General features: G+C 58.6%; 38 protein-coding genes (2 of these 38 only partly in view). 18 read left to right on the forward strand and 20 right to left on the reverse strand.

Translation table 11 applies throughout. The features are described from left to right. Positions 1 to 644, forward strand: the 3' end of a protein-coding gene (locus ACEN9A_RS20385) for a hypothetical protein (RefSeq protein WP_413386091.1). The gene continues 673 nt to the left of window position 1, outside the view; the window shows 644 of its 1,317 coding nt (coding positions 674-1,317); the start codon falls outside the window, past its left edge; it ends in the stop codon at positions 642 to 644. A 469-nt stretch (positions 645 to 1,113) separates the two neighbouring features. Here ACEN9A_RS20385 and ACEN9A_RS20390 read toward each other — a convergent pair whose 3' ends face one another. Both ACEN9A_RS20390 and ACEN9A_RS20395 read right to left on the reverse strand, forming a co-directional pair. Beyond that, the gene (locus ACEN9A_RS20390) at positions 1,114 to 3,192 is read right to left on the reverse strand and encodes a hypothetical protein (protein WP_413386089.1); all 2,079 of its coding nucleotides are present in this window, start codon (positions 3,190 to 3,192) and stop codon (positions 1,114 to 1,116) included. Then, positions 3,189 to 7,097, reverse strand: coding sequence for a hypothetical protein (locus tag ACEN9A_RS20395; protein WP_028941092.1), 3,909 nt, complete (start codon positions 7,095 to 7,097; stop codon positions 3,189 to 3,191). The genes ACEN9A_RS20390 and ACEN9A_RS20395 overlap by 4 nt, the downstream gene beginning before the upstream one ends. A gap of 475 nt (positions 7,098 to 7,572) precedes the next feature. Here ACEN9A_RS20395 and ACEN9A_RS20400 point away from each other — a divergent pair, with 475 nt between their 5' ends. Continuing rightward, a complete protein-coding gene (locus ACEN9A_RS20400; protein ID WP_028941091.1) occupies positions 7,573 to 9,873 on the forward strand; it encodes an AAA family ATPase in 2,301 nt (766 codons plus the stop codon). Beyond that, the gene (locus ACEN9A_RS20405) at positions 9,870 to 11,744 is read left to right on the forward strand and encodes a UvrD-helicase domain-containing protein (RefSeq protein ID WP_413386087.1); all 1,875 of its coding nucleotides are present in this window, start codon (positions 9,870 to 9,872) and stop codon (positions 11,742 to 11,744) included. Before ACEN9A_RS20400 ends, ACEN9A_RS20405 begins: the two co-directional genes overlap by 4 nt. A gap of 171 nt (positions 11,745 to 11,915) precedes the next feature. Here the strand turns inward: ACEN9A_RS20405 and ACEN9A_RS20410 are convergent, their stop codons facing one another. After that, the gene (locus ACEN9A_RS20410) at positions 11,916 to 14,477 is read right to left on the reverse strand and encodes a UvrD-helicase domain-containing protein (RefSeq protein ID WP_413386085.1); all 2,562 of its coding nucleotides are present in this window, start codon (positions 14,475 to 14,477) and stop codon (positions 11,916 to 11,918) included. 755 nt (positions 14,478 to 15,232) lie between these two features. Here ACEN9A_RS20410 and dacB point away from each other — a divergent pair. After that, positions 15,233 to 16,693 carry a D-alanyl-D-alanine carboxypeptidase/D-alanyl-D-alanine endopeptidase gene (gene dacB, locus ACEN9A_RS20415; RefSeq protein ID WP_019579764.1) on the forward strand — a complete coding sequence of 487 codons (1,461 nt, stop codon included), beginning with the start codon at positions 15,233 to 15,235 and terminating at the stop codon, positions 16,691 to 16,693. 116 nt (positions 16,694 to 16,809) lie between these two features. Here dacB and ACEN9A_RS20420 read toward each other — a convergent pair whose 3' ends face one another. Together ACEN9A_RS20420 and rlmKL are read right to left on the reverse strand one after the other, a co-directional pair. Next, positions 16,810 to 19,200 (reverse strand): sensor domain-containing diguanylate cyclase, encoded by a 2,391-nt coding sequence (locus tag ACEN9A_RS20420; protein ID WP_258670195.1) that lies wholly within the window; start codon positions 19,198 to 19,200, stop codon positions 16,810 to 16,812. A gap of 142 nt (positions 19,201 to 19,342) precedes the next feature. Continuing rightward, on the reverse strand, positions 19,343 to 21,613 hold the full coding sequence (rlmKL, locus tag ACEN9A_RS20425) for a bifunctional 23S rRNA (guanine(2069)-N(7))-methyltransferase RlmK/23S rRNA (guanine(2445)-N(2))-methyltransferase RlmL (protein WP_258670197.1): 2,271 nt from the start codon (positions 21,611 to 21,613) through the stop codon (positions 19,343 to 19,345). Between the two features lie 531 nt (positions 21,614 to 22,144). On the opposite strand from rlmKL, the gene rmf reads away from it, so the two are divergent. Next, entirely contained in the window at positions 22,145 to 22,360 is a 216-nt protein-coding gene (rmf, locus tag ACEN9A_RS20430) for a ribosome modulation factor (protein WP_003223300.1), read from the forward strand. Positions 22,361 to 22,671: 311 nt separating this feature from the next. Here the strand turns inward: rmf and ACEN9A_RS20435 are convergent, their stop codons facing one another. Next, positions 22,672 to 23,691, reverse strand: a complete 1,020-nt coding sequence (locus ACEN9A_RS20435; RefSeq protein WP_258670199.1) for a quinone-dependent dihydroorotate dehydrogenase — start codon at positions 23,689 to 23,691, stop codon at positions 22,672 to 22,674. 226 nt (positions 23,692 to 23,917) lie between these two features. On the opposite strand from ACEN9A_RS20435, the gene ACEN9A_RS20440 reads away from it, so the two are divergent. The 8 genes from ACEN9A_RS20440 to cobA all read left to right on the forward strand — a co-directional run bounded on the left by ACEN9A_RS20440 (position 23,918) and on the right by cobA (position 35,512). Beyond that, entirely contained in the window at positions 23,918 to 25,129 is a 1,212-nt protein-coding gene (locus tag ACEN9A_RS20440) for a CmpA/NrtA family ABC transporter substrate-binding protein (protein ID WP_258670202.1), read from the forward strand. Between the two features lie 15 nt (positions 25,130 to 25,144). Then, positions 25,145 to 25,720 carry an ANTAR domain-containing response regulator gene (locus ACEN9A_RS20445; protein ID WP_018925269.1) on the forward strand — a complete coding sequence of 192 codons (576 nt, stop codon included), beginning with the start codon at positions 25,145 to 25,147 and terminating at the stop codon, positions 25,718 to 25,720. Between the two features lie 243 nt (positions 25,721 to 25,963). Next, positions 25,964 to 27,175: a nitrate/nitrite transporter gene (locus ACEN9A_RS20450; RefSeq protein ID WP_018925267.1), complete on the forward strand. Its 1,212-nt coding sequence runs from the start codon at positions 25,964 to 25,966 to the stop codon at positions 27,173 to 27,175. A 7-nt stretch (positions 27,176 to 27,182) separates the two neighbouring features. Further along, positions 27,183 to 28,853 (forward strand): bifunctional protein-serine/threonine kinase/phosphatase, encoded by a 1,671-nt coding sequence (locus ACEN9A_RS20455; protein WP_258670205.1) that lies wholly within the window; start codon positions 27,183 to 27,185, stop codon positions 28,851 to 28,853. A gap of 399 nt (positions 28,854 to 29,252) precedes the next feature. Next, a complete protein-coding gene (gene nirB, locus ACEN9A_RS20460) occupies positions 29,253 to 31,706 on the forward strand; it encodes a nitrite reductase large subunit NirB (protein WP_007940642.1) in 2,454 nt (817 codons plus the stop codon). Then, positions 31,703 to 32,020 carry a nitrite reductase small subunit NirD gene (nirD, locus tag ACEN9A_RS20465; protein WP_018925265.1) on the forward strand — a complete coding sequence of 106 codons (318 nt, stop codon included), beginning with the start codon at positions 31,703 to 31,705 and terminating at the stop codon, positions 32,018 to 32,020. Before nirB ends, nirD begins: the two co-directional genes overlap by 4 nt. Then, positions 32,020 to 34,737 carry a nitrate reductase gene (locus tag ACEN9A_RS20470; RefSeq protein WP_258670208.1) on the forward strand — a complete coding sequence of 906 codons (2,718 nt, stop codon included), beginning with the start codon at positions 32,020 to 32,022 and terminating at the stop codon, positions 34,735 to 34,737. Before nirD ends, ACEN9A_RS20470 begins: the two co-directional genes overlap by 1 nt. A gap of 10 nt (positions 34,738 to 34,747) precedes the next feature. Further along, complete coding sequence (gene cobA / locus ACEN9A_RS20475) at positions 34,748 to 35,512, forward strand: uroporphyrinogen-III C-methyltransferase (RefSeq protein ID WP_258670211.1); 765 nt, start codon at positions 34,748 to 34,750, stop codon at positions 35,510 to 35,512. Between the two features lie 84 nt (positions 35,513 to 35,596). Here the strand turns inward: cobA and ACEN9A_RS20480 are convergent, their stop codons facing one another. The 8 genes from ACEN9A_RS20480 to ppsA all read right to left on the reverse strand — a co-directional run bounded on the left by ACEN9A_RS20480 (position 35,597) and on the right by ppsA (position 43,727). Beyond that, positions 35,597 to 36,628: an OmpA family protein gene (locus ACEN9A_RS20480; RefSeq protein ID WP_258670214.1), complete on the reverse strand. Its 1,032-nt coding sequence runs from the start codon at positions 36,626 to 36,628 to the stop codon at positions 35,597 to 35,599. A gap of 107 nt (positions 36,629 to 36,735) precedes the next feature. Then, on the reverse strand, positions 36,736 to 37,326 hold the full coding sequence (sigX, locus tag ACEN9A_RS20485) for an RNA polymerase sigma factor SigX (RefSeq protein WP_026331741.1): 591 nt from the start codon (positions 37,324 to 37,326) through the stop codon (positions 36,736 to 36,738). Between the two features lie 86 nt (positions 37,327 to 37,412). Further along, positions 37,413 to 38,237, reverse strand: a complete 825-nt coding sequence (locus ACEN9A_RS20490; RefSeq protein WP_007940637.1) for a mechanosensitive ion channel family protein — start codon at positions 38,235 to 38,237, stop codon at positions 37,413 to 37,415. Positions 38,238 to 38,239: 2 nt separating this feature from the next. Next, on the reverse strand, positions 38,240 to 38,488 hold the full coding sequence (locus ACEN9A_RS20495) for a hypothetical protein (RefSeq protein WP_007940635.1): 249 nt from the start codon (positions 38,486 to 38,488) through the stop codon (positions 38,240 to 38,242). Between the two features lie 63 nt (positions 38,489 to 38,551). Continuing rightward, entirely contained in the window at positions 38,552 to 39,547 is a 996-nt protein-coding gene (locus ACEN9A_RS20500; protein ID WP_258670219.1) for a zinc transporter ZntB, read from the reverse strand. 37 nt (positions 39,548 to 39,584) lie between these two features. Then, on the reverse strand, positions 39,585 to 40,076 hold the full coding sequence (gene rraA, locus ACEN9A_RS20505) for a ribonuclease E activity regulator RraA (protein WP_018925259.1): 492 nt from the start codon (positions 40,074 to 40,076) through the stop codon (positions 39,585 to 39,587). 192 nt (positions 40,077 to 40,268) lie between these two features. After that, on the reverse strand, positions 40,269 to 41,258 hold the full coding sequence (locus tag ACEN9A_RS20510; protein ID WP_019648262.1) for an alpha/beta fold hydrolase: 990 nt from the start codon (positions 41,256 to 41,258) through the stop codon (positions 40,269 to 40,271). 93 nt (positions 41,259 to 41,351) lie between these two features. Then, positions 41,352 to 43,727: a phosphoenolpyruvate synthase gene (ppsA, locus tag ACEN9A_RS20515; RefSeq protein ID WP_258670222.1), complete on the reverse strand. Its 2,376-nt coding sequence runs from the start codon at positions 43,725 to 43,727 to the stop codon at positions 41,352 to 41,354. A gap of 174 nt (positions 43,728 to 43,901) precedes the next feature. Between ppsA and ppsR the strand changes: the two genes are divergently transcribed. Next, complete coding sequence (ppsR, locus tag ACEN9A_RS20520; RefSeq protein ID WP_019648260.1) at positions 43,902 to 44,720, forward strand: posphoenolpyruvate synthetase regulatory kinase/phosphorylase PpsR; 819 nt, start codon at positions 43,902 to 43,904, stop codon at positions 44,718 to 44,720. Positions 44,721 to 44,761: 41 nt separating this feature from the next. Here ppsR and prpD read toward each other — a convergent pair whose 3' ends face one another. The 6 genes from prpD to ACEN9A_RS20550 form a co-directional block, all read right to left on the reverse strand. Next, positions 44,762 to 46,246, reverse strand: coding sequence for a 2-methylcitrate dehydratase (gene prpD, locus ACEN9A_RS20525; protein ID WP_258670227.1), 1,485 nt, complete (start codon positions 46,244 to 46,246; stop codon positions 44,762 to 44,764). A 153-nt stretch (positions 46,247 to 46,399) separates the two neighbouring features. Next, the gene (gene prpF, locus ACEN9A_RS20530) at positions 46,400 to 47,590 is read right to left on the reverse strand and encodes a 2-methylaconitate cis-trans isomerase PrpF (protein ID WP_258670229.1); all 1,191 of its coding nucleotides are present in this window, start codon (positions 47,588 to 47,590) and stop codon (positions 46,400 to 46,402) included. Between the two features lie 52 nt (positions 47,591 to 47,642). Then, complete coding sequence (gene acnD, locus ACEN9A_RS20535; protein WP_258670232.1) at positions 47,643 to 50,237, reverse strand: Fe/S-dependent 2-methylisocitrate dehydratase AcnD; 2,595 nt, start codon at positions 50,235 to 50,237, stop codon at positions 47,643 to 47,645. A 108-nt stretch (positions 50,238 to 50,345) separates the two neighbouring features. Then, positions 50,346 to 51,473 carry a bifunctional 2-methylcitrate synthase/citrate synthase gene (gene prpC, locus ACEN9A_RS20540; protein ID WP_018925251.1) on the reverse strand — a complete coding sequence of 376 codons (1,128 nt, stop codon included), beginning with the start codon at positions 51,471 to 51,473 and terminating at the stop codon, positions 50,346 to 50,348. Positions 51,474 to 51,611: 138 nt separating this feature from the next. Then, complete coding sequence (gene prpB / locus ACEN9A_RS20545) at positions 51,612 to 52,502, reverse strand: methylisocitrate lyase (protein WP_018925250.1); 891 nt, start codon at positions 52,500 to 52,502, stop codon at positions 51,612 to 51,614. Further along, positions 52,499 to 53,221, reverse strand: coding sequence for a GntR family transcriptional regulator (locus tag ACEN9A_RS20550; protein WP_019648256.1), 723 nt, complete (start codon positions 53,219 to 53,221; stop codon positions 52,499 to 52,501). The genes prpB and ACEN9A_RS20550 overlap by 4 nt, the downstream gene beginning before the upstream one ends. 297 nt (positions 53,222 to 53,518) lie before the next feature. Between ACEN9A_RS20550 and rloA the strand changes: the two genes are divergently transcribed. The 4 genes from rloA to pabB all read left to right on the forward strand — a co-directional run. Then, entirely contained in the window at positions 53,519 to 54,055 is a 537-nt protein-coding gene (gene rloA / locus ACEN9A_RS20555; RefSeq protein ID WP_258670236.1) for a retropepsin-like aspartic peptidase RloA, read from the forward strand. 5 nt (positions 54,056 to 54,060) lie between these two features. Beyond that, positions 54,061 to 55,596 (forward strand): osmotic stress tolerance membrane protein RloB, encoded by a 1,536-nt coding sequence (gene rloB / locus ACEN9A_RS20560; protein WP_019648255.1) that lies wholly within the window; start codon positions 54,061 to 54,063, stop codon positions 55,594 to 55,596. Then, positions 55,596 to 56,582, forward strand: coding sequence for an alpha-L-glutamate ligase-like protein (locus tag ACEN9A_RS20565; RefSeq protein WP_258670239.1), 987 nt, complete (start codon positions 55,596 to 55,598; stop codon positions 56,580 to 56,582). Before rloB ends, ACEN9A_RS20565 begins: the two co-directional genes overlap by 1 nt. Before the next feature lie 245 nt (positions 56,583 to 56,827). Next, on the forward strand, positions 56,828 to 57,671 hold the 5' portion of the coding sequence (gene pabB / locus ACEN9A_RS20570) for an aminodeoxychorismate synthase component I (protein ID WP_258670242.1). Its footprint extends 494 nt past the window's final position; the window shows 844 of its 1,338 coding nt (coding positions 1-844); its start codon is at positions 56,828 to 56,830; its stop codon lies off the right edge, out of view.

A 57,671-nucleotide genomic window follows, 5' to 3' on the forward strand; every position in this document is an offset into this window, starting at 1 on the left:
ACAAAAATGCAGCCCTCGATGCTGCCGAAGATGATCGCAGTTTGGAAAACTGGATACTCCAATATGAGTTTTTCCTCCACAACCAGTCCTATAACGTGGCCATAGAGAGATGCTCTGGCATCCTGTTCATCCAGGACGTCGAGTTATCTGTCGAATCCTTGCACCCCGACAAAGCGGATGAAAATGTCGAGCAGATTTGTCTGCCCTTCACTTACAAGCAGGATTACAAGTGCGCCTACCACCATCCCAACCTGCCAGGTGCTCCGCAATCCGCCGCTTCAGGTCAACCGATCTACATTTCCGACGTGCAAGCTACCATCGCCAAATGGTTCACGATTGAAAAACGCAGAGACAAGGAAATCAGCCCGCGCTACGAAGAAGAGATTACCCAGTACTTTCAGAACCTGGAGCATGCCAAGTCGCTGATCAGCTTGCCCATCTACCACAATGAAAAGCTGATGGGCGTGCTGAACGTCAGCAGAAACGTTGAAGACATGCTGATGAATTCGGATCGCGCCGAGCTGTTCGTGCAGCTCATGAACCCTGTTTGCTACCATTTGGGTAAGATGCTAGCATCATTAGAAGACCGCTATTCCAGTCAGGATGGCGTCATTGAAGCATCGGAGGTTGATGATGAGAACTGAGCTACGAGCGAAACTGGTTCGAAAGCCGACCCGCGCCAACTCCACCGAACGCCGGGAACCTACAGGCGAAGAAGTTCGCGTTATTTTGGCCCGTCGTGCTCGTAAAATACTCAATGGTGAAATCGTAGAGTCTAGCGGGTGGAGCTTGCAAAGTTACTAACCCGACATCTACAGCAATCACATACAAAGCCGCCCCTAGGGCGGCTTTGTCGCATCTGAAGCGTACCAAATCGAAAGATCGAGAGACGACGAAAATTCGTTTTAGCGCCGCCCCCTTGCCAATCGCCCTGCTGAACCTGACTTTTCTCGAAAAAATGCCGTGATACCAAACGTTGCGCAGAGCTCATGGGGGCGCTGCTTGTTCGAGCTGAACCGCTGATCACTATTCGACTCAAGTCAGTAGCCATTGTGCCTGTCGCAAAAAGCCGCCAGCTCGCGCGCCCCTCGCCCAACTTTGCTGCTCCCCGAGCTAGTTGTGTAGGCAGACCTCGACAATCTTCTGGAAGATTGAGCTTTTGGCCGCCTCCCGTAGCCTCACGATGTCGTAGGTGAAGCTTGAAAAGAACAACTCGCCCAATGGGTTGTTCAGGACAGGAATGCGGGTACCGACCTCGTCGGTGATCACAACGTTGTACAGCAAGCTTTGCTTTGCAATGGTTCCGTTTGTGGCTTTATTTGACGCCACGAAGTACAAAGCCCCTTCCAAGCCGTTGTCCTGGATGAACACGCTGTGACGCTGGTTCTGCTTGGTGGGTGTGATGTAGTACGGCAGTGAAGCCACCTCGGCGCGAACCTGACGGGACGGTGACGTACCATCATCTTGGCGCTCCTGATTGTCGAATAGCGTGTTACCGATAATCGAGGGTACGCGAATGGTGTTGTACGCATTCAGCCATGTATTCGAGCGCATGTCTCGAATCAAAAACGCTTTGTTCCAAAGGACGTCAAAAGCCTTGGCATCTTCCTTACCGAAAACGGCGCCCAACTGCTTGTACTCATAATTGAACTCACCTTTGCATGTATCATCAAACCGGCGCGAGCGCTCGATCTTGATGGTCTCGCCGCTTACGGTCACATCGAGCACCTGGATGTAGACGTTCTCGTTCCAGTCCCTTCGGCAGCTCACCAACTGCAGCGCATGATCAGGCAATGTTGCGCCGCTGATGGTCACGGACTTGTCTCGGAAAATTGACTCTTTGAGTGCCAATTCCTGCAAGCATTTCTCGATAGCCGATGCGGAAGGCTTCTTTTTGAGGTCGACGTCGATGCCTTGGCAGATGGTATCGACGGATGTTTTGAAGCGATGCAGCTTCACCGACGTGTAGTAATCGAACTGCGCACCAGGAGTACGCTGGCTGTCGCGAAGCGCTTGCCAGAAGCTATTGTAGGCCTCCGTCTCCTCCCCCTTGGGCTGGAAAATGCTGGAGCCGTTCTTGCTCTTACCGGCTGTCTTAACCTTTGCGCTAACGACCAGGTAGTTGGTATTGCCGACCGCCAGCTCAGTGGGTAGAGGCAGGCCTTCACCACTTAGCACCTTACACGCACCGAACTGATCGGCCAGGGTGGCAATGGTGCTTTCCCAAGCTTCATTGCCCGCCTGAGCTGTATCGAGCAGCCAGAGCGGATTTGACATGCTCGTCAGTCCTTCCAGGAACGCCCTGACCTGATGGGTGGCTTCATACACGAGCGGACTGAACTCAATACCGGCGCGGATCAGAAGGCGCTCTATGCGATTCAGGCAGTCAGTTTGGTGGTAATTGATGCTGTTGTGATACAGGTCGAGTGCCTTCGCCTCGGGATTGCTAGTGGCGAACGCCATGTAGTTGCGATCTGTATTCGTGGTCGCGTTGAGGGAACGTACACGCTGGTAACGTTTCCCACTCCAATCGAACATCAACATACCGGAGTCAGTGACTGGTCTGCTCACAGAGTCTGCAGACGCGGCGCACTCCATGACTGCCCGTCTGAGGTTGACTACGAGCTCCTGCTCCTTCGAGAAAAACAGATCGTATTCCAAAGCCTCGAAGACGTCGTTACCGTTTTTGGCAGTACGACTGAACACCAAGCCAAGGTACAGATTCGCGTTGTATTCGACCGGGGCGATTTCGTAATGCTTGTGCACATCCGATAGGTACGAGAGCTTCAGCTTTAGATCCAGCAATGCCTGGATTGCATAACTGGGGTTGAGTGAGTGCTCGGTTATCACTTGGCGCACGTGGCCAGGTGCCGGCGCATGGATGCTCAGGTAAAGAAAGCCAAAGATCCCCTTCTTGCCGCTGAACTTGCTGTAATGCACCTGGGTCGACGCAGGCACACCCAGTATTTTGCGGATGAAGTCCTTGATGGTGGCATCGACCCGTGGGTAATACACCTCAGGCTCCTCACCAAACTGTCTGGTCACCTCAACCACCGCTGCCTGGATGTGCCCGTGTCCCTCTTCAAGGACTGACAAACGGTCAATGATGCCGCTAAGGTCGCCAGGCAGCTTCAGCATGTTGGTGCGTGCCTTTCCGGCAGAGCCAGTTTCCAGACGGTTTATTGGAGTCATCGCGCGTTCCTTAGCAGCTGTACCAATGTGGGATTAATCATCAGACGGTCATCCACCCTGTGGGTGCTTCCCACTTCGCTCTGCGGCACGTACCGGGTGATGACCTTGAAGGCGTTGAGGAAATGGATCGACTCGCCGCGAGTAGCCTCTCGCTCGGCGTTAAGAGCATTGTCATCCGGTTGTGTGTTGACATAAAGAAAGCGAGGAGTGAGCTTCAGGCGATCGCACAGTACCTGCATGTTCAAGCGCTTGGTTTCTGCCCTGTGAAGCGTTTTCAGAGAAAGCTCCTCGCTATCCAGACTGGCCGACCATCGCTTCACATCGATGCAGATGACCATATCTTGGGCCCTTACAAAAATGTCGTAGCTTTCGTAAACCGCCGGGCCCAATAGCTCGATGAGTTCATCGAGACTGAGAGGTGTAATCCCGAGCGCAGAAAGCACTTTGGAGAAGATGAACTCCCCTACGTTACCCTTGAGCAGTGGGATGAGCGCGGGATTAGGGAGATGAACATCAATTCCCTCAGTAGCCATGTTGCAGGCGAGGTTGATGATGCCTGTTCCCGGATCTCGGTCGTCGCCATCGTTGCGAACATAATCTGGGACAAGCCATTTCCCAGGCTGGTAGACGGTGTGACCATGCAGCAGGTCGCTCAAGTGATTGAAGCTCTCGGAGGTCGTGCAGACGGTGACGCGCTCCGTGACCGCCTTTGGCAAGTAGAAAGCCTTGATGACGTCTTGGTAGTAACTGGAGGCTTTCACCAGTGGCGACGACTGCAGCTTACGTAAGTATTTCTCAGGTGCCGTGATGCTCTCGGGAGATCTGAGCATCTCGTTAAACATCATCGCGTCGCGATCACCTTCCCGGGCGCTTTTGAGGATCTTGTTCCGGAAGGCACCGGTGAAGAAATTATCGATGTCCGCAGCGTCAGCGGCAACCTTGGCGGTGAACAGCTCACGCTCCTCCTGATTGGCGAAGCAGCGCCCCTCCGCTTGCTGTAGGCAAAACTGCATGAGCCTATGATTGAGCAGCGACAGACTGTTAATAAGCAGGTCATTGCCCTCCCGCCGAAGTCTGCTGTACCTCACCACCAGGTCGTCAATGACATCACTTGGTAGAAATATCTCGGTATGAAGATGGGTATCACGCCGCTCAACACGCCCGACAGCCTGGATAATGGCTTTGAGCACTGCAAGGTCGTGCTCCTGATTCAAGATACGTCGGTTCTTGGGCTGCATCAGGTTCGAATCGAACTGAGACAATCGAACGGCCTCGTTCTGCCCCGAAGCAATGTGCTTGAGCAGCAGAATGTGGTTCTTGACGGTATTGAGCCCGGTGTCCTTCTCACGGATGGCGCTGTAGAAAGGCGTGTTTACCAAGATGAGTCGATCAAAATCGTGGTGGAAGCCATCCTCGGCACGCTCAACGAAAAGGTTGAGACCAGTACCAGCGCTGCCGTATGAGGAAATCAGGCAAATACGGGTATCGGCATCCACCTTGAGATACTCATCAATATTGACCTCTTTGGCCAGCTGAGCGCTGAACAAGATGACCCGTATCTTGGCTCTGCCATCGAATGGCCTTAGCTCGAAAATTTTGTCCTGATACTGACGGGACAGCCCTTTGATGCGGCTTTCGATCCCCTGTGCAAACAGCCTTTTGAAAAGTTCGGCAAAGCGATTGTTGAGTGAGAGAACAAAGGTATTTTTGCCGTCCCACGCTGCCATAAGCATGGCCTCGATCTGCCGGCGGTAGGCGGACATCCGATACTTGTTATCGCGAAAGCCTGGCGGCAACAGGTTGGTTGACCAGAAGCTGAAAACGCTCTTGAAGGTTGGTTCACTACGCAACCCACTGATGTCATCAGCCGATGTCTTGTGGAACGGCCTCACCTCCATCGTCCTGGCTTTGGCACGGGCAGCCCGAAGATCTGACATCGCGCCTACATCAGCTTCGGAGCGTTGAACGACGCGAACATCCAAGTTGTCAGGTTGAGCCTCACCGTATCGGAACAGCATCCTTCTTGAGAAATTGCCGGAATAGGAATTCCTGAAACCCGTAGTCGCGCTCAAGCACATCGCACTGTTCTGAGTGGCGTGCAGAATACGCAGCAGCTTGACCTCGGGGAGCTCAAGGATCAGGTCAAGATGGAAATCAACAAAGACCCGGTTCTTCACCGCCTCACCACCGAAAGGGATTTCCTCGACCTTGATGAGCGAGAAGACAATCTTCGGTGCGAAAAAGGTGAAGAACGCATCGACGAATATTTCTGCGTCCTTAGCACGATCGAAAACCGAGGCTACGTAAGAACGATGCTGCCTGGAGGTTTTGATGAACTCCAGTAACGGCGCGTTCTGACTGGCCTCGTGGCCAAGCTCCAAGAGTTGCCTCAGCTGACTCTTCTGAGGGACTTTGGAGCAGGCATACAGGGCGCAGAGCATGACCTGCAGGAAGTCGTGCAAGGTGGGGTCTTCAGAGGGGCTCCCATCATCGAAATACAGACGGATCTCACTGTTACCACACACCGACCGCATCCTGATTCGCTTGAGCGCATCCTCGTTGTAGAAACGCCTTGGAGTGAGGCTGAAAATATTCCGAGACAGCGAAAGGATCTGTTCGACATCGCGATTGTCGATAGTGATATGGCCGACGTTGCCAGAGCACATCTTCAGGATGGTATTGAGAGGGACACTAGCTTGGCAGTCCTCCTCATAGTGCTGACGCAGATCCTGCATTAACTCAGCCGTTTCGTCGAACGCGATGGGTTCGTCATCGTCGGGGCCATATTCTTCTGAAATCACTTCCATGAGGCGATGCAGGCCAGCAATCACATGAGGTGGCTTCACCCTCTCGTTGACCAGCTTTATCTTGCTCTCCTCGAAAATCCTGTCGTAGCTATCGTGTTCTTCATCCACGACGAGGTTGAACGTGATGCCGTGAATCTTGAAAAAATTTGCCTCGTCCGAGATGAAAAAATCGTTCTTGAGGTATCCGATTTGCTCATTGTGCGACAAGCTGCAGGCCGCACCAATGGGCGCGATAGCCTCTTCCTCGGCATTCGTGGGTGAACGCTTAGCTCCCAGAATCGCATCGAAGCTCAGCTTCTTGATGTTCGGCTCTCGCCTTTTGTCGGTGTAGGCGATGAACGCGCGCTTCAAAAATCGGGCCGTGGTAGCGATGAAGATGGTTGGCCCTACCTTGGCCCGCTCGAACGGCAGCACATGGTCGATCACCTCAATCTTCGCACGCTCCCGATGATTCTGAGGCCCCTTAAAGCGGTCTTCAGTGGCCACGAATTGAGAGCCAACTTTCTCCCTGATAACCGCTTTAGCCAGCCCCTGTAGCGCAAAGAGCAGACGGCTTTTCGAAGCGTCAATTCGGCGCCGCAATTCTATGTCGCGCAGGTGGTCAGGATCTTCCAGTTTTAGGTAGCGCGTGTGCTCAGCTTCTGCCGCTTTGAGTCCGTTGATCGCACTGCTCAGTTCGCTGACTGCGTCCCGGTAGTAGTCGGAGTTAAGGGCACTGATCCAACCGATGTAAAGGTCTTCGTTGCGTACCTTGGAAACCCAGCCGACGAAGTTCAGATCAGATAGGTCTCGCTCAGCCAAGAAGCTCAAAATACTGACGCCGCGCTCTGCAGCTTTATCCTGAGTGACCTGGGAAACGTCGATCTGCGCCTTGTGTGGCGTGATGAAGAACAGATTGCGATGACCACCGCTTTCGTTACGAACGGCGGAATGCTCGACGAACTGATCGAACACGTTATAGGACTTGCCGAACCCAGTACCATCGTTGGCAAAGCTTACGGACGGGTTGGGTTTGCTATTGCCATCGAAAAAGGGCGCCAAGCGAGCCCGATGCGAGTTGATTTCATGGCTGAGAGCAGCACTGATGCGACCGTCCATGGATGACCTCACCGTCTTCAGGATGATGGCAATATAATAGTTTCAGCTGTCGAGGTTGCTGACATAACCGACAAATTGCAAGCGTGCAGGCTCAGACTTTAGGCGACAGCCACAGGCAACGAACACTTTCTACCATGAACCTCAGCGGCAATCCTGGAAGGCTTCTGGCTCTCCACCTCGTCAGCTTTCGTAGCCTGAAGTACTAGTGAAGAAACCCATCCATACGTCCAGAACGATCTGCTACTCGCCACATAGTGATTGGCATGACAGAGGCTAAAAAACTCCGATGCGCCGCAACGAGCGAGCTTCTGTTCGAAGCACTGATCGCTGACTAGGAAAATCGAAACACCTTTTCAGGAATGTCTTCTTCAGAAGGAGTACCTGCATCTAGTTGGAGTTGAGAATTGGCTCAGCTAGAGTCTTATGACCCATCAGCCAGGCAAACCGCCGCTGAGCAGTCATCAGGGAAGAAACCATGAACATCCAGCATCTGGAAATTGCGAACTTCCGCAAGCTCCTGTCTGTTCGAATCGATCTCGCCTGCACCACCACCCTTCTTGTCGGCGCTAATAACAGCGGTAAGTCCTCCGCGATGCTTGCACTGCGAAAGTTTCTGCTCTCCAAGGCATCAGCGTTTCGTTTGCAGGATCTGACGCTCTCACACCTTGCGGCTATTGATGCCATTGGCGAGGCGTGGGAGGTCGCGGGCGACGATTTCGAGATCCCGGCGGCAAACGACTGGGCAGAATGGCTGCCCACGCTGGATATCTGGGTTAAGGCAGAGGAAGGTGAACTGCATTTCATTCGGGATTTAATCCCGAATTTTGCCTGGAAAGGTGGGCACGTTGGAATGCGATTCCGGCTCGAACCCAAGGATATGCCCGCGCTGTTTACCGACTATCGCAAAGAGCGCACTCGGGTAAAGCAATTGCAGCAGGAGATCCTTAATCAAACGAAACCTGACCAATCACCGCCTGTTCTACCCCTTTGGCCACAGGGCCTGCACGACTACCTCAACCGGCGTCTAGGCAACACCTTCGTAGTGCGATGGTATCGCCTCGATCCCTCTCAGCTAAGGGATCCTGATCCCGACACTCGCCATGCCAATCAGCAGCCATTGGCTACGAGTGCGATTCCACTTGAGCGCAACCCCTTAGACAACCTCATACGCGTGCATGAGATCAATGCTCAACGCGGGTTTGGTGACAGTGCTGATGAACGCGTGACTGAAGGAAAAGGGGGATCGGGTAAACGGCTCACCGAACAACTACGCGCTTACTACACTCGACATCTAGATCCTGGCGACAGTCCGGACATTTCGGACTTAGAAGCGCTCACGGCGATCCAAGCTGCCCAGTCAGCGTTTGATACCCGTTTAACTTCAAGCTTTGCTCCTGCCCTGCGAGAAGTTGCTGGCCTGGGCTACCCCAACCATTCCGATCCAGCCATCAAGGTAGAGACCCGGCTTGCCCCCACCGACGGGATGAATCACGAAGCTGCAGTGTTGTTCGAGCTTGACTCAGTAGCGGGGGCGCCCGGTGCTCCGGCACTGCGCCTGCCCGAGACCTCCAACGGCCTGGGCTATCAAAACCTGATTTCAATGATTTTCCAGCTCATGGCGTTTCGTGATGAATGGCTTAAAAAATACAAGAATGTGGAAGAGCAAACTGCCTCGGGCGTAGAACCCATCCACCTTATCCTCATCGAAGAGCCTGAAGCCCACCTGCACGTTCAGGTGCAACAAGCATTCATCAAGCACGCCTACCATGTGCTGTGCTCCGACCCATTGCTTGAGAAATACCCGAACCTAAAAACCCAGTTGGTTGTCAGCTCCCACTCAAGCCATGTCGCCCATGAGACGGAATACGAAAATCTGCGCTATTTCCGCCGACTCCCAGCAGGGATGGCGGGTATACCAATCCCAGTCTCGACCGTCTCGAACCTAAGTTCCGTGTTCGGTAAAAAGAACCAGACCAAGGCATTTGTTACCCGCTACCTGCGCGCTCAGCATGCCGATCTTTTCTTCGCGGACGCAGTGATTCTCGTTGAAGGCGCTGCCGAACGCATGATGCTGCCTCATGTCCTGAGAAAGCATTTCCCCTTCCTGGATCGTTGCTACATCACCATCTTGGACATTGGCGGAAGTCATGCGCACCGGCTGCGCCCACTGGTCGACGCCTTGGGAATTATCACTCTGGTGATCACCGACCTGGATGCAGGTTTATTGAAGGTGGCGAAACCGGTCGAGCGCAATGCGCAGCAGCGCACCAACAATCCCACCGTGCGCCACTGGATGATGGCTCGCAATCTTGGCCATGACGTCGACACCTTGCTGAATTTAGCATTCGATGACAAGGCTCAGCAGATCGACGATCTGTTCTCGATCAGGATCGCTTATCAAACGCCCATCACAATTCGCCTCCCCCTTACGAATGAAGAAGTGGAAACTCTCCCGAATACGTTCGAGGACAGCTTGGTACTGAGCAATGCCGAGCATTTTGCGAATAAGAGTGGTCGCGGTTTGACACGATCATTCGCCAAAGCGTTGCGCGAAGCCGAAACAGCATTGGGGTTGGGAACTGCGCTGTTCGATGAACTCCGAGGCGGAGATAAAGCGGAGTTCGCGCTGCAGGTATTGGAAGACCCTGATTTCGCCAAGCTCTTGGTGCCAGAGTACATTCGCGAAGGCCTGACATGGCTCGAAGACAAGCTCAAGAAGAAGAGCAAAGAGCTTCTGATCATTCCCTCCGCCAGCATTGAGGTAACCGCCCAATGATCGTCACGACGGAGATCGAAATGGATGATGCACCGAGCGCTGATTGCATCATCGAGCAATGTCTGAACCTTGAGCAACCACGCAGTTTTTTCTTGTACGCAGGGGCAGGATCAGGGAAGACGTACTCGTTGGTCATGGCGGTGAAATCGCTCAAGGACAGAGAACGGCAACGCCTCACGTTCGAGGGGCGTCAGATTGCGATCATCACCTACACCAACGCCGCGCGCGATGAGATCGCGCGTCGACTTGAGTTCGATCCGCTGGTAGTGGTCTCCACCATCCATGCCTTTTCTTGGAAGATGATTCAAGGCTTCAACGACGACATACGTGAGTGGTTGAGGGTCAAGCTGGCAAACGATATCGCAGAGCTGGACGACAAGATTCGCCGGGCTAGACAGCCCAACAAGACCTCATTGGCAAACCAGGCAAGTCGAGACAGCAAAGCTCGTCGCCTGAATGACCTCGATAACATCCCAACCTTCACTTACAGTCCGACGGGAGATAATCGGGGCAGACAAGCCCTCAACCACACCGAGGTCATCCAGATGGCAGCGCAGTTCATTCCTGAGCCGCCATTGCTCAACATTCTCGCAGATCGTCATCCTGTTCTGCTGATTGATGAAAGTCAGGACACCAATGGCCCACTCATGGACGCATTTCTTCGAGTCCAAGCCCAAGTGTCAGATCGTTTTTGCCTCGGCCTGCTTGGCGACATGATGCAACGCATCTACAACGACGGTAAGGAGCGCCTAGACGAATCAATTCCTGATGATTGGGCCAAGCCGGAAAAGCGCATGAACCGGCGTTGTCCTACTCGCATTGTTGACTTAATCAATGTCATCCGTGCCAATGCCGACACTCACCAGCAGAAACCAAAGCCTGGTGCCATTGAAGGAACTGTGCGGATGTTCTGCACTCAGCAAGCGCCCGGCCAAGACTTCAGCTTGGAAGCTAGAATCGCTGAGCGTATGGCAGAGGTTACGGGTGATCCGACCTGGGCAAGCGGTACTGCGGGCAGGAAGACACTCATTCTCGAACACAAGATGGCCGGACGCCGCATGGGATTTGAAGGTGTATTCACGCCGCTCTACAACGTAGATCACCTTCGCACGGGACTGTTGGATGGGACGCTGCCCATCCTCAAACTATTTTTTGAGCGCGTCGCCCCCATTCTCCAGGCAGCTCAGAAAGATTCCTTTACGCTCATGGAGGCCGTACGACTCCGCTCCCCCCTTCTTGACCCGAGTTATATGAAAGACGCGCCAGACCAATTGGCCCTACTAGAAAAAGTCGGAAGCGCAGTCCAAACGTTGTGTGAGTTGTTTAGCAACGATCACGACCCACTGATCGAAGCCGTAGCCCAAGTACTCTTTGAAACCAGCCTGCTTGATCTTCCAGATCGGTTGATCGAGGCGATGCTGGCAGGTGCCACCGATGAGGCCCCACCGGAGACGACAGATCGTGAAGCGCTGGAAACCCACGCTTATCGCATGCTGTTAGGGCGCCCCTATTCAGAGATGGCTGCCCTTGCTGATTACGCTGATGAACTCTCGCCATTCGACACACACCAAGGCGTCAAAGGCTTGGAATTTCCACGCGTCATGGTGATCATCAATGACGAAGAAGCTGGCGGGTTCCTCTTCAGCTACGACAAACTGCTGGGCGTAAAGCCTGCCTCTGAAACTGATATCAGAAACGAGCGCGATGGCAAAGACAGCTCCCTTTCTCGAACACGCCGCCTGCTTTACGTCACCTGCAGTCGTGCCGAGGAAAGTTTGGCGATCGTGGTGTATACAGCTCAACCGGAAGTGGCCAGAGCCTCGGTGATAGAGGCCGAATGGCTGACTGCTGACGAAGTGGTTATGATTTGATCAAGCGACACAAGCCAGGCGCCACTTGGCGCTTGGTCTCATCTCCGCGCATCTTGCTGCGCCGCTGAGGCTAGTACTCAAAGCGAAACCACGACAGCGCTGCCCAACGTTTCAAGCTGTATCAAATATTCTGCTGATCGCTCAACCTTCGGGTAAACCCTGCATCGTCTCTTAGCCCATCTTCCAATAAGGCTCAGTTTTTTTGATATGGCGGCTCGCTTTCTCAAGCGCAGGCCTCGACTCATCTTTTTCCAGGTACCAGTAGCAGTACGTGATCGCCCGCGTAATGGCGACATAAGCTGTGCGCAAGGCCTCCTCGCTTTGAGCCGTGTCGTATCCACAGGGATCTCCCGGCCTGCTAAGCCCGGCTTGCGCATAGAGATCATTTTTTGACGGCGACGATGTCTTCAAGTCGCAGTCGCCTAACAGGAAAACCGCCTTGGCCTGCAGGCCTTTGGCGGAATGGTACGTCAAGAACTTGATTTGGGTGGAGCGTTTCTCAAATCGGGATCGCTCAACCAGTTCCTTCAACTCATCACGTGCCTCTTCCTTCACAGAGTTGGAACGCGTAAGTACGAGAATGGAGTCGCCAGCATCGTAATGACGCTCGACATCGGCAGCGATTTGTTTCCATTCCAGATCTTGGATTTTGACCGGTACCTGGTGCTCCGTGACCTCAGGGTTCATAGCGGTGCCATGCTTATTATCGAGTCCCGGGGTGCGCTTCACAATTTCCTCGGCGGCATCGATCACCATCTGATGCGAACGATGATTCTCCTGCATCAAAACTTGATTAGGTACTGGTGATTCAAAGACCTTGTCAAATTCAAGCAAGTAGTGAGGCGAGCTGCCGCGCCAGCCATAAATGCTTTGCCAGTCATCGCCAACCGCCATGACTGATGCATGTGCCGCCCGCCCCTTCGTAGGGACGACCAGATTACGTCGCTCGATCTCGGCAAATGTTGCGCGAATCCATGAGATCGTATTGGCGCCTACGTCTTGGAATTCATCAACTAGCAAGGTCGTCATCGGCTGGAGGACACCGGGTGTTAACACCCGAAGGTTGTGAGGCTTGCGCTCGCTGAACAATGCAAACATGGTGTTGAATGTCATGATCGGCGGAGACATGTGGAACAGCATTCGCGTGAAGCTGCTCCAGTAGATCGCCAGCGCATGGAAGAAATCCCGATCCGGATCGTCTTTGCGAAGACGCATTGCTCGGATGGCTTCGAACACGTCCAGCCCCAGGTTTTCCATGTACGACGCTGCGCTATAAAACGCCTCGGTGATGTACTGAGGGACGATATCCCCCTCAATTTTGTAGTTAAATTTCGGGCAAGTGTTCGCGAGGTTTTTGATCACCTCAATCGACTTGTCAGCATCCATATAGCTTCGCAGGAAGATTACAGGCCGGGAACAGTGCGCCTGGAAAAGTATGAGCTTATTTTTGACGTCATACGTGAGGTACTGCCAGCGCCCTTCCTTCGCCCTCAGCTCGCTATCCTCAGAGCGGTCTACGCCTAGAATAACGAACGCATCGATCTCAGAGATGTAGCCGTTAACCTGAAAGTCCTGCCCTAGGAGTCGGATCACTTTCCGAGAGGGCTCGATTCCCTGAATGGGCCATTTGCCTGCTGCTCGCCAGGTGCGCTCCAGCGTGTCGCAGATGTCTTCGTCTGCCTTGGCTAGATCGCGAGCCTGCCGCTGCGCCTTGAGCGCTTCAGGGCTTTCAGCACTCATCTTCTCTATCGCAAGCGAATGGCTGTACAACTTGCCGATCAGTGCTTTGAATTCCGGGTTGGAGTCATACAACTTCATGTAGCAATCGTTCATCAGTGCTAGCTGGGCTTCCCCCATCTTCACCTGGAACATCGACCCCTTTTCCTTGGTACTCCCGTCCTTTTCCAAAAACTCGAACGGTGCTACATCGCTCATGCCCGGCAAACAGCGTGCAAACGAAAGAATCCTCGAATGGAAGGTTCGAACGATTTTAAGCGAATCCTCGACGGTAATGTCGTACTTCCAGTGCTTAAACACCTCCCTCACCTTTTTCGCGAAATCCAATTTGGATTCAACGGTGAAGGTTACGACGGTCATATTCTTAAATTCGATCCCAAGGTAGTGACGCAGCACCAACAGGCGGAGCACCATGGTAGTGGATTTTCCGCTCCCGGCCCCTGCCACCACAGAAGTGGTGGGCGTTTTGGAGAGGATCATTTCCCATTGGGATTTAGACGGGATCTGTTTGGGAAGTCGAGCTATGACATCTGCGCGGATCTGCCCCGCCAACTCATCGGTGATGGGGAAGCTCCAGTCCTTGAACAGTACGTCCTCACGTACACCAGGAGCCCCGATTGTAGGAGATGGCCCAGGCTGCAGTTCAATGACAAGCTTACCTTCCTCGTAACCTTTCTTGTGCCCCTCATCAAAACCAGCAATATGGCCCTCATCAAACCCGACCATACGGCCTTCGTGATGTCCGGAGACGTTGCCTTCACGCAGCCCTAGAGCACGCCCCTCAACCTTGCCTGTCTCGGTACCCGCCTGGCGCCCCGCATCAAACCCTAGTCGATACCCATTCTGATGCCCAAAAGATCTACCAGCCTGCCACGCGGAAGTCTGCTGGAGGCCCGCCGCATCCATGGCCCTGTTTATTAGCCGGTGAAATAGGTTTTTTGAGAGGGGGGGTTCTGGCTGATCGTTGATATTCGAACCAATCTCTGGAACTTCCAATACGTTACCTCTCCACTACGGCATGACTAAAAACTAATGACGACAAGGCGACAATCAGAATACACCGCCCGAGTAACGCGGTTTGGGGATCGCAGGCGCAGGAGAGGTTACCAAGGGTGAAAACGGAGCTCAAACGCAGCGGGCAAGGTCAGATGCTCACGGTATTCACTCTGGGACGATGTGAGGGTAAAGAACGCTAGGCACACCGTAAATTTCTACCGCGTTCTTGCTGGCCTGGTCAGCTTTCAAACGTACGACCATCTTGGCTTACTGATGGGAGCGGAATGTCTGGGTGACAGAGGTTGGAGTGTTGCCAAGTGTTGCGGGAGTCACTGCGCTACCGTGTCACATCCCGAGGGTGGGAGTGGCTGAAAGCGGCAGAATCCTGGGGAGGGGAAATTAGGGGAAAAAGCGATAAAGCGTTTTTGACAACATTCGGACTATTTTTTGCTAATTAGCAAAACTTGAAATTCATCGACGCACAGTTTTTTGCGCAGACGCTGGGAACGGTTAGTCGCCATTGGAACAATCCTCATAAGTAATAACGGGCGGCACTTTAGCAGTTTAAGGCGCCGATTACCCGCCTCAGAACGGCGCGACGTCTACCGTCGGTAAAAAAATAGCGGATTAGTCGACCAAGGTGCGGCACAAGCCCCTGCACCTTGGGGCATAATGCCGACACTTTCATGACCGCTGAGGGAATTTATCACCGTGCCCTCGTCTTTTTCCCCCTCGGCTGTAGGGTTTTATTTCAGATGATCAAATCTTTGCGTCCATTGCTGCTGGCCAGTCTTCTTCTGCCCCTGGCCCTCCCCGTTTCCGCCGCGCCAATCAACACCGCCCTGTCGCCCAACGTTGAAAAGGCCCTCAAGGCCAGCAAATTGCCGGACAGCGCCTTGTCGCTGGTGATGATCCCGCTTAACGGCCCGGGCACCCCAACCGTTTATAACGCTGACGTTTCGGTCAACCCGGCCTCGACCATGAAACTGGTCACCACCTATGCGGCGCTGGAAATGCTTGGCCCGAACCACCAGTGGAAAACCGAGTTCTACACCGATGGCACCCTCAGCGGTGGCATCCTCAACGGTAACCTCTACCTCAAGGGTGGCGGCGATCCGAAGCTGAACATGGAAAAACTCTGGCTGCTGATGCGCGACTTGCGCGCCAATGGCGTGACCCAGGTCACCGGCGACCTGGTGCTGGACCGCGGCTTCTTCGTGCAACCGCAACTGCCCGAGTTCAACGACGACGGCAATGACGAGAACAAACCGTTCCTGGTCAAGCCCGACGCACTGCTGGTCAACCTCAAGGCCCTGCGCTTCGTGGCTCGCAACGACTCGGGCAAGGTTCTGGTGTCGGTCGAGCCGCCGATTGCCAGCATCCGCATCGACAATCAGGTCAAGGCGCTCAACTCCAAGCAGTGCACCGGGGGCGTGCGCTACAACCCGGTGACCCAGGCTGATGGCAGCGTCACCGTGACCGTCGGCGGCCAGTTGGGCGAAGGTTGCAGCTCCCAGACCTACTTGTCGCTACTCGACCACGCGACCTACACCGCCGGCGCCGTGCGCGCGATCTGGAAGGAATTGGGCGGCAGCATCCAGGGCCAGGATCGTCTGGCACCGACGCCGAGCAGCGCCAAGGTGCTGGCCCGGGCCTACTCGCCAGACTTGGCGGAAATCATTCGCGACATCAACAAATACAGTAACAACACCATGGCTCAGCAGTTGTTCCTGAGCCTGGGCCAGAAATTCCGCACCGACGCCGACAGTGATGACGCGAAAGCGGCCCAGCGTGTGGTGCGTCAGTGGCTGGCGCAGAAAGGCATCACATCACCGCACCTGGTGATGGAGAACGGTTCCGGCCTGTCCCGCGCCGAACGGGTAAGCGCACGTGAAATGGCCGCAATGCTGCAAGCCGCCTGGCGCAGCCCGTACGCCGCCGAGTTCATCAGCTCGATGCCGATTGCCGGCACCGACGGCACCATGCGCAAACGCCTGAAACACACGGCCATGACCGGTGAAGCCCACGTCAAGACTGGCACCCTGAACACCGTGCGTGCCATCTCCGGCTTCAGCCGCGATGTCAATGGCAATACCTGGGCGGTGGTGGCGATTCTTAACGACAAGGCTCCGTTTGGCGCGTCTTCGGTGCTGGATCAGGTGCTGCTGGACCTGTATCGCCAGCCGAAACTGCCGACCACGGCATCGGTGTTGTAAGCCTTTAGAGTCAAAAGATCGCAGCCTTCGGCAGCTCCTACAGGGTGTACACATTCCCATGCAGGAGCTGCCGAAGGCTGCGATCTTTTTCTGTCCACACAAACATCCCGCCTGACCTAGCTCATCTGCCCTTCAACCCGATCCCTTCCCGCCTGCTTCGCCGCGTAAACCCCCGAATCCGCCCGCAACAGCAACGCATCCGCGCCTTCCCCGACCCGCCAGCTGGCAATCCCGAAACTCGCGGTAACGATCCCCACCTCGTCGATCGGCGAACTGCGCAACCCTTGCCACAGTTCCAAGGCCAACACATGCGCCTGTTCGCCGTCGATGTCCGGGCAGAGCACCATGAACTCTTCGCCCCCCAGGCGACAGAACACATCGGTGCGCCGCAGACGACGGCCAATGCGTTCACACACTGCCTGCAATACCCGATCGCCCACGGCATGGCCGTGCTGGTCATTGATGCGTTTGAAATGGTCGATGTCGAGCATGATCACCGACAACTCGCCACCGCCGCGCTCGACCCGGGCCATTTCGGTGGTCAGGCGCTCCTGGAAATAGCGGCGGTTATGGATTCCGGTCAATGAGTCGGTCACCGACAGCGCGCGCAATTCCTCTTCAACACGCTTGAGGTCGGAAATGTCCGAAATGTAGCCATGCCACAGCACGCCGCCACCGGGCAGCTCCTCCGGCGTCGCTTCGCCGCGAACCCAGCGCAGGCCACGCTCGGGCAATTGCACGCGATACTCTTCGCGCCATGGGCTGAGGTTGTCCGCCGACACCTGGATCGATGCGCGGACCCGGCGCGAGTCCTGAGGATGAATCCGCGAGAACACCGCTTCGGCATTGCTCAGCAGTACCTCCAATTCGAGTTCGTAGATCTCGCGCATCCCGTCGCTGGCGTAGATCACGCTGAAGCGCCCATCGAACTCCATCTTGAACTGGTAAATCCCGCCGGGCACATGGGCGCTGAGTTTCTTCAACAACAAGTCCCGCGCCGCCAGGGCCTCGTGAACGCGCTTGCGCTCGGTGATGTCGATACAGATCGCCAAGTGCCCGACCCACAAACCCTGCTCGTCGAGAACCGGGGTCGCCAGCATGTTCACCGTCAAATGGCTGCCGTCGCGGCGCACCAGCGTCCACTCCCGGGCTTCGTGACCGCCCTCTTCTCCGCCTTCGACCAACATGGCCTGACAGGTCGGAATCGGCTTGCCATAGCGCGCGCTCAACTCCGCCGACCGCGCCTCGAGCTCCCGGGGCAGGTGCAGGTTTTCCAGGGTCATGTGGCCCACGGCCTGCGCACTGGAGTAACCGAGCATGTGCTCGGCACCGGCGTTGAAAGTGCTGACGATCCCGCGCAGGTCGGTGGCGATAATCGCCACCTGAGTCGCAGCATCCAGCACGCCGCGCAATTGGCCATGCGTGCCGCGCAGCTCTTGCTCACGGGCGTGCAGTTCCTCGGTCCGTTGCTCGACCATTTTCAGCGCCCGTTGCCGCTGGCTGACCAACACATAGAGAAACACGCTGAGCAGCAAGCTGAGTAAACCACCCAGCACCACCTGGCTGGTCACCGAGGAATGGTTGGCTTGCAGGAACGCCGCACTGGGGCGCATATCCACTTGATAATCGTGGTCGGCCAGACGCAGCAAGCGCGTGGAGGACAAGTCACTGGCCCCCGCCGGGTTGGTCGACTCGTACAGCACTTCGTGTTGGTCATCGGTGGACAAGTCGAGAATGCGCACCGAGAGAGAATCATGATTCTCTTCCGGCAGCCCGTCCGCCAGCAGCTGGCGCATGCTGATCACCGCCATCACATACCCGACGGGCGTGGTGTCCGGCAGGTGCTGACGGCTGACGGGGGCCACCAGCAACACCCCCCGTGAATAGGCAGGCTCAATGCCTACCAGATGCAATGGTTGCGAGACAGCCATGCGGCCAGTTCGATCGGCACGCTCCAGGGTCGAACGGCGCAGGGGCTGAGCCAGCAGGTCGTAACCCAGCGGCGTGGGCAGTCGGCTCTGGGTTTGGGTATAGAGCACCGGCACGTACTCGTCCCGCTCCGCGGCCGGTTGCAACTGGCCGTCGGCGGTGAGTTCGCGAAAGGTGAAATTGCTCAAGCCTTCGTCATGCACGAAGCGTTCAAGCAAGGGGCGTTCGGCGCGGGAAACCCGTGGTGCCCAGGAATAGGCTTGGGTGCGCCGCAGAAGAGGTTTGGCGTAACCGTCGAATTCCTCGCGGGACACCGACTCGGAATTGGCAAAGAACCGGCGCAGGCCATCGAGGCGCTGCTCCTGATCTTCGAAACGTTCTTCGATACGGCTGTAGCGTTCACTGGCGAGCAGTTGGAAACGTTGCCGCATTTGCTGATGAAACTGATTGAGCGTGGCCCAGGCCAGTAACCCCGTAAGAATCCCGCCGACGAGCAATACCAGCAGCGCGACCAGCCAGGCCGAGACATCTTCGCTGATAAAACCCAGGATCTTGGGGCGCACGGCGTGTAACGACATAAACGCAACTCATAACGCCAGGTGCCGGAAAGCCCATTGGCCATGAGTTGAGTTATAGCTATTAGCCACTAATTTGACCAGCACTGAAAGAACCAAAGAGCCTTTAAAAATCAAGGCTCTGTGGATCCAATCAGCTCAAGTGTCAGCGAGCAGTGATCTTCCAGGCACGGTGGATTTTGCCATTACGGGCGAAATCCGGATCGATGGTCTGGGCCGTGATTTCTTCAACGGCATAACGCTCGGTGAGGTTTTCCTCGAGCTGGAACTTGCGGAAGTTGTTGGAGAAATACAACACCCCGCCCGGTGCCAGTCGCGCCATGGCCAGGTCAATCAATTGCACCTGGTCACGCTGCACGTCGAAGATCCCTTCCATGCGCTTGGAGTTGGAGAAAGTCGGCGGGTCAATGAAGATCAGGTCGTATTCGTCACGGCAAGCATCGAGCCAGGCCATCACATCGCCCTGTTCCAGACGGTTCTTGTCAGAGAAGCCGTTCAGCGACAGGTTGCGACGCGCCCAGTCCAGGTAGGTTTTCGACAGGTCGACGCTGGTGGTGCTGCGCGCGCCGCCCTTGGCCGCATGCACGCTGGCGGTCGCGGTGTAGCAATACAAATTGAGGAAGCGCTTGCCGACCGCCTCTTTCTGAATCCGCATGCGCATCGGCCGGTGGTCGAGGAACAACCCGGTGTCGAGGTAGTCGGTGAGGTTCACCAGCAGCTTCACGCCGCCTTCGTTGACCTCGTTGAACTTGCCCTGGGCGCTCTGGCGTTCGTACTGCTTGGTGCCGCTCTGACGTTCGCGACGCTTGACCACCACGCGGCTCTTGTCGATGTTCAACGCCTGCGGGATTGCCGCCAGGGCATCGAACATCCGCGCCGAGGCTTTTTCCGGATCGATGGATTTCGGCGCGGCGTATTCCTGAACGTGGACCCAATCGTGATACAGGTCGATGGCCATGGAATATTCCGGCATGTCGGCATCGTAGACGCGGTAGCAGTCGATGCCTTCACGCTTGACCCACTTGCCCAGCGCCTTGACGTTCTTTTGCAGACGGTTGGCAAACATCTGCCCGCCCTCGCTCAGGCGCGGCTGCTCGATCACCGGGGCGGGTGCCGGAGCCGGTTTGATCGGATTGCCGTTTTTGTTGTACTTGCGTTCTAGCGGCTCGCTCGGTGCTTCATCGTAGGCCGCCTGTTCACGCTCGGCCTGACGCTGTTCCGGGGTGCGACGCTCGCCGGTGACGAACTGGTCTGGCGTGACCTTGATCAGCAGCAATTTGCACGGCAACGCGCCGTTCCAGAACGAATACTGTTTGTGACTGCGGATGCCCATGCGCTTGCCCAGGTCCGGAGCGCCGGTAAATACCGCCGCCTCCCAGTTCAAGCACGCCTGACGCAGGCGCTCGCCGAGGTTCTGGTAGAGGTAGAGCAGGCTCGCCTCATCGCCCAGACGCTCGCCGTACGGAGGGTTGCAGATCACCAGGCCTTTCTGGTTCTGGTCCGGGCGCGGCTCGAACGTTGCCACTTCGCCCTGGTAAATCTTGATCCACTCGCTCAGGCCGGCACGTTCGACGTTGTTGCGGCCCGGTTGAATCAGACGCGGGTCGGCTTCGTAACCGCGAATCCACAGCGGTGGCTTGGCCAGGCCGGCCGCGGCGCGTTCGGTGGCTTCTTCGTGGAGTTTTTTCCACAGCGCCGGCACGTGACCGAGCCAGGCGGTGAAGCCCCACTGCTCACGGCGCAGGTTCGGCGCCATGTCAGCGGCGATCATCGCGGCTTCCACCAGGAACGTGCCGACACCGCACATCGGGTCAGCCAGCGCGCCGCCATCGGCGGCAATGCGTGGCCAGCCGGAACGGATCAGAATCGCTGCCGCGAGGTTTTCCTTCAGCGGCGCAGCACCTTGCTGCAAGCGATAACCGCGCTGGTGCAGGCTGTGCCCGGACAGGTCGAGGGACAGGATGGCTTCGCCACGGTCCAGACGCAGGTGAACGCGCAGGTCCGGGTTGAGCTTGTCGATGGACGGGCGATCGCCCTGCGGGGTGCGCAGTTTGTCGACGATGGCATCCTTGACCTTCAAGGCGCCGAAGTGCGTGTTATCGATGCCAGAGCCGTGACCGCTGAATTCGACGGCCAAGGTGCCGTCGTTGAGCATGTGGTCTTGCCACTCGATATCCAGCACGCCGTGGTAGAGGTCTTCGGCGTCCTTCATCGGGAAGCGCTTGAGCACCAGCAGCACCCGGTTCGCCAGACGCGACCACAGGCACAGGCGATAAGCGGTTTCCATGGTGGCCATGCCGCGCACAGCCGAGGTGTGCTCGCGTGCTTCCTCAAGGCCAAGCCCGACGGCTTCCTCGATGAGCAGACCTTCAAGGCCTTTGGGGCAAGTGAGGAAGAGTTCGAAACGATCGGACATGGTAATTCCAGAGCCTTTAGCTAAGTGAACCGACAACGCGTTGCCGATCCGGATTTCAATCAGGCGTTTTTCTAACAGAACGCCCGCGTGGCACGAAGGTGTGCCGTCCCACCCCGACTGCTCGGGTTAAAAGAGCTTAGATGCCAGGGCAGATTAAAAAGTTGATGCAACAAAATGTCATAAGTCGACCCTTCGTCGAATAATCCCCAAGGGCAACAGGTGTCATTCTCGTTAAAGGCGCAACCCCCACCATCCAGCGCAGGGCCGATCATACCGGGCTTTGGCCAAGAAACACGGGACAAATATCGTGTTACTTATGGCCATACCATCTTTATGGTTACGTTCTTATGACAAAACGGTCATTCCCTCGATGTGACGCATTGGTTAGAACTCAACTCAGGTTGACGTCGCAACGGCGTCAACACCTTGGCTCGCGACGCCGGCAGCGAGCCACCAACGGCAGAATTTTTCTGCCTGACCTCGATTGAGGTCGACGCGATACATACAGTCAACAAGTGAGGGAAACACCCTATGAGAAGACTTAAGCGTGATCCGTTGGAAAGAGCATTTTTGCGCGGATATCAATATGGCGTTGGTGGTAAATCCCGTGAGCTTTGCCCTTTTACTCTACCGTCGGTACGCCAAGCCTGGATCAATGGCTGGCGAGAAGGACGCGGCGACAATTGGGACGGTATGACCGGCACTGCGGGAATCCACAGACTCAACGAACTTCACGCCGTCGGCTAATACAGGGCACACACTCCGACACGACAATCTGATTACGCTACGACTTAACCACGCACGTCCTATCCGGACGGCGGGCTTCGGCCCAGGGGCTCCTTCGAGGAGCCCTTTTTTATGCCTGCAAAGAACTACGGTGGTGAAGTCGTTTCTGTGGCGAGGGAGCTTGCTCCCTCTGAGCTGCGAAGCGGCCCCAAAACCAATCAACCCGGTGTGTCAGGTAAAACGCGGTTGCAGGATTTACGACTGCTTCGCAGCCGAGCGGGAGCAAGCTCCCTCGCCACAAAAGCCCTCAGCACAAGGCCCCTACACTGCCTTCAGCACAACGCGGCGATGGCATCTACCGATTCACGAATCAGTGCCGGGCCTTTATAGATAAAGCCCGAATATATCTGCACCAGGCTCGCACCCGCAGCGATTTTCTCAGCCGCGTGCTTGCCTTCGGTGATACCGCCCACGGCGATGATCGGCAAGCGACCGGCCAGTTCCGCCGCCAGCACCTTCACGGTGTGGGTGCTCTTGTCGCGAACCGGCGCGCCGGACAACCCGCCCGCCTCGTCACCATGCTCCAGACCTTCGACACCAACGCGACTCAGGGTGGTGTTGGTGGCGATCACCGCATCCATTCCGGTTTCGATCAACGCCTGGGCGACTTGAGCGGTTTCTTCATCACTCATGTCGGGCGCGATCTTGATCGCCAGCGGTACATGTTTGCCGTGGCGCTGGGCCAATTCCGCCCGGCGCGTGGCCAGGTCGGCGAGCAATTGCTTGAGCGAGTCGCCGAATTGCAGGCTGCGCAGGCCCGGCGTGTTCGGCGAGCTGACGTTGACCGTCACGTAGCTGGCATGGGCGTAAACCTTGTCCAGGCAGATCAGGTAATCGTCGACCGCACGTTCAACCGGCGTATCGAAGTTCTTGCCGATGTTGATACCCAGCACGCCCTTGTACTTGGCCGCGGCCACGCGAGCGAGCAAGTGATCGACGCCAAGGTTGTTGAAACCCATGCGGTTGATGATCGCCTCGGCTTGCGGCAAGCGGAAAATCCGTGGTTTCGGATTACCCGGTTGCGGGCGCGGGGTGATGGTGCCGATTTCGACGAAACCGAAACCCAGTTGGGCAAATCCGTCGATCGCCGCGCCGTTCTTGTCCAGACCGGCCGCCAGACCCACCGGGTTCGGGAATTCCAGGCCCATGACCGTCACCGGCATTTTTGCCGGTGCCTTGCACAGCAAGCCGTTGAGGCCCAAACGCCCGCCCGCGCCGATCAGGTCCAGGGACAGATCGTGGGAGGTTTCCGGGGAAAGTTTGAACAGCAGCTGACGGGCCAGGGTGTACATGGGCAGGCTTGACTCGGTTGGCGATGAGAGGCGGCGATTATAGCCGTGCATCAGAGCTTCACGCGAGGCGCGCGACAAAATCAGCCGGCGATGGCATATGCCTTGCACCAACATGGTCATCAGCACTCATGCCAACGACGGGATGAGTGGCAGGACAATGGCGTCGTCACCGGCTCTGCTCGCGCAGAGGCCATGGGACGACGTTTTTTTTGGAAGGTGCAAATCGATGAATGAACCATCAGCCGGCCCACTGGCCTGGGTCAACGGCAGCGATGCCCCGGAAAAAACCGAAATAAACCTTGGCTTCATGGCCCTGAGCGACTGCGCCTCAGTGGTAGTCGCCGCCACCCAGGGCTTCGCCCAGCCTTACGGCCTGACCCTGAACCTCAAGCGCCAGTCGTCCTGGGCCAACCTGCGGGACAAACTGGTCAGCGGCGAACTGGACGCCGCCCACAGCCTGTACGGCCTTATTTACGCCGTGCACCTGGGCATCGGCGGCGTAGCGTCCACCGACATGGCCGTGCTCATGGGCCTGAACCAGAACGGCCAGAGCATCAACCTCTCCCACGGCTTGCAGGCCTTGGGTGTGACCAGTCCTGAAGCACTGGACCACCACGTGCACCAAAGTCGCCCAAAACTGACCTTCGCCCAGACATTTCCCACGGGCACCCACGCCATGTGGCTGTATTACTGGCTGGCGAGTCAGGGCATTCATCCGTTGCAGGATGTCGACAGCGTGGTGGTGCCGCCGCCACAAATGGTCGCGCACCTGCAAGCCGGGCGCATCGACGGGTTCTGCGTCGGCGAACCGTGGGCTGCCAGCGCGGTGCAACAGAATCTCGGGTTCACCATGGCCACCACTCAGACCATCTGGCCCGATCACCCGGAAAAAGTCCTCGGCTGCACCCGCGCCTTCGTCGAGCAATACCCCAATACCGCCCGGGCCTTGGTGATGGCGATCCTCGAGGCCAGCCGCTTCATCGAAGCCAACCGCGAAAATCGCCGCAGCACCGCGCAATTGTTGAGCGCCCCCGAATACCTCGATGCCCCGCTCGATTGCATCGAACCGCGCTTGCTCGGTGACTACATCGACGGTTTGGGCAATCACTGGCAAGACCCGCACGCGATGCGTTTCCACGGTGGCGGCGAGGTCAATCTGCCGTATTTGTCCGACGGTATGTGGTTCATGACCCAGTTCCGTCGCTGGGGCTTATTGCGCGACGACCCGGATTACCTCGGCGTGGCCCGTCAGGTCCAGCAACTAGACTTGTACCGAGAGGCCGCCACCGCTGTCGGTGTACCCGCCCAGGCTCAGGAAATGCGCAGCAGTCAACTGATCGACGGCAAAATTTGGGACGGCTCGGACCCGACCGGCTATGCCCGCAGCTTCACGCTGCACGCCATGAGCGACAGCGCTCCCCTTCTCGCCAGCCGCTGACAGGAGCCTGCGAATATGTTGCGTATCCTGCTGATCAATGACACCGCGAAAAAAGTCGGGCGTCTGAAAGCGGCCCTGACCGAAGCCGGGTTCGAGGTCATCGACGAGTCCGGCCTGACCATTGACCTGCCCGCGCGCGTCGAAACGGTGCGTCCGGACGTGATTCTGATCGATACCGAGTCACCGAGCCGCGATGTGATGGAGCAAGTGGTGCTGGTGACTCGTGATCAACCTCGGCCAATCGTAATGTTCACCGACGAGCACGACCCCGGCGTGATGCGCCAGGCAATCAAGTCCGGCGTCAGTGCCTACATCGTTGAAGGTATTCACGCACAACGCTTGCAGCCGATTCTCGATGTGGCCATGGCGCGCTTTGAAAGCGACCAGGCCCTGCGCGCGCAACTGCACGCCCGCGACCAGCAACTGGCCGAGCGCAAGCGCATCGAGCTGGCCAAGGGGCTGCTGATGAAGATGAAGGACTGCAACGAAGAAGAGGCCTACACCCTGATGCGCCGCCAGGCCATGAGCCGCCAGCAGAAGCTGATACAGGTGGCGGAGCAGATCATTGCCATGAGTGAGTTGCTTGGCTGAAGGCCTCGACTCGGTTTCCCTTGTTGGCACAGATCTCGCTAAGTAATCCCTGCAAGGTAACCAACGGCGGTTGCCCCACCTACGACAAAGACGTCGCTCACCTCATTCGCCCCCTTTTGCGAATCAGGTAGCGGCGTTTTTACGTTTTGGCCCCAGAGACCGGGGCTGGTGGTGCGGCCGTTGCGGCGCCCCACCTGCAAGCTCATGACTCCTTCTTGATACGCCTGACAGCTGAGGTGCGCGATGAATTCAAGCTTCTGGAAATCCGGCCATACCCCGACACTGTTCGCAGCCTTCCTCTATTTCGATCTGAGCTTCATGGTCTGGTACCTGCTCGGCCCCCTGGCGGTGCAGATCGCCGCTGACCTGCACCTGACCACCCAACAGCGCGGGCTGGTGGTGGCCACGCCGATTCTGGCCGGCGCCGTACTGCGCTTTGCGATGGGCCTGCTGGCTGATCGCCTGTCGCCAAAAACCGCCGGGATCATCGGCCAGATAATCGTCATCAGCGCCCTGCTCGTTGCCTGGAAAGTCGGCATCCACAGTTACGAGCAGGCGCTGTTGCTGGGCCTGTTCCTCGGCATGGCCGGTGCGTCCTTCGCCGTCGCCCTGCCGCTGGCCTCGCAATGGTATCCGCCGCAGCACCAAGGCAAAGCCATGGGCATCGCCGGTGCCGGTAACTCGGGCACCGTGCTCGCCGCCCTGATCGCCCCGGTGCTGGCCGCCGCGTATGGCTGGAGCAACGTGTTCGGCTTCGCCCTGATTCCGTTGATCCTGACCCTGATCGTCTTCGCCTGGCTGGCCAAGAATGCCCCTGAGCGGCCGAAAGCCAAGTCCATGGCCGACTACCTCAAGGCCCTGGGTGACCGCGACAGCTGGTGGTTCATGTTTTTCTACAGCGTGACCTTCGGCGGTTTCATCGGCCTGGCCAGCGCCCTGCCCGGCTACTTCAACGACCAGTACGGCCTGAGCCCGGTCACTGCCGGTTACTACACCGCGGCGTGTGTATTCGGTGGCAGCCTGATGCGCCCATTGGGCGGCGCGCTGGCGGATCGCTTCGGCGGGATTCGCACCCTGTTGGCGATGTACACCGTGGCAGCGATCTGCATTGCAACAGTGGGTTTCAATCTGCCGAGTTCCTACGCAGCGTTGGCGCTTTTCGTCTGCACTATGCTCGGTTTAGGTGCAGGTAACGGTGCAGTATTCCAGTTGGTCCCACAGCGTTTTCGTCGGGAGATCGGTGTGATGACCGGTTTGATCGGCATGGCCGGCGGCATCGGTGGCTTCGCACTGGCGGCCGGCATGGGCGCGATCAAGCAAAGTACCGGCAGCTATCAAATGGCCTTGTGGTTGTTCGCCAGCCTCGGCGTACTCGCCTGGTTCGGTCTGCACGGGGTGAAACGTCGCTGGAGAACCACTTGGGGTTCGGCAGCCGTCACCGCTGCTCGAGTGTGAGGGCTGAATGAGCCTGCAACTGAGTTTTGCCGAAGCCAGCGCCATCGGGCCTCGCGAAGAGAACCAGGACGCCCTGCGCCTGGTCACTCCGGCCCCGGCACTGGCGGCGAGCAAGGGTTACCTGTTCGCCATCGCCGACGGCGTCAGCCAATGCGCCGATGGCGGTCTCGCGGCCCGTTCGACCTTGCAGGCGCTGGCATTGGACTACTACGCCACCCCGGAAACCTGGGGTGTCGCCCAGGCACTCGATCGTCTGCTACTGGCGCAAAACCGCTGGTTGCAGGCCAACGGCGGCGGGCAGCCGCTGCTGACCACGGTCAGTGCCTTGGTGATGCGCGGCAGGCGTTTCACTTTGGCGCATGTCGGCGATTGCCGGGTTTACCGCTGGCACGCCGACACCTTGCAACGGGTGAGCGAGGATCACGTCTGGGACCAACCGGGCATGCAGCATGTGCTCAAACGGGCCCTGGGGCTGGATCAACATCTGGTGCTGGACTTTCTGGATGGCGAACTGCGCCTGAACGAGAGTTTCGTGCTGCTCAGCGACGGCATCTGGGCCGTGCTGGGCGACACTGCCATCGCGGCGATTCTGCGCGACCAACCGGACCTCAACAGTGCCGCCCAGACCTTGGTCAGCGCCGCGCACCTGGCCGGCAGTCAAGACAATGCCAGTGCTCTACTGGTACGAGTCGATGCCCTCGGCGAAACCAGCATTGGCGATGCGCTGATTCATTTGCAGCAATGGCCGCTCCCACCTGCACTGAAACCGGGCCAGACCTTCGAAGGCTGGCAGGTCGAAGGGGTCCTCGGCCAGAGCCAGCAATCGCTGCTCTACCGGGTGCGCGACGGACAACAACAGCCCTGGCTGCTGAAAACCTTGCCCGGCGCTCTGCGTGACGATCACCAGGCCGGACAGGCCTTGTTGTCGGAGGAATGGTTTCTCAAGCGCGTGGCCGGTCGGCATTTCCCTGAAGTCCATGCCGCCAGTCAGCGTCAGCATTTGTACTACGTGATGCGTGAATATTCCGGGTCGACCCTGGCCGAGTTGCATGAGCGCGTCACAACACTGCCACTGGCGCAATGGCAGGACCTGGCCGAACGCTTGCTGCGGGCTGTCGGCATCCTGCATCGACGGCAGATTCTGCATCGCGATATCAAACCGGAGAACCTGCTGCTGGGGGACGACGGCGAGTTGCGTCTGCTGGATTTCGGCCTCGCCTACTGTCCGGGGCTGTCCGAAGATCAAGCCTTCGCCCTGCCTGGAACGCCCAGCTATATCGCGCCGGAAGCGTTTCGCGGCGACCCGCCGACACCACAACAGGATCTGTATGCCGTCGGCGTGACCTTGTATTACCTGCTCACCGGGCATTATCCCTACGGCGAAATCGAAGCGTTCCAGCGCCCACGGTTTGGCGTGCCTGTCAGCGCCAGTCGCTACCGGCCCGACCTGCCGGAATGGATCGCGCAGAGTCTGGAGCGCGCGGTGGCGGTAACCCCGGATCAGCGCTTTGAAACGGCCGAAGAATGGTTGTTGCTGCTGGAACAGGGAGAACGACGCAGTTTGAGCGTGCGCCCCAGACCGTTGCTGGAGCGCGAACCGTTGAAGGTTTGGCGGACGTTGGCGCTGGTGTCGTTACTGGTGAATCTGGTGCTGCTGTTTTTGTTGTTTCACGGTTAAAAGATCAAAAGATCGTCCGAACGCGGCCCGAGCCTGCGGCAGCTCCTACGGGTGCCCACGATCTCCTGCAGGAACTGCCACAGGCTGCGATCTTTTGATTTTTCTGCTTCAAAACCGGGCGTCGCGCCTTGAACCGGTGCACGCAAACACCCTCCTCCCATGACGAGAGCCCATAAATCCGGCCCTTGCGAGACTTGGCACAACCACTGCATTACCTTTCCCAACAGACATAAAGCCCGGCCTTCAACGTAGAAGGCTGCGCTGCCCGAGAGAACGGGACAAGGACAAAGGCGTCCTCGCTAGTTAGCTAGCGGGACGCCTTTTTTTGTTTGCGCAAAATTTTGTCGAGCAAGGCCTGAATGCCCTGATGAGGCAGGCCCGAGCTCCCCGGAGAACCTGATGAAAAAACTAAAACTGGTGATGATCGGCAACGGCATGGCCGGGGTTCGTACCCTGGAAGAACTGCTCAAGCTGAGTAATGAGCTGTACGACATCACGGTCTTCGGCGCCGAACCGCATACCAACTACAACCGCATCCTGCTGTCGCCCGTGCTGGCTGGCGAACAGACGTTCGAAGAGATCGTGCTCAACGATCTGGACTGGTACCTGGAAAACAACATCAAGCTGCTGCTCAACCGCAAAGTGGTGGAGATCGACCGGGTCAAACGCCGGGTCATCGCCGAAGACGGCACTGAGGCTGAATACGACCGCCTGCTGATTGCCACCGGCTCGACCCCGTTCATCCTGCCGATCCCCGGCAATACTTTGCAGGGCGTGATCGGCTACCGCGACATCGCCGACACCCAGGTGATGATCGACACCGCCAAGACCCACAAGCACGCCGTGGTCATCGGTGGCGGCCTGCTGGGCCTTGAAGCCGCCAACGGCCTGATGCTGCGGGGCATGCACGTCACCGTGGTGCACATCGGCGAATGGCTGCTGGAGCGCCAACTGGACAAAACCAGCGGCCAACTCCTGCAAACCGCCCTGGAAGCCCGCGGCCTGCATTTCCGCCTGTGCGAACAGACCCAGGCCTTGCACGACGCCGGCAATGGCCGGGTCGGCTCGGTGCAGTTCAAGAACGGTGACATCATCCCCGCCGACCTGGTGGTGATGGCCGCCGGTATTCGCCCCAACACCGAACTCGCGGAAAAAGCCGGCATCCCTTGCAGCCGCGGGATTCTGGTCAACGACACAATGCAAACCTACGACCCTCGGGTGTACGCCATCGGCGAATGCGCCAGCCACCGCGGCACCGCCTACGGCCTGGTCGCGCCGCTGTTCGAACAAGCCAAGGTGTGCGCCAACCACCTCGCCCAACTGGGCTTCGCCACCTACAAGGGCTCGGTGACGTCGACCAAATTGAAAGTCACCGGCATCGACCTGTTCTCCGCTGGCGACTTCATGGGCGGCGAAGGCACCGAAACCATCACCCTCTCCGACCCGATCGGCGGGGTGTACAAAAAACTGGTGATCAAGGATGACGTGCTGGTCGGGGCCTGTCTGTACGGCGATACGGCAGACGGCGGTTGGTATTTCCGGCAGATCCGTGAGAACCATGCCATCGGCGAGATCCGCGATCACTTGATGTTTGGCGAAAATGCTTTAGGCGATGTAGGACATCAAGGCCAGGACAAAGCCATGAGCATGGCCGACACCGCCGAAGTCTGCGGCTGTAACGGCGTGTGCAAAGGCACCATCGTCAAAGCCATTCAGGAACACGGGCTGTTCAGCGTCGACGACGTGAAGAAACACACCAAGGCCGCCAGCTCCTGCGGCTCTTGCGCCGGCCTCGTCGAACAGATCCTGATCAACACCGTGGGCGGTGCGGCAGACGTCAAACCGAAAAGCGAAAAAGCCATCTGCGGGTGCAGCGACCTCAACCACGGGCAAATCCGCCAAGCCATCCGCGACCAGCACCTGCTGACCATCGCCGGCACCATGAGCTACCTGAACTGGCGCACCCCGAACGGCTGTGCCACCTGCCGCCCGGCGCTCAACTACTACCTGATTTCCACCTGGCCCGGCGAGGCCAAGGACGATCCGCAATCGCGCCTGATCAACGAACGTGCCCACGCCAACATTCAGAAAGACGGCACTTACTCTGTCGTCCCGCGGATGTGGGGCGGTGTGACCAATCCTTCAGAACTGCGGCGCATCGCCGACGTGGCCGACAAGTACAACGTGCCGATGGTCAAGGTCACCGGCGGCCAGCGCATCGACTTGCTGGGGATCAAAAAGCAAGACCTGCCGGGCGTCTGGAAAGACCTGGACATGCCGTCCGGCCACGCCTACGGCAAATCCATCCGCACCGTGAAAACCTGCGTCGGCAGTGAGTTCTGTCGCTTCGGCACCCAGAATTCCACACAACTGGGCATTGAGCTTGAGCATGACCTGTTCAACATGTGGTCGCCGCACAAAGTGAAACTGGCCGTCTCCGGTTGCCCACGCAACTGCTCGGAAGCAGGGATCAAGGACGTCGGAATTATCGGCGTGGACTCCGGCTGGGAGATGTACATCGGTGGCAACGGCGGGATCAAAACCGAAGTCGCGGAATTCTTCGTCAAGCTGAAAACCGCCGAAGAAGTGCGCGAATACAACGGTGCTTTCCTGCAGCTGTACCGCGAAGAAGCCTTCTACCTCGAGCGCACCGTGCATTACCTGCAACGGGTTGGCATGGAACACATCAAGAAAGCCGTGCTGGAAGACCCGGTACGGCGCAAGGCCTTGAACGAACGCCTGCAATTCTCCCTGTCGTTCGAACAGGACCCGTGGAAGGAACGCCTCGAACAACCACTGCTGAAAAAAGAATTCGAGGTCATTCCCGTGAAGAACCTGGAGGTGTCGGTATGAACTGGCTGGATATCTGCGCACTGGAAGAGATCAACACCCTTGGCTCGCGGATCGTCGCCGGCCCGAAAGGCGACATCGCGATTTTTCGTACGAGCGACGATGAGGTTTTCGCCCTCGACGACCGCTGCCCGCACAAGGGCGGACCGCTGTCCCAGGGTTTGATCTACGGCAAACGGGTCGCCTGTCCGCTGCACAACTGGCAGATCGACCTGGAAACCGGCGAGGCCCAGGCTCCCGATATCGGCTGCGCCCACCATCATTCGGCACGGGTCGAGAATGGCCGGGTGTTGCTGGCCTTGCGGGAAGCAAGCTGATGGACCGCCAAATCACCGCCTCTACCTGCTGCTATTGCGGGGTCGGCTGCGGCGTGCTGATCGAGCACGACGGCGAGCGCATTCTCGGCGTCAGCGGCGATCCGGCGCACCCGGCCAACTTCGGCAAATTGTGCAGCAAAGGTTCGACCTTGCATCTGACTGGCGACCTGACGGCCCGGGCGCTATACCCGCAACTGCGCCTGGGCAAGGGCCTGGCCCGCAGCCGCACCGATTGGGACAGCGCCCTCGATCACGCCGCCAGCGTCTTCGCCCAAACCATCGCCGAACACGGCCCGGACAGCGTCGCGTTCTATATCTCCGGGCAATTGCTGACCGAGGATTACTACGCCTTCAACAAACTGGCGCGAGCGCTGGTGGGCACCAACAACATCGACAGCAATTCACGGCTGTGCATGTCTTCAGCGGTGGTCGGCTACAAACGCAGCCTCGGCGCCGACGCTCCGCCCTGCAACTACGAAGACCTGGAACTGAGCGACTGCGTGATGATCGTCGGCAGCAACATGGCCTACGCCCACCCGATCCTGTTTCGTCGCCTGGAAGAGGCCAAATCCCGCCGTCCGCAGATGAAAGTCATCGTCATCGACCCACGGCGCACCGACACCTGCGATTTGGCTGACCTGCACCTGGCGATTCTGCCCGGTACCGATGTCGCCTTGTTCCATGGGATTTTGCACCTGCTGCTGTGGGAAGACTGGATCGACCGCGACTTCATCAAGGCCCACACCGAAGGCTTGGCCGAGCTGAAAAACCTGGTACGCGACTACACCCCGGCAATGGTCTCGCAACTCTGTGGCATCAGCGTCGAGCAACTGCAGCAATGCGCGGAATGGGTCGGCACGTCACCGAGCTTTCTGTCGCTGTGGTGCATGGGGCTGAATCAGTCCACTGCCGGCAGCGCGAAGAACAGCGCGCTGATCAACCTGCACCTGGCTACCGGGCAAATCGGCCGGCCCGGCGCAGGACCTTTCTCGCTGACCGGTCAGCCTAATGCCATGGGCGGTCGGGAAACCGGCAGTTTGTCGAACCTGCTGCCAGGCCATCGTGAAGCGGCCAATGCCGAACACCGCGCGCAAGTGGCCGCCTACTGGGGCGTCGATCAACTGCCCGAAAACACCGGGCTAACAGCCATCGAACTGTTCGAGCAGATGCGCAGCGGCAAGATCAAAGCCCTGTGGATCGCCTGCACCAACCCTGCCCAGTCGATGCCGGACCAGACCGCTGTGCGCGAGGCGCTGCAAGCCTGCCCGTTCGTGGTGCTGCAGGAAGCCTTCCACACCACCGAAACCGCCGCGTTCGCCGATCTGCTGCTGCCCGCTGCCAGTTGGGGTGAAAAGGACGGCACGGTCACCAACTCCGAGCGACGTATTTCCCACGTCCGCCGAGCTATCGGCACCCCCGGTGAAGCTCGGCCCGATTGGGCGATCACGGTGGATTTCGCACAGCGCCTGGAAAAACACCTGCGTCCTGGAGCCTCCAGCCTGTTTGCCTTTGAAACCCCGGCACAGGTCTTCGACGAATACAAACAACTGACTCGCGGCCGCGACCTCGACCTGTCAGGTATCAGTCATGAGTTGATCGACCAGCTCGGACCGCAGCAATGGCCCTTCCCCGCCGGAGCCCGCGAAGGCACCCCGCGGTTGTACCTTGAAGGGGTTTTCCCGACCGCCAGCGGGCGTGCGCAGTTCGTGGCCGACCCCTATCGCGCCGCCAAGGAACAACGCGATGCGCGTTTCCCGCTGACCCTGATCACCGGCCGCCTGCGCGACCAATGGCACGGCATGAGCCGCACCGGCACCGCCGCGCAGCTGTTCGGCCATGTCAGCGAAGCCGTGTTGAGCCTGCACCCGGATGAACTGCGTCGGCATCGCCTGCAACCTGGCGACCTGATCAATCTGAAAAGTCGCCGGGGCGCGGTGATCCTGCCGGTCAGCAGCGACGACAGCGTACGTCCGGGCCAGGCTTTCCTGCCGATGCATTGGGGCGACCGTTTTCTCAAGGGCGGCGTGAATACCCTCACCCTTCCCGCCTTCGATCCATTGTCGAAACAGCCGGAACTCAAACATAGCGGCGTGCGACTCGAGCCAGTGAATTTGCCTTGGCAGCTTTTCGCCCTGATTGAAGGCGATGTTCAACAGCACCTGGAGACACTGCGACCACTCTGTGAGGCGTTTTCCTACGCCAGCCTCAGCCTCGCCGGCCGTGAACGCCCTGCGCTGCTGATACGCGCTGCCAGCGCCACCGCGCCAGAGCCACAGCTATTGCGTGATATCGATCAATGCCTGGGGCTCAACGACGGCCCGGTGTTGGCCTATGACGATCCCCGGCGCTCGATCGGTAAGCGGGTGCGTATCGAGAACGGCCGGATCACCGCGATTCGCCTGGCCGGTGAAACACTCGCCCAACATTGGCTGCAAAGCCTATGGCTCGAAGGTCGCGCCGACGAACAGCTGCGCCGTTGGCTACTGGCTCCGTTGAGTGCGCCTCCAGGCAACGCTGGCGCCCCTGCATCCGGCAGCAAAATCCTGTGCAACTGCATGAACGTCAGCCAGAACGCAGTCTGTGCCGGCATTGGTCGTGGCCTGGACTTGCAGGGTTTGAAACAAGAATTGGGCTGCGGCACGCAATGCGGTTCCTGCGTCCCGGAAATCAAGCGTTTGCTGGCCGCCACTGCGCAGCCAGTCGCCGTCACCTCGTGAGGAAAACACTATGAGTGCAAAAGTCTGGCTGGTGGGTGCGGGTCCCGGCGATCCGGAATTGCTGACCCTCAAGGCAGTTCGTGCGTTGCGCGAAGCGGACGTGGTGTTGATCGACGATCTGGTCAATCCTGCGGTACTGGAGCATTGCCCGAATGCGCGAATTATTCCTGTGGGCAAGCGCGGCGGCTGTCGCTCCACGCCTCAAGCCTTCATTCATCGCCTGATGTTGCGTTATACCCGCCACGGCAAATGCGTGGTGCGGCTCAAGGGTGGCGATCCGTGCATCTTCGGGCGCGGCGGTGAAGAGGCGCAGTGGTTACGTGAACGAGGGGTCGAGGTTGAATTGGTCAATGGCATCACCGCTGGCCTTGCCGGCGCGACCCAATGTGATATTCCGCTGACACTGCGGGGCGTCGCCCGTGGCGTGACACTGGTCACGGCGCACACTCAGGATGACAGTAGCCTGAACTGGCAGGCTCTGGCTCAAGGCGGCACCACACTGGTGGTCTACATGGGCGTGGCGAAACTCAGTGAGATCCGCGAACAACTGCTGGCCGGCGGAATGGCAGCCAACACACCCGTGGCAATGATCGAAAACGCTTCGCTGCCGCACCAACGGGAATGCCGGAGCAACCTGACAACAATGGAAGAGGATGCCCTCAGCTTTCAGTTGAAAAGCCCGGCGATCCTGGTGATCGGTGCCGTGGCAGCCTGTGCAACTTCATCTCTGTGGGAGCGCGACTTGCCCGCGATGGTGGCCGATCAATCAGCCTGAACCCTACCTATTACTCCCTCTTCACCAAATCGCAGACAAAGAAAAGCCCGGCCTAAGCCGGGCTTTTCTTGAGCTGCGAGCTAATTACTTAGCTGGAGCTTCAACCTTCGCTTCTACGCGACGGTTTACAGCACGGCCAGCTTCAGTGGCGTTGTCAGCAACTGGGCGGGATTCGCCGTAGCCAACAGACTGAACGCGGGACGACTGAACACCGTACTGGTTGGTCAGAACTTGCTTAACGGCGTTTGCACGACGCTCAGACAGTTTCTGGTTGTAAGCGTCAGGACCGACGGAGTCAGTGTGACCTTCAACAACAGTAGTGGTGTTTGGGTACTGCTTCATGAAGTCAGCCAGGTTTTTGATGTCGCCGTAGCTGTTAGGCTTGACTGTCGACTTGTTGAAGTCGAATTTCACGTCCAGCTCAACACGAACAACTTCAGCAACTGCTGGGCAGCCATCAGCGTCAACAGTTACGTTGGCTGGGGTGTCAGGGCACTTGTCAACGTTGTCGCAAACGCCATCGTTGTCGCTGTCGGAGCACACTTCAGCTGGTGCTGGAACTGGAGCAGCAGCAGGCTTGGAGCCGCCACCGAAGTTCACACCGATACCGACGCTAGGAGCCCACTCGGTGTCGCCCTGGTCGATGTTGTACTGAGCTTCAACACCAGCACGGGCGTAGAAGTTTTCAGTGAAGTACAGCTTGGCACCGCCGCCAACGTTGGCGAAAGTGGAGCGGTTACGACCCGAACCGTTCTGGCCAATGCTCTGGTCCGAGAAACCGGCAGAAACGTATGGACGGATCATGTCGCCTGGGTTGTTGAAGTGGTACAGAGCGTCCAGAGCGGTATCAGCGCCCTTCACGTTGCGACCATCATCTGCACGTACGTTGTGCACTTCGTCGTAGGCCAGACGCACTTCTACGTCGTCGGTCAGGAAGTAACCAACCGAGCCGCCGAACAGGTTGCCGTTGTTCTTGAAGTTACGATCGCTGTCGTACTGTTCTTTCTTGGCGAAGCCTTCGATTTCAACTGCGCCTTGGCCTTGTGCCAGCGCGCCGAACGAAGTAGCGGCAATAAGAGAACCAATGGCCAAGCCCAAGGTGTTTTTCAGTTTCATCCGTTAAATCCCCATCTGGTGATTGTGAAGCAGTCCCGCAAACCGGGGGACAACTCGGCGGCAAGTCTATCAGAACTTGCCTACACGTAAGAGATATTTGCGCCAAACTAAGTTTCGGCAATGCCTGCAAATTTCTCACGCAATTTGTCTAGAGCGCGTTTGTACCGCATTTTTGTTGCACTCAAACCCATGTGCATGATGTCTGCGATCTCCTGAAACTCCAGCTCTGCGACAAAACGTAGCACCAGAATTTCACGGTCAATCGGGTTCACATACACTAGCCAGCGATCAAGTCCGCCCTTCTCCTCGGGTTTCGGCGCCTTTTCTTCAGACGCTTCCTCGAGGGGGTCCAGACTCAAAGCGTCCATCAAGCGACGCTTACGCCGTTCCTTCCGATACTGTGTGATGCACTCGTTGTACGTGATGCTGTAGAGCCACGTTTTGAACTTCGATTTGCCCTCGAAGTTCTTCAGGCCGTACAGCACCTTCAACATCACTTCCTGACAGACATCGTCTGCATCACGATCGTTCCCCAGATATCGTGCACAAACGTTAAATAATGTTCGCTGGTAACGCCGCATCAGTTCTTCATAGGCGCGCGTTACGTGAAACAGCTCGGAGTGCGAGCGCGCGACCAACTCCTCATCAGAGAGCTCGCGGGGGTCGTAGCGCGTGGAGAGCGATTGAGCTTTATTCAAAACAAGTCTGGCCGACAGTCAGGTCAATGTCCGCCGCAGCCCTTCAGGGCAATTTGCGGCGGCATACATTAGCAGGATTTGCCGGGTTAGCGGCTACTCACATGCTGCTCCAGGAGAATCCGATTCGAGAGAGAGACTAGCTCACCCTCGTCGGTCAGCACCGTGGTTTTCACCGTGCCGATCTCTTCGATCTGCCCTTCGACCTCGCCAACACGCACTTGTTGCCCAACCTGATACAACTCACGCACATAGATTCCCGCAAGAATCTGACCGGCAATTTCCCGGCTTCCCAACCCCATGGCCAGCGCAACCGCCAGACCAACGGTAATCAAGACAATCACAATCACGTGGTTGAGCAGGTCTGTCTTGACCTCCAACTGGCTGATCGCAACCGAAATACTGATAATGATCACCAGGCCCTGGGCAATCCGCCCCAGTCCCGCGGCGTAATCCAGCCCTACGCCTTCTGCCGCGCCACGCACCAGCCCATTGGCCAGTTGCGCCAGCAAGACACCTACCAGCAGCACCAGCGCCGCGCCGAATACTTTCGGAACATACAGCGCCAGCATGTCCAGCGTAGCCGAAACTCGCTCAAGCCCAAGGGACTCTGCGGCAGAAACCAGAAAAATCAGCAGGACGAACCAATAGACAATTTTGCCGATCAGCGTCGAAATAGGCACCTGGAGGCCGGCACGAGACAACAATTTGGTCAGTCCGGTGCCACCCATCAGGCGATCAAGGCCCAATTTGGCGAGCAATTTTGAGAGCAGCGTGTCCAGCAGCTTGGCCACGACAAAACCCAGCAGCAGCACAACCAGTGCGCCAAACAGGTTCGGAATGAAGTTCGCAACTTTGGTCCACAACGCAGTCATTGCAGTGACGAGGCTCTGAGTCCAGAGATCAAGTTCCATATTCAATCAGCCTTATCAGCAGTGCGAGCGGTAGGTTTACGCAGACGAGAAACCGGCGCGACATGGGCCGATCCGTTATTCAGGGCGATCATCAGCGCGGGCAGCCAACGGCCCAGCAGGCTGAACAGATCGCCGGCACCGACCTGGCGGTTGGCGGTTTTCAGTACACGCCCCAGACAGGCATCGTCGTCACGGCTGGACGGCGATGCTTTGAGCATGTCACGCAAAGACTGTTCAAACGGATCGTGCATACGCACCTCTCGTGATGTCTGTCAAAGACGCGGTTAAATTTGGTCGGGTCACATGGCTCATCGTCAGACCCAACGCAAACGTCGGAATAACCACCACTGCCCCAGCGCCACCAAGACCATCAACAGGCAGGCGATCAGGAAGCCGTAGGGGCTGGCAGAGAACGGAATACCACCGACGTTGATGCCCAAAAGACCGGTCAGAAAACTCATCGGCAAAAAGATCCCGGTGATGATCCCGAAGCGGTACATCGTGCGGTTCATGCGCACGCTCAAACGCCGGTCTTCAGCCTCCAGGACCAGCCCCACGCGCTCACGGGTCAACTCCAGCTCCTCGAGATACCGGGTCAGGCTGTTGTTCAATTCGTTCCAGTAATCGCCATCGTCTTCGCAGAACCACGGCAGTTTTATCCGCGTCAGCTGACCGAAAATATCCCGCTGCGGCGCCAGAAAACGCTTCAGTCCAGCTGCCCTGCGGCGGATTTGCAAAACAGCCCCATGCTCAGGTGTATACCGTTCGTCGGCATCCAGCTTTTCTTCTTCCTCATCGACAACTTCCGAGAGGTCGCCGACCAGATCCTGCACTTTATGGGTGAGGTATTGCGCCATATACAGGATCAGCTCGGAAGCGCTTCTCGGTCCTTTGCCGTCGGCCAGTTGCACCAACAACTCTTCGGTGGCACGCAACGGCCGCAAACGCAAGGAAATCACCCGTTGGGCCGAACCGAAGATCCGCACCGAGACCATGTCTTCCGGCTCCGCGCCCGGATTCAGGTTGACCCCGCGCAGAAACAGCAGCAGTTCAGAGTCCGGCAGCGGCAAAAGACGCGGTCGGGTGTTTTCTTCCAGCAACAAGTCGCAACTAAATTCATTCAACCCGCTGGATTTACGCAGCCAGGTCTGGGTTTGCGGGTGACTGCGATCCCAGTGCAGCCACAGGCTTTCATGGGCCTGCAGCTGCAAGTCATCGAGTTCAGTCCGGGCTATCGAACGCGCACCGCCTTTACCGTCCAGCACCAGGGCATGCACCAGCCCCCACTGCGCGTTTTCTTCCTCGAACATCCTCACCCCTAATCTTGAAACAAAAAGCCAGCAGCGCTTATTCAGGCATTTTCAGCGGGCTTGGCGAGATGATCACGCCGTTGTTGTCCGCATAAACGTAGTGGCCCGGGTGAAAGGTCACGCCCGCGAAGGTCACGGCAACGTTGAGATCGCCAACACCGCGCCTGTCGGTTTTCATCGGGTGACTGGCCAGGGCCTGAACCCCCAGATCAGTTTGCGCGATGACGTCGACGTCGCGGATGCAACCGTAGATCACCAGCCCTTCCCAACCGTTGTTCGCGGCTTTCTCGGCCAGCATGTCGCCCAACAGCGCGCGGCGCAGGGAACCGCCACCGTCGACCACCAGCACCTTGCCGTTGCCCTTGAGCTCGACTTGCTCCTTGACCCGCGAGTTGTCTTCGAAACATTTGATGGTCACGATTTCGCCGCCGAAAGAATCACGGCCGCCGAAATTGCTGAACATCGGTTCCAGCACCTGCACCAGCTCCGGATAGGCGTCGCACAGGTCAGGCGTGAGGTAATGGTTCATCGAGAAACTCCTGTAACAAGGAAGACAATCGAGTATGCAGCATACTCGGGCCAAGGCTGGACGGTTGCAAATCGCTCCGCTCGCACGAACCCAGCGACCGCATCAGCCACTCAAAGTGACCAGAACCACTCAATGCGTCACATATTAGCCGCAAGCCGACCAGAGAGAAATGCCCTTGTTAGAGCATCAGGCTCAAATCGCTGTGGCCAAATCCGGCTTTTCACCCAGTAAAGGTGTCTGTTGATCCGCCAGCCAGCGAGCCACCAACGGCCAGACTTCAGCCTGCGCAGCCTTGCTGACCAGCATTTCCACGTGACCGAAATTATCGCCAAAGCCGTGCTCGCGGCCAAGGGTGATGAACTGCTTGTGCTCGGAGCCGACTTGATCAAACAACTTATGGCAGGCCCAGGTCGGGTCCTGATGATCGCCCGCGGCACTCACGGCCAGCACCGGCAATTGCACCTCGGCCAAACCCGCCCACCAGTCTTTGTCGGCATCGCCGAAGCGGCCGAACAGCCCGTACCAACGCATGCTTTCCAGGGCCAGGCCTATCGGCTCGTCCTCCGGGCCGCGCTTGAGCCGAGAGCCCGACAATTGGGCAAAACGCTTGAGAATGAAGCGCCCGCTCCACTCCACCGGTGGAAACTTCAACGGCCAGTAAGTACGGCTGACTTGCGTGCCGAAAAACGCCGCGGAAGCCACGGCGGGCTCGCCCAGGTACTGGCCGCCCAATGCCGCGGCCAGGGTAATGCCCCCCAGCGAATGGCCGATCCAGTGCGGGATCTGGCCGCTTTGCTCGCGCACGAACGCGCCAATGGCCGGCAAATCGTAACGCGCATAGTCGGCGACGCTGTTCTTGCGATAGTTCTGGTTGCGTTGAGACAGGCCGTGACCACGCATTTCCGGAATCCACACATCGAATCCCAGACGCGTCAGGTAAGCGCCCAGGCCCAAGCCTTTGGGAGAGAACCAGAACCGCCGATTGGAAAAGCTGCCGTGCAGCAGAATCACCGGCACGCCACGCACCGCCGGCTCATCGGCCAGGCCCAGGCGTGTCACAGCCAGCTCAACGGTGCCGTCGGGGCTGTTGCCGGGTTTCAAACGATAGACGTCTTCGCTCAGATCGCCGCGCCGCTCGGCGCTGATCAGGGCGACAGGAAATAGGTTGCTGCTACTTTGCATATGCTCTTGCACAAAAAAGGGCGGCATCCACATGGAGCCCGCCCTACTTGAACCTTAAAGCCTCGGCCACTTGACCGAGGCTTCATTCACGAATCAGGCCTGAGCCTGACCTTCAGCCAGGAAGAACCAGGTTTCCAGTACCGAATCGGGGTTCAGCGAAACGCTTTCGATGCCCTGCTCCATCAGCCACTTGGCCAGGTCCGGGTGGTCCGAAGGGCCCTGACCGCAGATGCCGATGTACTTGCCGGCCTTGTTGCACGCGGCAATGGCGTTGGCCAGCAGCTTCTTGACTGCAGGATTACGCTCGTCGAACAGGTGCGCGATGATCCCGGAGTCACGGTCCAGGCCCAGGGTGAGCTGGGTCAGGTCGTTGGAGCCGATGGAGAAGCCGTCGAAGAACTCGAGGAACTCTTCAGCCAGGATCGCGTTGGACGGCAGTTCGCACATCATGATCACGCGCAGACCGTTGTCGCCACGGGCCAGACCGTTTTCAGCCAGCAGATCGACCACTTGGCTCGCTTCGCCCAGGGTACGGACGAACGGCACCATGATTTCAACGTTGGTCAGGCCCATCTCGTTACGCACGCGCTTGAGGGCGCGGCATTCGAGCTCGAAGCAGTCACGGAACGATTCGCTGATGTAACGCGAAGCGCCACGGAAGCCCAGCATCGGGTTTTCTTCTTCCGGCTCGTAGAGTTTGCCGCCGATCAGGTTCGCGTATTCGTTGGACTTGAAGTCCGACAGACGCACGATGACCTTTTTCGGCCAGAACGCTGCCGCCAGGGTGCTGATGCCTTCGACCAGTTTGTCGACGTAGAAGCCGACCGGGTCGTTGTAACCGGCAATGCGCTTGTCGACGCTGTCTTTGATTTCCTGCGGCAGGCCGCCGTAGTTCAACAGCGCCTTGGGGTGCACACCGATCATGCGGTTGATGATGAATTCCAGACGGGCCAAGCCCACACCGGCGTTCGGCAGCTGCGCGAAGTCGAAGGCGCGGTCCGGGTTGCCGACGTTCATCATGATCTTGAACGGAAGCTCCGGCATGGCATCCACGGAGTTTTTCTTGATGTCGAAGCCCAGTTCGCCTTCGAAGATGTAACCGGTGTCGCCTTCAGCGCAGGAAACGGTCACGCCCTGGCCGTCTTTCAACAGCTGGGTGGCGTTGCCGCAACCGACCACGGCCGGGATGCCCAGCTCGCGAGCGATGATCGCCGCGTGGCAGGTACGGCCACCACGGTTGGTGACGATGGCGCTGGCGCGCTTCATGACCGGTTCCCAGTCCGGGTCGGTCATGTCGGAAACCAGAACGTCGCCCGGCTGGACTTTGTCCATCTCGGACACGTCCTTGATGATCCGCACCTTGCCGGCGCCGATGCGCTGGCCGATGGCGCGACCTTCCACCAGCACGGTGCCGGTTTCTTTCAACAGGTAACGTTCCATGACGTTGGCCTGGGTGCGGCTCTTCACGGTTTCCGGACGGGCCTGCACGATGTAGAGCTTGCCGTCATCGCCGTCTTTGGCCCATTCGATGTCCATCGGGCACTTGTAGTGCTTCTCGATGATCATCGCCTGCTTGGCCAGCTCGCTGACTTCGGCGTCGGTCAGGCAGAAACGTGCCCGATCGGCCTTGTCCACGTCGATGGTCTTGACCGATTTACCAGCCTTGGCTTCGTCGCCGTAGATCATCTTGATGGCTTTGCTGCCCAGGTTGCGACGCAGGATGGCCGGGCGGCCGGCTTCCAGCGTGCCTTTGTGGACGTAGAACTCATCCGGGTTCACCGCACCTTGTACGACGGTTTCACCCAGGCCGTAGGCGCCGGTGATGAACACCACGTCACGGAAGCCCGATTCGGTATCGAGGGTGAACATCACGCCGGCAGTGCCGGTTTCGGAGCGGACCATGCGCTGCACACCGGCCGACAGGGCCACCAGCTTGTGGTCGAAGCCCTGGTGGACGCGGTAGGAAATGGCGCGGTCGTTGAACAGTGAGGCGAACACCTCTTTGGCGGCGCGAATGACGTTTTCGACACCACGGATGTTCAGGAAGGTTTCCTGCTGACCGGCGAAGGAAGCGTCCGGCAGGTCTTCGGCGGTAGCGGAAGAGCGCACGGCCACGGCCATGTCAGGGTTGCCGGCCGACAGCGTGGCGAACGCGGTGCGGATCTCGGCGTTGAGCTTCTCGGGGAACTCGGCTTCCATGATCCATTGACGGATCTGGGCGCCGGTCTTGGCCAAGGCGTTTACATCATCGACGTCCAGGGCGTCGAGGGCGGCATGGATCTGATCGTTCAGGCCGCTCAGTTCCAGAAAATCACGATAAGCCTGAGCTGTCGTGGCAAAGCCACCTGGCACCGATACACCGGCGCCTGCAAGGTTACTGATCATCTCGCCCAGGGATGCGTTCTTGCCCCCCACATGCTCTACATCATGGACGCCGAGCTTATCGAGGGAAACTACGTACTCTACCAAGGTGATCTCTCCACTAACTGTGTTGGAAAAGCTCAGAAGCCGGCGACTCGGGGGAGCCTTTGCCGGCTGTATGGCCTGGACCTGGAAAATAAGTGAGAATGCGGGCCATCGGTGGCCGACAAATCGCGCCTACTATATCCAAGAATCGATACTAGCTTAAGGCCCAAGGTGCAAATGAAACGATCTGCTTTCTTTATCTCCGATGGCACCGGCATTACCGCCGAAACCCTCGGCCAAAGCCTGCTGGCGCAGTTCGAAAACATTACCTTCAGCAAAATCATACGACCGTACATCGACGACGCTGATAAAGCGCGGGCAATGGTACAACAAATCAACAAAGCCGCCGAAAACGATGGTTTTCGTCCGATTATTTTCGACACCATTGTCAATCAGGACATTCGTGAGATTCTCGCAACGTCGAATGGTTTCATGATCGACATTTTCTCGACCTTCCTGGCGCCCCTTGAACAGGAGCTGACCGAGCATTCTTCCTACACCGTCGGCAAATCCCACTCCATCGGCCATAACTCCAATTACATGGAGCGCATCGAGGCGGTGAACTTCGCCCTCGACAATGACGATGGCGCCCGCACGCACTATTACGACAAAGCTGATCTGATACTAGTAGGCGTGTCGCGATGCGGCAAAACACCGACGTGTTTGTACATGGCCATGCAATTCGGTATCCGCGCGGCCAACTACCCGCTGACCGAAGACGACATGGAGCGCCTGCAACTGCCGACCGCCCTGCGCGCCCATCAGCACAAGCTGTTCGGCCTGACCATCGACCCGGACCGCCTCACCGCAATCCGCAACGAACGCAAGCCCAACAGCCGCTATTCGAGCTACGCGCAGTGCGAATTCGAAGTGCGCGAGGTGGAGAATCTGTTCCGACGCGAGAACATTCCCCACATCAATTCCACGCATTTCTCCGTGGAAGAAATTTCGGCGAAGATTCTGGTGGAGAAAGGTGTGGAGCGGCGCTTTAAGTAGGAGCTGCCGCAGGCTCCTACCGAGTGTCGTGTACACCCGGTTCAGATCACAAACAAATCCACAAACCGGTTCACCGGTGTCGCCTCAAGTGCTGCCGGGTCCTTGCACAGCGCAAGGATCTCGGCGCTTCGCTGAGCCGTGAAGCGCGTCGCCAGATTGGCCTTGAACTTGTCTTCCAGCAACGGAATGCCATCAGCACGGCGCCGGCGATGACCGATCGGGTACTCCACCATCACGTTATCGGTGCTGGAGCCGTCCTTGAAGAACACCTGTACCGCGTTGGCAATGGAGCGTTTGTCCGCCTCCAGGTATTCGCGGGTGAAACGCGGGTCTTCGACAATGACCATTTTGTCGCGCAGCAAATCGATAATCGGGTGCGCGGCGTGGAAGTCGTCTTCGTACTGCTCGGCCACCAGATTGCCGAATACCAGAGGTACGGCGGTCATGTATTGGAGGCAGTGATCGCGGTCCGCAGCGTTGGCCAGCGGGCCGACCTTGGAGATGATGCGGATCGCTGATTCGTGGGTGGTGATAACGATCCTGTCGATTTCATGCAGGCGATTCCTGACCAATGGATGCAGGGTGACGGCAGCCTCGCAGGCCGTTTGCGCGTGGAACTCAGCGGGGAAGCTGATCTTGAACAGCACGTTTTCCATCACATAGCTGCCGAACGGCCGGGAAAAACTGAAAGCTCGCTTGCCTTCAGGCTTGAGCCCCAGGTCGTTGTTGGTGTGGCTGAACAGTACATCGTAGAAACCCCATTGCTTGGCGGTCAGTACGCCGGGGATGCCCATCTCACCACGCATCGCAATGTCCGCCAGACGCACGCCCCGACTGGTCGCGTCTCCGGCCGCCCAGGATTTACGCGATCCGGCGTTCGGCGCATGTCGGTAAGTGCGCAGCGCCTGGCCGTCGGCAAAGGCATGGGACAACGCCGACAGCAGCTGCTCGCGATTGGCGCCCATGAGTTTGGCAGTGACGGCGGTCGAGGCGACTTTCACCAGAATCACGTGATCAAGACCGACGCGGTTGAACGAATTCTCCAGGGCGATCACGCCCTGAATCTCGTGCGCCATGATCATGGCTTCCAGCACAGCGCGAATGGTCAACGGGGCGTCGCCATTGGCCAGGCGCTTTTGCGACAGGTGGTCGGCCACCGCGAGAATACCGCCGAGGTTATCGGACGGATGGCCCCATTCGGCGGCGAGCCAGGTGTCGTTGTAATCGAGCCAGCGGACGATGCAACCGATGTCCCAAGCGGCCTTGACCGGGTCGAGACGATAGCTGGTGCCGGGCACGCGGGCGCCGCAGGGGACGACAGTGCCTTCGACGATAGGACCCAGGTGTTTGGTGCATTCGGGGAAACGCAGCGCCAGCAAGCCGCAGCCGAGGGTGTCCATCAGGCAATTGCGGGCGGTATCAAGCGCCTCGGGCGACTGGATGTTGAAATTGAGGACGTAGTCGGCGATGTCCTGCAGAACCGTGTCGTAGTCGGGGCGGGTGTTCAGGTCGACGTTGGCGCTCATGTTCGATTCACTCGGTCAGTGGTTCGTTGATGGGACCTCGGTTCAGGGTAGTCTCTGTCAGTTACTACTTTCTTATTTTGGCAACAGGATCAACTGTAGGATCAAGATCAAAAGATCGCAGCCTTCGGCAGCTCCTACGGGGGATACATCAAGCTAGAAAGAATCCCCCGGCACGCGAACGTAACCTTCCATCAACACCCGGGCACTGCGGCTCATGATGGCTTTTTTCACCGTCCACTCACCGTTGACCTGAGTGGCCTCGGCGCCCACGCGCAAGGTGCCGGACGGATGGCCGAAGCGCACGGCGTTGCGTTCGATACCGCCCGCCGCCAGGTTGACCAAGGTGCCGGAAATCGCCGCCGCCGTGCCGATCGCCACCGCGGCCGTGCCCATCATGGCGTGGTGCAGCTTGCCCATGGACAGCGCGCGCACCAGCAAATCAATGTCGGTGGCAGTGATCTTCTTGCCGCTGGACGCGATGTAATCCGCAGGTGGGGCAACGAACGCCACCTTCGGCGTGTGCTGACGCTTGGCGGCTTCGTCCAGATGCTGAATCAGCCCCATGCGCAGCGCGCCGTAAGCGCGGATGGTTTCGAACATCGCCAAAGCCTCCAGGTCACTGTTGATCGCGCCCTGCAACTCGGTGCCGGTGTAGCCGATGTCTTCGGCGTTGATGAAAATGGTCGGGATGCCAGCGTTGATCAGGGTTGCCTTGAGCGTACCGACACCCGGCACTTCGAGGTCATCCACCAGATTGCCGGTGGGGAACATCGAACCACCGCCACCCTCTTCTTCCGCCGCCGGGTCCATGAATTCGAGCTGCACTTCGGCCGCCGGAAAGGTCACGCCGTCGAGTTCGAAATCACCGGTTTCCTGCACCTCGCCATTGGTGATCGGTACATGAGCGATGATGGTCTTGCCGATGTTGGCCTGCCACACGCGCACCACCGCCACACCGTTGTGCGGAATGCGGCTGGCATCCACCAGGCCATTGCTGATGGCGAACGAACCGACCGCCGCCGACAGGTTGCCGCAGTTGCCGCTCCAGTCGACGAAAGGTTTGTCGATGGCGACCTGACCGAACAGGTAATCGACGTCGTGATCGGCCTTGATGCTTTTCGACAGGATCACGGTTTTGCTGGTGCTGGATGTCGCGCCACCCATGCCGTCGATTTGCTTTTCGTACGGATCGGGGCTGCCGATCACGCGCAGCAACAAGGCATCGCGGGCGGTGCCTGGCATCTGCGCCGCTTCGGGCAAATCCTTGAGGCTGAAGAACACGCCTTTGCTGGTGCCGCCGCGCATGTAGGTGGCAGGGATTTTTATCTGAGATGCGTGAGCCATATTGATCCTGTATGGCCAGCGCGGGACTTGAAATCCCGCGCGGCTCGTCGTGTTAAACGGCAACCGCCGACTCTTCGAGGAAGTCCTGAGCGAAACGCTGCAACACGCCGCCGGCCTCGTAGATCGACACTTCTTCGGCGGTGTCGAGGCGGCAGGTCACCGGCACTTCGACGCGGTCGCCGTTCTTGCGGTTGATCACCAGCGTCAGAGTCGCGCGCGGGGTGCGATCGCCGATCACGTCATAGGTTTCGCTGCCGTCTATTCCTAAGGTTTTACGATCGGTGCCCGGCTGGAACTCCAGCGGCAGCACGCCCATGCCCACCAGGTTGGTGCGGTGAATGCGCTCGAAACCTTCGGCGGCAATCGCTTCCACCCCCGCCAGACGCACGCCTTTGGCCGCCCAGTCCCGGGACGAACCCTGGCCATAGTCGGCGCCGGCAATGATGATCAGCGGCTGTTTGCGCTCCATGTAGGTTTCGATGGCTTCCCACATGCGCATCACTTTGCCTTCCGGCTCTACGCGGGCAAGAGACCCCTGCTTGACCTTGCCGTTTTCCTGCACCATTTCATTGAACAGTTTCGGGTTGGCGAAGGTTGCGCGCTGCGCGGTCAAGTGGTCGCCGCGGTGCGTGGCGTAGGAGTTGAAGTCCTCTTCCGGCAGGCCCATTTTCGCCAGGTACTCACCCGCTGCGCTGTCGAGCATGATCGCGTTCGAAGGCGACAGGTGATCGGTGGTGATGTTGTCCGGCAGCACCGCCAGCGGGCGCATGCCCTTGAGCGGACGCGCGCCGGCCAGCGCGCCTTCCCAGTACGGCGGACGACGGATGTAGGTGCTCATCTCGCGCCAGTCGTACAGCGGCGTGACTTTCGGGCCGGTGTCTTCGTGGATGGCGAACATCGGAATGTACACTTGGCGGAACTGCTCCGGCTTGACCGAGGCCTTGACCACCGTGTCGATTTCTTCGTCGCTCGGCCAGATGTCTTTCAGGCGGATTTCCTTGCCATCGACCACGCCCAGTACATCTTTTTCGATGTCGAAACGGATGGTGCCGGCGATGGCATAAGCCACCACCAATGGCGGCGATGCGAGGAACGCCTGCTTGGCGTACGGGTGAATCCGCCCGTCGAAGTTACGGTTGCCGGAGAGTACGGCGGTGGCGTACAGGTCGCGGTCGATGATCTCTTGCTGGATCACCGGATCCAGCGCGCCGGACATGCCGTTGCACGTGGTGCAAGCGAAGGCCACGACGCCGAAGCCGAGTTGCTCCAGCTCTTTGGTCAGGCCGGCTTCATCCAGATACAGCGCCACGGTTTTCGAACCGGGTGCCAGGGACGACTTGACCCACGGCTTGCGGGTCAGCCCGAGTTTGTTGGCGTTACGCGCCAGCAGGCCAGCGGCGATAACGTTGCGCGGGTTGCTGGTGTTGGTGCAGCTGGTGATGGCGGCGATGATCACCGCGCCATCGGGCATTTGCCCCGGTACATCGTCCCATTGGCCGGAGATGCCTTTGGCGGCCAGATCCGAGGTCGCGACACGCGCATGCGGATTGCTCGGGCCGGCCATGTTGCGCACCACCGAGGACAGGTCGAAGCTCAGCCCACGCTCGTACTGCGCGCCTTTGAGGCTGTCGGCCCACAGGCCGGTCTGTTTGGCGTAGTTCTCGACCAGTTGCACTTGCTCGTCTTCACGGCCGGTGAGTTTCAGGTAGTCGATGGTCTGTTGGTCGATGTAGAACATCGCTGCCGTAGCGCCGTATTCCGGGGCCATGTTGGAAATGGTCGCGCGATCGCCGAGGGTCAGCGCGGAAGCGCCTTCGCCGAAGAACTCCAGCCATGCGCCAACGACTTTTTGTTTGCGCAGGTATTCGGTCAGCGCCAGCACCATGTCGGTGGCGGTGATGCCCGGTTGCAGCTTGCCAGTAAGCTCGACGCCAACGCTTTCCGGCAAACGCATCCACGACGCGCGGCCGAGCATCACGCTTTCCGCTTCCAGACCGCCAACGCCAATGGCGATCACACCCAGTGCATCGACATGTGGGGTATGACTGTCGGTGCCGACGCAGGTATCAGGGAAAGCCACGCCGTCGCGCACCTGGATCACCGGCGACATTTTCTCCAGGTTGATCTGGTGCATGATCCCGTTGCCCGGCGGGATCACGTCGACGTTCTTGAAGGCTTTCTTGGTCCAGTTAATGAAGTGAAAACGGTCTTCGTTACGACGGTCTTCGATGACGCGGTTCTTTTCGAAAGCCTCGGGATCGAAGCCGCCGGACTCGACGGCCAGCGAGTGATCGACGATCAATTGCGTCGGCACCACCGGGTTCACTTGCGCCGGGTCGCCGCCTTGCAGGGCAATGGCATCGCGCAAGCCGGCAAGGTCCACCAGGGCGGTCTGGCCGAGAATGTCGTGGCACACCACGCGGGCCGGAAACCACGGGAAGTCGAGGTCGCGTTTGCGCTCGATCAGTTGCTTCAGGGAATCGGTGAGCGTGGCAGGGTCGCAGCGACGCACGAGGTTTTCCGCCAGCACGCGGGAGGTGTACGGCAGGGTGTCGTAGGCGCCGGGTGTAATGGCATCGACCGCCGCACGGACGTCGAAATAATCCAGAGAGCTGCCGGGCAGCGATTTGCGGAATTCAGTGTTCATCGTCAGGACTCGGTCACGGTAATTTCAAAAGGTGGGCGCCTGGCACCGGGCTGAACCCCGCCCCTACAGAGGTCGGGATTCAGTAACCAGTACCGGCGCCCTCCTCGGTCAGCGTTGTTCGATTGGCACGAACTTGCGCTGTTCGACGCCGACGTACTCGGCGCTTGGACGGATGATGCGGTTGTTGGCACGTTGTTCGAACACATGCGCCGCCCAGCCGGTCAGGCGTGAGCAGACGAAGATCGGTGTGAACAATTTGGTCGGGATGCCCATGAAGTGGTACGTCGAGGCGTGGTAGAAGTCGGCGTTCGGGAACAATTTCTTCTGTTCCCACATGGTTGCGTCGATGGCTTCTGAAACCGGGAACAACACCGTGTCGCCCACTTCGTCGGCGAGTTTTTTCGACCAGCCCTTGATCACCTCATTGCGCGGATCGTTGTCCTTATAGATCGCGTGGCCGAAGCCCATGATTTTGTCCTTGCGTGCCAGCATGCCGAGGGTGCCCTCGACCGCCTCTTCCGGCGAGCTGAAGCGCTCGATCATTTCCATCGCCGCTTCGTTGGCCCCGCCGTGCAGCGGGCCGCGCAGGGAACCGATGGCGGCTGTAATGCAGGAATACAGATCCGACAGCGTCGAGGCACACACCCGGGCGGTGAAGGTCGAGGCGTTGAATTCGTGTTCCGCGTAGAGGATCAGCGAAACGTTCATCACCTTGACGTGCAATTCGCTCGGTTTCTTGTCATGCAACAGGTGCAGGAAATGGCCGCCGATGCAGGCTTCGTCGGTCACGCAGTTGATGCGCTTGCCGTCGTGGCTGAAGCGATACCAGTAGCACATGATCGCCGGGAACGCGGCCAGCAGGCGGTCGGTTTTGTCGTGCTGCTCGGAGAAATCCTTCTCCGGCTCAATGTTGCCCAGGAACGAGCAGCCGGTGCGCATCACATCCATCGGATGGGCGTCGGCGGGGATGCGCTCCAGCACTTCTTTCAGCGCTTGCGGCAGGTCGCGCAGCTTGCTCAGTTTCTCGGTATAGCCGGCCAGTTGTAACTGGGTCGGCAGTTCGCCGTACAGCAGCAGGTAAGCCACCTCTTCGAACTGTGCGTCCGCCGCCAGTTCGCGAACGTCATAGCCGCGATAGGTCAGGCCGGCGCCCGACTGGCCCACGGTGGACAGTGCGGTTTGCCCGGCAACCTGGCCACGGAGCCCGGCGCCACTGAGTACTTTTGCTTCGGCCATTGCTGTCTCCAGTTTTCTTGAATTTGTTAGGGAATCGGCAAATTGTGATTCATCAGGTTATTGGGTGATGCCCAAAGATCGCAGCCTCGCTTCGCTCGACAGCTCCTACAGGGGCTGCGCGATCTTTTGATCTCTATTTCATTTCTTTGCCGCAAACAACGCATCGAGCTTCTGCTCGAACGTGTGGTAGTCGATGCGATCGTAAAGCTCCATGCGCGTCTGCATGGTGTCGATGACGTTCTGTTGCGTGCCGTCGCGGCGAATCGCGGTGTAGACGTTTTCGGCAGCCTTGTTCATCGCGCGGAACGCCGACAGCGGGTACAACACCAGCGACACATCGGCACCGGCGAGCTGCTCGGTGGTGTACAGCGGGGTCGCGCCGAACTCGGTGATGTTGGCCAGGATCGGCGCTTTCACGCGGCTGGCGAACAGTTTGTACATCTCAAGTTCAGTGATGGCCTCCGGAAAGATCATGTCGGCGCCGGCCTCGATGCACGCGGCGGCGCGATCCAGTGCAGACTCCAGACCTTCCACCGCCAGGGCATCGGTGCGGGCCATGATCACGAAGCTGTCGTCGGTGCGCGCATCAACAGCGGCTTTGATGCGGTCGACCATTTCCTGCTGCGAAACGATCTCTTTATTGGGACGGTGACCGCAGCGCTTGGCGCCGACCTGGTCTTCGATGTGAATCGCCGCCGCGCCGAACTTGATCATCGACTTCACGGTACGAGCGACATTGAACGCCGAGGAGCCGAAACCGGTGTCCACGTCCACCAGCAGCGGCAGGTCGCAAACGTCGGTGATGCGGCGTACGTCGGTCAGCACGTCATCCAGGCCGGTAATGCCCAGGTCCGGCACGCCGAGGGAGCCGGCAGCCACCCCGCCCCCCGACAGGTAGATAGCCTTGAAACCGGCGCGCTTGGCCAGCAGCGCGTGGTTGGCATTGATCGTGCCGACCACTTGCAGCGGATGCTCGCTGGCGACCGCATCGCGGAAACGCTGGCCTGGAGTGCTCTTGTTGGAACTCATGACTCACCTCGTTCAGTGGCTGTCGGGTTAGCGCCGTCCTGGTAGTGACGGGCGATATTGCGTTTGGAAGCGCCGATGTGACGGCGCATCAACAACTCGGCCAGTTCACCGTCACGGTCGGCGATGGCGTCGAGAATGCGGTGGTGCTCGGCAAACGCCTGGCGTGGCCGATTGGGCGTGGTGGAAAACTGGATGCGGTACATGCGCACCAGTTGATAGAGCTCGCCGCAGAGCATCTGGGTCAGGGTGCGGTTGCCGCTGCCCTGGATGATCCGGTAATGAAAGTCGAAATCGCCTTCCTGCTGGTAATAGCCGACGCCTGCCTGAAACGCCGCATCGCGCTCGTGGGTTTCCAGCACCCGGCGCAGGTCGTCGATTTCTTCAACGGTCATGCGTTCAGCCGCCAGACGGCACGCCATGCCTTCCAGGGATTCGCGGATTTCGTAGAGTTCCAGCAATTCGGCGTGACTCAACGACACCACCCGCGCCCCGACGTGCGGCACGCGAACCAGCAGGCGCTGGCCTTCCAGACGGTGGATCGCCTCACGCAACGGCCCGCGGCTGATGCCATAGGTGCGCGCCAGCTCCGGCTCGGAGATCTTGCTGCCCGGGGCGATCTCGCCTTTGACGATGGCCGCCTGAATGCGTCGGAAGACGTTTTCGGAAAGTGTTTCCGAGTCGTCCTGAACCGTGACCGGGGGATCGAGTTGATCCAGCATATTGTCGACACCTTTAAAAGCAATGCCGCAAAAACTAGCGAATAAGGCCGGTTACGTCAAAGGATAAATAGACATTGTCGACAATCGTCTAATAACCGCTTGCACCATAACGAAGCAGCACCCCCGGTTACAGCCGTCCGCCAGCGCTGGCGCCATAAAACCACCGTGCTAGAATGCCGCCCGCATTTGCTTGTCATCTGCATTGCCTGTCATAAAAAAAGGATAGGCATACGAGGGAGCTTGTGCAGCAATGCCAGGGCCTTGAATTGAAGAACGGACCGCTGCGCATCAGGATTTATGAGACTCAAGCTCTTCACCACATTTCTTTGTCTTCTTGGCCTGTCAGGTTTTGCCGCGGCAGGGGAAAAGACTGTGTACGGCCTCAATGAGTACGCGTCGCTGGATGGCATCAACCTGGAAGTTGCCGCCAAACTCGACACCGGGGCGAAAACCGCCTCGCTGAGCGCCCGCGACATCAAACGTTTCAAACGCAATGGTGAATCCTGGGTGCGCTTCTATCTGGCCATCGACGCCGCGCATTCGTACCCGATCGAACGACCGCTGGCCCGTGTCAGCAAGATCAAGCGCCGGGCCGGCGACTACGACCCGGAAGAAGGCAAGAAGTACACCGCCCGTCCGGTCATCGAGCTGGATATCTGCATGGGGTCGGCTTTACGCAGTATTGAAGTGAACCTGACCGACCGCAGTGCCTTCCAATACCCGCTCTTGATCGGCTCCGAGGCACTCAAGCGTTTCGATGCGCTGGTCGATCCAAGTCTTAAATACGCTGCTGGCAAACCTGCCTGCGCCACCGACGCACATACCGCAGAGTAATTCCAATGCGCTCTCTTACCCTCCATCTGAAATTGCTGATCGCCATCCTGGTGGTGCTGGGCATTTCAGTTACGGCCTATCAGATTTTCGTGCTCGGTATTCCGGTGACTGAAGACGCCACCGATGACTTGTGGAACATCGACGCCAAGGTCGAGTTCGTCGCCAACGCCAAAGACCCGATCAAGATCCAGATGTTCGTGCCGCCGCTGAGCCGCGACTACGTGAGCCTTAACGAGAGTTTCATTTCCAATAACTACGGTGTGGCAGTGAACCGTGTCGACGGCAACCGCAAGGTCACCTGGTCGGCGCGTCGGGCCAAGGGCAACCAGACCCTTTATTACCGCCTGGTGCTGACCAAGCGCTACACCGGCGAAAAATCCAAGGTCAAAGGGGCGACCTTCCGCGACAGCATCGCCGTCGAAGGTCCGGAAAAAATCGCCGCCGAAGCCTTGCTCGCGCCGATCCGCCAGCATTCGGCTGACGTCGAAACTTTCATCGGCGAAGCCATCAAGCGTGTCAACAACCTCAACGACGACAACGTGAAACTGCTGCTGGCCGGCGATCCGTCCACCGCGAACAAAGCCAAAATCGTCGAGCTGGTTCTGTCCATCGCCCACGTGCCGGTGGAAAAGGTCCACACCATCCGCCTGGTGGCCGATCAGCCGCAAACGCCTGAACTCTGGTTGCGCAGTTTCAACGGCACCGACTGGCTGTACTTCAACCCGGAAACCGGCGAACAGGGCCTGCCCACCGACCGCTTGCTGTGGTGGACCGGCGATGAAAACCTGATCACCGTCGATGGCGGCAAGAAAGCCAACGTCACCTTCAGCCTGAACAACAGCGAAATGAACGCCATTCGCCTGGCCAAGCTGACCGACGAGAACTCCGACGCCAATTTCCTCGATTACTCGCTGTACGGCCTGCCGCTGCAAACCCAGCAGACCTTCATGATCATGGTGATGATCCCGATCGGCGTACTGGTGATCCTGATCCTGCGCAACCTGATCGGCATCCAGACACTCGGCACCTTTACCCCGGTGCTGATCGCCCTCGCCTTCCGGGAAACCCAGCTCGGCTTCGGCATCGTGCTGTTTACCATCATCACGGCGCTGGGGCTGTCACTGCGTTCCTACCTTGAGCACTTGAAACTGCAAATGCTGCCGAGATTGTCGGTGGTGCTGACCTTCGTGGTGGTGCTGATCGCAGCAATCAGCCTGTTCAGCCACAAACTCGGGCTGGAGCGCGGGTTGTCGGTGGCGCTGTTCCCGATGGTGATTCTGACCATGACCATCGAACGCCTGTCGATCACCTGGGAAGAGCGCGGCGGCGGCCATGCCATGAAAGTGGCGATCGGCACGCTGTTCGCCGCCTCCCTGGGGCACCTGATCATGAGCGTGCCGGAGCTGGTGTACTTCGTGTTCACCTTCCCGGCGGTCCTGCTGATCCTGGTGGGCTTCATGCTGGCCATGGGTCGTTATCGCGGTTATCGCCTGACCGAACTGGTGCGTTTCAAGGCTTTCCTGAAGGAGGCTGACGCCTGATGTTCGGTCTCTGGAAGACCTGGAAAGCCCTGGAGGCCCGGGGCATCATGGGGATCAATCGGCGTAACGCCGACTACGTGCTCAAGTACAACAAGCGCAGCCTGTACCCGATCGTCGATGACAAGATCATCACCAAGGAGCGCGCCATCGCCGCCGGCATCCACGTGCCGGAGCTGTACGGCGTGATCTCCACCGAGAAGGAAATCGATAACCTCAAGGAGATCATCGGCGGGCGCACCGACTTCGTGATCAAACCGGCCCAGGGCGCCGGCGGCGACGGCATCATTGTGGTTGCCGACCGGTTCGAGGGGCGCTATCGCACAGTGTCCGGCAAGATCATCGAGCATGAGGAACTCGAGCACCATATCTCGAGCATCCTCACCGGCCTGTATTCCCTGGGCGGGCACCGCGACCGTGCGCTGATCGAATACCGCGTGACCCCGGACCAGATCTTCAAAAGCATCAGCTACGAAGGTGTACCGGACATCCGCATCATCGTGCTGATGGGTTATCCGGTGATGGCCATGCTGCGCCTGCCGACCCGCCAGTCCGGTGGCAAGGCCAACCTGCACCAGGGCGCCATTGGCGTCGGTGTCGACCTGGCCACCGGCCTGACATTGCGCGGCACCTGGTTGAACAACATCATCAACAAACACCCGGACACCACCAATGCGGTAGACGGCGTGCAACTGCCCTACTGGGACGGTTTCATGAAACTCGCCGCCGGCTGTTATGAGCTGTGCGGGCTGGGCTACATCGGTGTCGACATGGTGCTCGACCAGGAGAAAGGGCCGCTGATTCTTGAGCTCAACGCCCGGCCCGGGTTGAACATTCAGATTGCCAACGATTGCGGGCTGACGTCGCGCACCCACGCGGTCGAAGCGCGACTCGAAGAGCTGAAGGCGCGCGGGATCACCGAAACAGTGCAGGAACGCGTGGAGTTCGTTCAGGAATTGTTCGGGCATATTCCGGCGGTTGAGGGCTGACCTGTGGCGAGGGGGCTTGCCCCCGTTCGGCTGCGCAGCAGTCGTATAACCGGCTAATGCGGGTTATCTGGTACACCGGGGGAGAATGACGTGGGGTCGCTGCGCAACCCAACGGGGGCAAGCCCCCTCGCCACAGGTCTTGCGCAGCCGCTTTCAACCTGCCAATCCCCGACATCCCCTCTAGGAGCAAATCCTGCGGAGGACTACAATCGCTCCCCCGCCTCGTTGGCTGATCTGCCCCGCCCATGTTGACCTGTTCTGTACACCCGCTGCCCTATCGCGCCAACCCTGCCGAGTACTTCGCGGCGATTCGTCATGCCCCTGGTGCCGTGCTGCTCGACAGCGGCCGGCCGAGTGCCGAACGTGGGCGTTTTGACCTGCTCAGCGCCTGGCCGCTGGAGCAACTGGCCGTGTTGCCGGATGAAAGCGGCAGCCATTTCCTGCAACGCCTTCGCAACAACCTTACACGGCTCGGTGAAGCAACCGTCCCTGACGACCTGCCCTTCGCCGGTGGCCTGATCGGCTACCTGAGCTACGACTTCGGCCGGCACCTGGAAAACCTGCCGAGCCAGGCGCGGGACGATCTGCAATTGCCCGACGCACGCTTCGGGCTGTATGACTGGGCGCTGATCAGCGATCACCACCAGGCCACCAGTCAACTGGTGTTCCACCCGACACTGATCGAAAGCGAGCGACAACGGCTGATCGAATTGTTCACTCAGCCCACCACCGAGAACATCCAGCCATTCAAACTGGACAGCCCGATGAGCGCCGACCTGAGCGCTGACGACTATCGGCAAGCCTTCGAACGCATTCAGCAGTACATCCAGGCTGGCGACTGCTATCAGGTCAACTTCGCCCAGCGCTTTCGCGCCCAATGCCAGGGCGATCCGTGGGCGGCCTATTGCGCGCTGCGGGCGGCTTGCCCGACACCGTTTTCCGGCTTCCAGAGCTTGCCCGACGGCGACGCGGTGCTGAGCCTGTCGCCGGAGCGCTTCGTCAAAGTCAGCGAGCGCCACGTCGAAACCCGCCCGATCAAAGGCACCCGCCCCCGCGGGCTGACCGCTGCCGAAGATGCGGCGAACGCCG

It is taken from the genome of Pseudomonas sp. Pseusp18, assembly GCF_059506005.1.

What these genes read in the sequence shown, in the direction of transcription:
- ACEN9A_RS20390 (WP_413386089.1), bottom strand. Translation starts at nt 3,192, where the DNA reads ATGACTCCAATAAACCGTCTGGAAACTGGCTCTGCCGGAAAGGCACGC.
- ACEN9A_RS20395 (WP_028941092.1), bottom strand. Translation starts at nt 7,097, where the DNA reads ATGGACGGTCGCATCAGTGCTGCTCTCAGCCATGAAATCAACTCGCAT.
- ACEN9A_RS20400 (WP_028941091.1), top strand. Translation starts at nt 7,573, where the DNA reads ATGAACATCCAGCATCTGGAAATTGCGAACTTCCGCAAGCTCCTGTCT.
- ACEN9A_RS20405 (WP_413386087.1), top strand. Translation starts at nt 9,870, where the DNA reads ATGATCGTCACGACGGAGATCGAAATGGATGATGCACCGAGCGCTGAT.
- dacB (WP_019579764.1), top strand. Translation starts at nt 15,233, where the DNA reads ATGATCAAATCTTTGCGTCCATTGCTGCTGGCCAGTCTTCTTCTGCCC.
- ACEN9A_RS20420 (WP_258670195.1), bottom strand. Translation starts at nt 19,200, where the DNA reads ATGTCGTTACACGCCGTGCGCCCCAAGATCCTGGGTTTTATCAGCGAA.
- rlmKL (WP_258670197.1), bottom strand. Translation starts at nt 21,613, where the DNA reads ATGTCCGATCGTTTCGAACTCTTCCTCACTTGCCCCAAAGGCCTTGAA.
- rmf (WP_003223300.1), top strand. Translation starts at nt 22,145, where the DNA reads ATGAGAAGACTTAAGCGTGATCCGTTGGAAAGAGCATTTTTGCGCGGA.
- ACEN9A_RS20435 (WP_258670199.1), bottom strand. Translation starts at nt 23,691, where the DNA reads ATGTACACCCTGGCCCGTCAGCTGCTGTTCAAACTTTCCCCGGAAACC.
- ACEN9A_RS20440 (WP_258670202.1), top strand. Translation starts at nt 23,918, where the DNA reads ATGAATGAACCATCAGCCGGCCCACTGGCCTGGGTCAACGGCAGCGAT.
- ACEN9A_RS20445 (WP_018925269.1), top strand. Translation starts at nt 25,145, where the DNA reads ATGTTGCGTATCCTGCTGATCAATGACACCGCGAAAAAAGTCGGGCGT.
- ACEN9A_RS20450 (WP_018925267.1), top strand. Translation starts at nt 25,964, where the DNA reads ATGAATTCAAGCTTCTGGAAATCCGGCCATACCCCGACACTGTTCGCA.
- ACEN9A_RS20455 (WP_258670205.1), top strand. Translation starts at nt 27,183, where the DNA reads ATGAGCCTGCAACTGAGTTTTGCCGAAGCCAGCGCCATCGGGCCTCGC.
- nirB (WP_007940642.1), top strand. Translation starts at nt 29,253, where the DNA reads ATGAAAAAACTAAAACTGGTGATGATCGGCAACGGCATGGCCGGGGTT.
- nirD (WP_018925265.1), top strand. Translation starts at nt 31,703, where the DNA reads ATGAACTGGCTGGATATCTGCGCACTGGAAGAGATCAACACCCTTGGC.
- ACEN9A_RS20470 (WP_258670208.1), top strand. Translation starts at nt 32,020, where the DNA reads ATGGACCGCCAAATCACCGCCTCTACCTGCTGCTATTGCGGGGTCGGC.
- cobA (WP_258670211.1), top strand. Translation starts at nt 34,748, where the DNA reads ATGAGTGCAAAAGTCTGGCTGGTGGGTGCGGGTCCCGGCGATCCGGAA.
- ACEN9A_RS20480 (WP_258670214.1), bottom strand. Translation starts at nt 36,628, where the DNA reads ATGAAACTGAAAAACACCTTGGGCTTGGCCATTGGTTCTCTTATTGCC.
- ACEN9A_RS20490 (WP_007940637.1), bottom strand. Translation starts at nt 38,237, where the DNA reads ATGGAACTTGATCTCTGGACTCAGAGCCTCGTCACTGCAATGACTGCG.
- ACEN9A_RS20495 (WP_007940635.1), bottom strand. Translation starts at nt 38,488, where the DNA reads ATGCACGATCCGTTTGAACAGTCTTTGCGTGACATGCTCAAAGCATCG.
- ACEN9A_RS20500 (WP_258670219.1), bottom strand. Translation starts at nt 39,547, where the DNA reads ATGTTCGAGGAAGAAAACGCGCAGTGGGGGCTGGTGCATGCCCTGGTG.
- rraA (WP_018925259.1), bottom strand. Translation starts at nt 40,076, where the DNA reads ATGAACCATTACCTCACGCCTGACCTGTGCGACGCCTATCCGGAGCTG.
- ACEN9A_RS20510 (WP_019648262.1), bottom strand. Translation starts at nt 41,258, where the DNA reads ATGCAAAGTAGCAGCAACCTATTTCCTGTCGCCCTGATCAGCGCCGAG.
- ppsR (WP_019648260.1), top strand. Translation starts at nt 43,902, where the DNA reads ATGAAACGATCTGCTTTCTTTATCTCCGATGGCACCGGCATTACCGCC.
- prpD (WP_258670227.1), bottom strand. Translation starts at nt 46,246, where the DNA reads ATGAGCGCCAACGTCGACCTGAACACCCGCCCCGACTACGACACGGTT.
- prpF (WP_258670229.1), bottom strand. Translation starts at nt 47,590, where the DNA reads ATGGCTCACGCATCTCAGATAAAAATCCCTGCCACCTACATGCGCGGC.
- acnD (WP_258670232.1), bottom strand. Translation starts at nt 50,237, where the DNA reads ATGAACACTGAATTCCGCAAATCGCTGCCCGGCAGCTCTCTGGATTAT.
- prpC (WP_018925251.1), bottom strand. Translation starts at nt 51,473, where the DNA reads ATGGCCGAAGCAAAAGTACTCAGTGGCGCCGGGCTCCGTGGCCAGGTT.
- prpB (WP_018925250.1), bottom strand. Translation starts at nt 52,502, where the DNA reads ATGAGTTCCAACAAGAGCACTCCAGGCCAGCGTTTCCGCGATGCGGTC.
- ACEN9A_RS20550 (WP_019648256.1), bottom strand. Translation starts at nt 53,221, where the DNA reads ATGCTGGATCAACTCGATCCCCCGGTCACGGTTCAGGACGACTCGGAA.
- rloA (WP_258670236.1), top strand. Translation starts at nt 53,519, where the DNA reads ATGAGACTCAAGCTCTTCACCACATTTCTTTGTCTTCTTGGCCTGTCA.
- rloB (WP_019648255.1), top strand. Translation starts at nt 54,061, where the DNA reads ATGCGCTCTCTTACCCTCCATCTGAAATTGCTGATCGCCATCCTGGTG.
- ACEN9A_RS20565 (WP_258670239.1), top strand. Translation starts at nt 55,596, where the DNA reads ATGTTCGGTCTCTGGAAGACCTGGAAAGCCCTGGAGGCCCGGGGCATC.